The following is a 57,671-nucleotide window of genomic DNA, read 5'->3' as shown; positions in this document are numbered from 1 at the left end:
GTGGCCGACGCCGCCGCGCTGGCCGCCCTGCTGGTGCCGATGATGGTGCGCGCCGGCCACAGCCGTTCGCGCTCGGCTGGCCTGATCGCCGCCGGCGGCATCATCGCGCCGATCATCCCGCCGAGCATCGGCTTCATCGTCTTCGGCGTCGCCTCGGGGGTGTCGATCTCCAAGCTGTTCATGGCCGGCATCGTCCCGGGCCTGCTGCTCGGCCTCGCCCTGGCCATCGTCTGGTGGTTCGTCTCGCGCACTGAAAACGTCGAGATGCCGCCCAAGCGCTCGCGCAAGGAAGTGCTGCGCGCCCTGCTCGACGGCAGCTGGGCCATGGGCCTGCCGGTGATCATCATCGTCGGCCTCAAGTTCGGCATCTTCACCCCGACCGAAGCCGCCGTGGTCGCCGCGGTGTACTCGCTGTTCGTCGCCGTGGTGATCTACCGCGAACTGAAGGTCAGCGAGCTGTACGAGGTGATCATCTCTGCCGCGCGCACCACCTCGGTGGTGATGTTCCTGGTCGCCGCAGCCATGGTCTCCTCCTGGCTGGTCAACATCGCCGACCTGCCGGGCCAGCTGGCCGGCCTGCTCGAGCCGTTCATGGACAACCCGACCACCCTGCTGCTGGTGATCATGCTGCTGATCGTGCTGGTGGGCATGGTGATGGACATGACCCCGGCGATCCTGATCCTCACCCCGGTGCTGATGCCAGCGGTGACCCAGGCCGGCATAGATCCGGTGTACTTCGGCGTGCTGTTCATCATCAACACCTCGATCGGCCTGATCACCCCGCCGGTGGGCACGGTGCTCAACGTGGTGTGCGGCGTTTCCAAGTTGAAGATGGAAGAGATCGTCCGCGGCGTCGGCCCCTTCCTGATCGCGCAACTGATCGTGCTGTTCCTGCTGGTGCTGTTCCCCGAACTGGTCACGGTGCCGATGAAGTTCTTCGCCGGCTGATCCCGGTCCCCTGTCGCCTCAACCAACAACAATAGAAAGGTACATGACATGACGAAACTGCTGAAAACCCTGATCGCCACCGCCTGCGCCGCCGGCGTACTGTTCGCCGGCGCTGCCAGCGCCGCCGAGATCCGCGAGCGCACCCTGCGTTTCGCCTTCCAGAACGTCAAGGACCACCCGCAGGGCCAGGGCGCGCAGAAGTTCGCCGATCTGGTCAGCGAGAAGTCCGGCGGCAAGATCAAGGTGCGCCTGTTCCCCGGCGGCACCCTGGGCGGCGACCTGCAGACCATCTCCTCGCTGCAGGGCGGCACCCTCGACCTGACCGTGCTCAACTCCGGCATCCTCGCCGCGCAGGTGCCGGAATTCGCCATGCTCGACTTCCCCTACCTGTTCAACAACACCGCCGAGGCCCACGCGGTGATCGATGGCGAGGTCGGCCAGAAGCTGCACGCCAGCCTGGAGAGCAAGGGCCTGGTCGGACTCGGCTACTGGGACCTCGGCTTTCGCAACCTGACCAACAGCAAGCACCCGGTCACCAAGCCGGAAGACATGCAGGGTCTCAAGGTGCGCGTGATCCAGTCGCCGATCTACCTGGAAACCTTCAAGGCGCTCGGCGCCAACCCGGTGCCGATGCCATTCCCGGAGGTCTACACCGGTCTTGAGCAGCGCACCGTCGACGGCCAGGAAAACCCCTTCACCGTGATCCTCGGCAGCAAGTTCAACGAGGTGCAGAAGTACCTGTCGGTCACCAACCACATCTACAACCCGCAGTCGTTCGTGGTCGGCCAGAAGACCTGGCAGAAACTCAACGCCGACGAGCAGGCGCTGATCCGCGACGCGGCCAAGGAAGCGCAGACCTACCAGCGCCAGGTCACCGAGGACAGCCAGAGCAAGGCGCTCGAAACCCTCAAGGGCTCGATGCAGGTCAACGAGATCGCTCCGCAGGAAGTCGAGCGCTTCCGCGACAAGGTCAAGCCGGTGGTCGAGCAGTTCGTCAAGGACATGAACCCGGAGCTGGTCAAAGCCATGTACGACTCGATCGACAAGGTGCGCGCCGGGCAGTAAGCACGCCGCCGCGATTGCGATAAACGAAAGCGCCCGCTGGAGACAGCGGGCGTTCTTGTTTGGGGCAGGCGCAAGCGCACGGATCAACGCCCCTCCAGGTACTGGAGCAGCACCTGCTCCTGCTCGAAGTGCAACCGCACCAGACTCCCTGATCCACGCTCACCGCCCTCGCAACGCCCCGACACACACACTCGACTTAAGCCCGGATTAAGCCTCGTCGCGCCGGCCTTCAGTCTGGATTCAGCTTGGCCGCTTACTGTGGCCGCATCGAATCCGCAGGAGCTTGCCCCCATGAACAAGACGCTCATCTCGCTGGCCCTGGCCGGCGCCACCGCCGCACCGCTGCTGGCCCACGCACAGAGCCAGCCCCTGACGCTGGACGTCACGCTCAAGGAATACTCTGGCAAGGGCGCCTACCTGGCCATCTACCTGACCGACGCCGACGGCCAGTACCAGAAGACCCTGTGGGTCGCCGGCAAGAAGGCCAAGTACTACCGCCACCTGCGCGACTGGACAGGCGGCGGTGGCGCGCAACGCGCCGAGTTCGACGGCCTGACCGGTGCCAGCGTCGGCAGCGGCGAGGACCTGACGGTGGAGGTCGAGCTGGAACAGGCCCTGCTTGATGCCGGCTACGAGATCCGCATCGACAGCGCGGTCGAGGACAAGCGCGACAACCGCGCGGAGGTCCGCCTGCCGCTGACCCGCGAGCCAGGCGAAGCCAGCGGCAGCGGCTACGTCGACCGCGTCAGCTACCGCTTCTGACCCCCACGAGGCCCACCCATGAATCGTCGCCTGCACCTGCTGGTCAGCCTCCTGCTGAGCGCCCTGCTGCTGGTTTCCGCCGCCACCGGGCTGGTGCTGTCCGGCGCCAGCCTGAGCGAACAGCTCGGCCAGCTGAACGCCCCCGGCGACAGCGTGGCCGTCGTCGCCGAGCGCGTCAGCCAGCAGCTGCCGAACGTCGAGCGCCTGGAGCGCAGCGCCAACGGCACCCTCCTCGCCACCCTCGGCGGCGATGTCGAGGAGCCGGTCCATGTCGTCGATCCGGCCACCGGCGAGGACCTCGGCCCCTACGCCCCCTCGGCCACCCTCGACTGGCTGCGCGACCTGCACCGTGAGCTGCTGCTCGGCTCGACCGGGCGCTGGCTGAGTGGCCTGGCGGCGCTGGCCCTGGCGCTGCTGTCGATCAGCGGCGCCATCCTGCTGGCCCGCCGCCTCGGCGGCTGGCGCCGCCTGCTGACCCCGATCCGCTCCGCCGAGGGTGTCCTGCACTGGCACACGGTAGTCGCCCGCTGGGCGCTGCCGGGCCTGGCCGTGCTCGCCCTCAGCGGCCTGTACCTGTCGGCGACCAGCCTGGACCTGCTCGGCGACGGTTCCGACAACGAGCCGGCCTGGCCCGAAGGCATCCAGGCCGCCGCGCACCTGCCGCTGGGCGCGCTCGCGGCGCTGCGCCAGGTCGAGCTGGCCGAGCTGCGCGAGCTGGAATTCCCCAGCGCCGCAGACGACACCCACTTCTTCAGCGTGCGCACCGCCAGCGGCAGCGGTTTCGTCAACGCCGCCAGCGGCCAGTGGATCAGCTTCCAGCGCAACAGCACTGCGCAGAACCTCTATGAAACCGCCTACGCCCTGCACACCGGCGAAGGCATGCCGGTGTGGTCCATGGCGCTCGCCGCTCTGGCGCTGTCCACCCTGTTCCTCGGCGGCAGCGGCCTGCTCGGCTGGTGGCAGCGCCGCGGTCGCGTCGGCGAGCAGGACACGGGCGTTGCGGCCGAACAGGCCGAGGCGGTGATCCTGGTCGGCAGCCAGAGCGGCTCGACCTGGGCCTACGCCCGCCAGCTGCAGACGCAGCTGCAGGCCGCCGGCCGGCCGGTGCACGTGGCCGCCATGAATGACGTGCAGGACGATTACCCGCAGGCACGCTGCGTGCTGGTGCTCGCCGCCACCTACGGCGACGGCCAGGCGCCGGACAGCGCCGGGCAGTTCCTCGAACGCCTGGCCGAGGCCCGCTGGCCCGCCCGCGGCCTGCCGGTGGCGGTGCTCGGCTTCGGCGACCGCCAGTTCCCGCGCTTCTGCGCCTATGCTGAAGCGGTCGAGCAGGCCCTGCAGCAGCGCGGTTGCCAGCCGCTGTTGCCGCTGCAGCGCATCGACCGCCAGACCAGCGGCGAACTGAACGCCTGGGCCGGGCAGCTCGGCGAACGGCTCGGCACTCCGCTGCGCCTGCAATCGGCGCTGGCCCCATCCAGCGCCGTGCGCCTGACCCTGCAACAGCGCCAGTGCTACAGCGAGCGCGGCGGCCAGCCGGCCGTGGTGCTGCGCTTCGCCGTGGCCCCCGGCAGCACCCACTTCGCCCCCGGCGATCTGCTGGCCATCCGTCCCCCGGTCGAAGCCGCGCAGGACGACACCGCGCCGCGCCTGTACTCCATCGCCAGCGCCGATGACGACGGCTTCGTGGAGATCTGCGTGCGCCTCCATCCGCAGGGACTCTGCTCGAACTACCTGCACGACCTGAAGCCGGGCGCCGAGGTGGCGGCGAGCATCCAGGCGCATCCGGGCTTCCGCCCGCAGGCCGGCGAGCATCCGGTGCTGCTGATCGGCGCCGGCGTGGGCGTGGCACCGCTGATCGGCTTCGTGCGCAAGAACCAGTCGCGCCGGCCCATCCAGCTCTACTGGGGCGGGCGCCACGCCAGCGACCAGCTGTATGGCGAGGAACTCCAGCAGTGCCTGGCGGACGGCCGACTGCAGCGCTTGCAGCGGGCCTTCTCCCAGGGGCCGACGCCGGGCTACGTGCAGGACAGTCTGCACGACGATGCCGCCAGCGTCCGCACGCTGCTGCAACAAGGCGCCCAGGTGCTGGTGTGCGGCTCGCGGGAGATGGCTGCCGGCGTGCGCGCCGTGCTGGAAACCCTGCTGGCCGAGATGGGCAGCAACCTCGATCAACTCAAGGCACAGGGGCGCTTCCGTGAAGATGTCTACTGAATCCAAACCGCTGGTGCGCTACAGACTCAGCGGACCGACCATGGGCAGCCGCTTCAGCGCAGTGTTCTTCGCCGCCGCCGGGCTCGACACCCAGCCCGTGCAGGCCGAGCTGCAGGCGGCGGTGGACCGGGTCGATGCGCAGATGTCGACCTGGAAGCCGGACTCCACCCTGATGCGCCTGAACCGCGCGCCGCTCGGACAGTGGTTCGACCTGCCGGACGAGCTCTACCAGGTGCTGCTCGCCGGGCTGCATGTCGGCAGCCTGTCGCACGGCGCCTTCGACATCGCCCTCGGCGCCCAGGTCAGCGCCTGGGGCTTCGGCCCGGCGCCGGCGGGCGCGGTCGAGACGCCGCGCTGCCCAGCCGCCACCGCCCTGACTCTCAACCCCGAGCGCCGCGCCGTGCGCAAGGTGGCCGAGGTCAGCCTCGACCTCAACGGCATCGCCAAGGGCTTCGGCGTCGACGAACTGGCCCGCTGCCTGGAGCGCCACGGCATCCAGCGCTACCTGGTCGGCATCGATGGCGAGCTGCGCGCCCGCGGCGAGAAGCCCGACGGCGCCTGGCGCGTCGCCCTGGAGACGCCTGCCTACGGCCGGCGCGAGCCGTTCGCCGCGCTGGAGCTGACCGACGCCGCCATCGCCACCTCCGGCGACTACCGCCACTGGCGCGAGCGCGACGGCCAGCGCTACTCGCACACCCTCGACCCGCACAGCGGCGCGCCGCTGCACAACGGCATCGCCTCAGTGACGGTGCTGACCGCCAGCTGCCTGTACGCCGACGCCTGGGCCACCGCCCTGATGGTGCTGGGCGTCGACCACGGCGCCCGCCTCGCCCGCGAGCAGGGCCTGAGCGCGGTGTTCCTGGTGCGTGACGGGGAGAACATTCGCGAGGTCACGGTGGGCATCTGACTTCAGATCCGCGCCAGCAGGGTGCGCGCCTTGTCGATGGCGATCTGCGCGCGCTCCAGGGCGCCGACGCCCTGCTCGTAGAGCTGACGGGTGGGAATCTCCAGACTGAGCGGCAGGTTGGCCGGCAGCGCGCGCAGCAGGCCGAGCAGGTCGCAATCGCCGTCGCCGGGGAAGCGCCGCTCGTTGCGCGCCTGGCGCAGGATCTCGTCCATGTCGTCCGGCACCGGGCCGGCCACGTCGCACAGCTGGGCATAGTGCATGCGCGCCGGGTCGAGGCGGGCCAGATCCTCCAGACGCGAGCCGGAACGGTTGAAGTGGAAGGCATCGACCAGCACGCAGCCGTTGGCGCGCCCGGCGTTGTCGACGATGCGCATGGCCTGGGTCAGGTCCCTGGCGTCGGTCCACGGCATGAACTCCAGGTGCGGATACAGGCCGAACCCCGCCGCCAGGTCGCAGAACGCGGCGAAATTGTCAGTCAGGCGCGCCTCGTCGGGGTCGTTGCCGGCCACCAGCACCGTGCTGGCCCCCAGTTCGGCGCCGACGGCGAGGATCGGCTCGAAGTCGGCGACCAGCGTCTCCGGCTTGAGGCGCAGGATCTCCACGTCGAACACCTTGATGCCGGTATCGCGCAGGCGCGCCTGGGTCTGCCGGCGCAGGCCGGCATCGGCCACCAGCGGGAAGTGGTGCTCCTCGGGAGTGGCCGGCACCAGGCGCAGGCCGACGTGGCTGTAGCCGGCGCGGGCGGCCACTTCGACCATGTCCGGCGGGGACAGCTCGAGCACGGTCAGGGCAGCGAGGGACAGGTTGCGTTCGCTCATGGCAATTCTCTTCTTATTCGATGGAAATGAGGTCGGGGGCACAGCCGCGGCCGCTCGCGGCGGCGCGGTGGATGGCTTCGATCAGCGCCAGGGTGTTGCCGGCGTCGGCTGCGCTGACCAGTGGCGCCTCCTCGCCACGGGCGACGCGGACGAAGTGCTGCAGCTGGCGGAACAGGGCTTCGCCCGGAGTGAAGCATTCCTGGCTGTGCAGCAGCGGCTGGTGCCAGCCGGCGCCGGGCTCGGCGTAGTGCCAGCGCCTGAGCTGCGGGATACTCAGCGCTCCGCGGGTGCCGGCCAGCAGGTAGCACGGCTGGTCAGGCTGGCGCGGATAGACCGGGTTCTCGCCGGAATCCAGCTCCCAGCTCCAGGGCGCGGCCACCGCGTCCGAGCCGGTCAGGGTGCCGAGGGCGCCATTGGCGAAACGCAGCAGCACCACGGCGCTGTCCTCGTTGGCGAAGCCGCGCACGCCGTTGCTGGTGATCGCCTGCACCTCGCTGACCTCGCCGCACAGGTGGCGCAGCAGGTCGAGATCGTGGATCAGGTTGGTCAGCAGCATCCCGGCGCCCGGTTCGCGGCGCCAGGGGATGTCGAAGTAGCTGTCCGGCTTCTGCAGCTGCCACAGCGCGGTGACCGTGGTCAGCCGGCCGAGGCTGCCGTCCTGCACCAGTTCGCGGGCGCGGGCAATCAGCGGATTGTGGCGGCGATGGTGGCCGACCAGTACCGGCACACCCGCGCCGGCCGAGGCGGCGACCAGCTCGCGCACCTCGTCGAGGTGCACGCCGACCGGCTTTTCCAGCAGTACCGGCACGCCGACGGCGATGCAGTCCAGCGCGGTGCTCACATGCAGGGTGTTGGGGTTGGCGATGACGACGGCCTGCGGACGGGCCTCGTCGAGCATCCGCCGATGGTCGGCGAAATACGCCACCCCACACTCGGCGGCGAACGCCGCGGCCTGCGGGCCGGGATCGGCCACGGCGCACAACCGGGCATCGGACAGGTTCTTGAGATGCTGATAGTGCTGACGTCCCATGACGCCGGCACCGATCAGGGCGATACGCAGTGGCTCGCTCAAGGCTGGGTTCCTCTTCTTGTTATGGCGGGAGGGATGGGGGCTGGCGCTGAAGCATCCGCCCGCGCCGCAACAATCTAGAACCTAGTTCCACTTTTTCGCAAGCAGCCGTGCTCAAGGATGTTCGATTAACGAACGCCACGCCGCAATTGCAACCGAAGGCCACGGCAGGGAGCAGTCACCCAGAGGCGGGGATTGAACGCTTGAGTCAAGCCGCCCCACAGCGGGGTCGTGGGTGGCTACAGAGAATCAGCCCTGCTTCCGCAGCGAGGGCCTCGGCGAGTGCGCCCTGCGCCAGCAGAGCCCTACCGGACCCGATCACCCAGCCAGGCGCCTTGCGCCCGGCCATGATCGGTGATGGCATCCAGGTGCTGATCGCGCTCATCCAGCTTGCGGATGTACGCCTCGATGGCGACTCGGACGTGGGGCCTCGCCTGATGGCACGGCCCACTGATCTTCATGCTGGCCAGCCATTGCTGCGTCGTTCTGGCCGACTCCCTGCCGCTTTCCACATGCAGGTACTCGTGCGCCCGCAGCGCGATGTAGTAGCGCCGCCACTCGACCGCGATCGCCGGGGGTAGGGTGCCGGGCGCCAGCTGGGGGAGCGTAACCACCGATTCGACCCTCACCGCGGCGTTCCTCAGGGCGCAGCCTGTCTGCGACACGGGGACCAGCCGGTAGGTCGTCTTGTAGTGGCTCTTCGTGTTGGCAGCGAACGAGCCCCGCGCGTTGCGCACCGGGGTTCTCTCGATGATCGAGCGGCGGATATCGTCAACGGTCCGCCCGTACACCATGTAGTGCTGCTCACGAACCATCGAGCTGACCGGCTCCGCAGCCTGAACCAGCGGCGCCAGCGCCAACAACCACCAGACTCTTCGCACGCGCCCTCCTCGCCGTCCGCTGCCTTGGCGGCGGCGAAAGCCTCTTCCCCGGCATCCCTGCAAGAGAATAGTGCGTTGCTAGCGGAGCCTTGGGTTTAGTCGACCGGTCACTGCCGCCTCGGGGCCAGGCTGCCCTTGCCGATCGACAGCCGCGAAGCATCCCCAGCCTCAGGAAAACAGCTCGGAAGCCTGGCTCGCCTGCGACAGCTCCTCGCTAGCTTCCAGCAGGCGCGGCGCCAGCTGGTGCATGCGCGCTTCGCCGAGGCGCGCGCTGGGGCCGGCGATACTGAGCACGCCGATGGCGTGGTGATTGCGCGGGTGACGGACGATCGCGGCCATCGCCGCCATGCCCACCGCCGAGCTTTCCACCACCCAGGCGTAGCCGTGCTCGCGGGCAAGATGCAGGCGCTCGAGCAACGCGGCTTCGCTGCGCGGGGCGTTGGGGCCGAGTTCGGCCGGATCGACCGGCGCCTGCTGCGCGACGCGGGCCAGCGCCTCGGCGTCGCTCATGCTGGCCAGCCAGGCGTGCCCGGAGGCGGTGGAGGACAGTGGCGCGTCGCGGCCCATGTCCGGGTCGTAGCGCAGGCCTCCGCGGGCGCCCTGCGACTTGGCGATCCAGGTCAGACGCTCGCCGTCGATCACCCCCAGGCGCACCAGCTCACCGGTTTCCTCGGCCAGGCGGTCGAGGACCGGCTGCACCACGTCGGCGCCGCTGTTGGCCAGGTAGCGAAAGCCCAGCGCCACCAGCTTGGTGGACAGCTGGTAGCGGCTGCTCTGCGGGTCCTGGCGCACGTAACCGAGGCGGATCAGCTCGGCGAGCATGCGGTGGGTGGCGCTCTTGGGAATCTGCAGCTGGTCGGCCAGGGTCTGCATGGGCATCCCGCCCGGGTCGGCGGTCAGGCTCTCCAGAAGACTCAGTGCACGTTCGATTTGACTGCCTGCCATGTTCGGTATCCATGCGTTAGATGCGGCGATTCTAAAAGAGCCGGACCGGCAGCGGAAACCGCAATGCGCGCGGCGGCACACGTCCCCTGCTCCGGCCATCACTCCCTCTCGACGACAGTTCGCGCTTGGCGAGTCGCGTCTGAATCTCTATTATCGGAACACGGTTCCAAAAACAACAAGTGCGGATACGCGACCACGCACGTCGCCCCGCCGTTACAGCCCGGAGAAACGCCATGCCTGCAAGTCCCCTGCCCCACGCGCTCGAATGCGATGTCCTGGTAGTCGGTTCGGGGGCCGCCGGCCTGTCGGCCGCAGTGACCGCCGCCTGGCACGGCCAGAAAGTCGTGGTGGTGGAGAAGGACCCGGTGTTCGGCGGCGCCACCGCCTGGTCCGGCGGCTGGATGTGGGTGCCGTGCAACCCGCTGGCCCGTCGCGCCGGCATCGTCGAGGACCCCGAGCTGCCGCGCACTTACCTCAAGCACGAGCTGGGCGACAAGTACGACCCCGCGCGCATCGACGCCTTCCTCGAGGCCGGCCCGCACATGGTCGAGTTCTTCGAGAAACACACCGCCCTGCAGTTCGCCGACGGCAACCAGATCGCCGACATCCACGGCGACACCCCCGGTGCCGGCACCGGCGGGCGCTCGGTGATCGCCGCGCCCTACGACGGCCGCGAGGTCGGCGAGCTGATCCACCGCCTGCGCAAGACCATGCGCGAAACCTCGTTCCTCGGCATGCCGATCATGGCCGGCAAGGATCTGGCCGCGTTCATGAACGTCACCCGCTCGCCGGGCGCGTTCGTCTACGCCGGCAAGCGCTTCGGCCGCCACCTGGTCGACCTCGCCCGCCACGGCCGCGCCATGCAGCTGGTCAACGGCGTGGCGCTGGTGGCGCGGCTGGCCAAGTCGGCCGCGGATCTCGGCGTGCAACTGATCGAATCGGCGCCGGCCAAGCGCCTGCTGCGGGAGGACGGCGCCGTGCGCGGCGCGGTGGTGGCCACCGCCCAGGGCGAGGTCAGCATCCGCGCGCGCAAGGCCGTGGTGCTCGCCGCCGGCGGATTCCCCAACGACATCGAGCGGCGCAAGGCGCTGTTCCCACGCACGCCGACCGGCCACGAACACCTGGCCCTGCCGCCGCTGGGCGCCTCCGGCGACGGCCTGCGTCTGGGCGAATCCGCCGGCGGCCAGGTGGCCACCGACCTGGTCTCGCCGGTGGCCTGGGCGCCGGTGTCGCTGGTCAAGCACAAGGACGGCAGCAGCGGCCACTTCCCGCACATCATCGAGCGCGGCAAACCGGGGATCATCGGCGTGCTGGCCGACGGCAAGCGCTTCGTCAACGAGGCCAACGGCTACTACGACTACACCTCGGCGATGGTCGCGGCAGTGCCGCCGGGGCAGGAAGTCGCCTCCTGGCTGATCTGCGACCACCGCTTCCAGCGCCGCTACGGCCTGGGCATCTCGCGTCCCGCGCCGGTGCCGCTCGGCCCGTGGCTGCGCAACGGCTACCTGAAGACCGGCCAGACCATCGAGGAGCTGGCCCGCGCCTGCGGCATCGATCCGGCGGGCCTGGCCGCCACCGTCGCCGAATACAACCGCCATGCGCTCCACGGCGAGGACCCGGCCTTCGGCCGCGGCTCGACGCCCTACAACCGCAAGCAGGGCGACGCCAGCCACAAGCCCAACCCGTGCGTGGCACCCATCGAGCACGGGCCGTTCTACGCGGTGAAGGTGCAGCCCGGCTGCTTCGGCACCTTCGCGGGGCTGAAGACCAACGCCAGCGCCCAGGTACTGGACCAAGCCGGCCAGCCGATCGACGGCCTGTACGCGGCCGGCACCGACATGGCCAGCATCATGGGCGGCCACTACCCGGCCGGCGGCATAAACCTCGGCCCGGCGGTGACCTTCGGCTACATCGCCGGCCGGCATATCGCCGGGGCCATTGGCTGGGAGTAATTCCCGGCGCAAGTGAAAAGGCCGTGGCGGGGCGATCCGTCACGGCCTTGGTGGTGGCCGGCAGGGAACGGCCAAGAGCAGCCCCTTGTAACCGGCAGCAGTCAGTCGAATGACTGTTCAATGCTGTAACCTACAGACTAGGCAGGAACCTCAGACAAGTGCTGAGCGCCTATACAGATCTTGCAATTACACCGATCCACAAAATTGAAAGAGGCAACAGTGAAAAAGAATTTATTTGCCGCGATCTTCTTTCTGTGTGCAGTGAATGCAGTTGCAGGAGATGCCGCATCAAGAGCTGACGGGCAGCCCGGCAACAGTGCCTTAAGCACGATTCCTGCACTTGATGTGCCTCGCTACATGGGTACTTGGTATGAAATAGCCAAATTCCCAAATTGGTTCCAGAAGAAATGTACAGGTGGCACAAAAGCAGAATACAGCCTCAAGAATGATGGCATGGTGCAAGTCATCAACCGTTGTCGACTCGAAAACGGGGAGATGACTGAAGCAATCGGTACCGCAAGGCAGATAGGTCCTGCCACTTCACCAAAACTGAAGGTTCGCTTCGCGCCCCAATGGCTGTCATTTCTGCCGTTCGTTTGGGGCGACTACTGGGTTATAGATCTTGATGAAAATTACCAGTTAGTTGCGGTGAGCGAGCCGAAAAAAGAATACCTTTGGATTCTTGCCAGAACGCCAAAAATCGCCCCCAATGACTACAAAAACATGCTGGCCAGACTATCGCAAAAGGGATTCGACATACGCAAGATCGAAGTCACCAAGCAGGATTGACAGGCATCGTCCAACAGACCGCCAAGGGGCGATTGCTGCCTGTCGCGACCGGCAGCTATGGGTCGTATTCATCCAGAAGAGGCCATGGTATTCGACCAACCGGAAGCTGACCGGTCCAGTGACCAGGCCGCTGCCCCCCGCAACAGGCCCCCTCCCGCAATGTCCCGGCTCACAACGGCAACCCCAGCAACTGCGAGATCCCCTCGGCCCCGTCGCGGTGCAGACCCGGCTGGGTGGCGACGTAGGGACAGGCGCCCGACGCTGAAGAATCCGACACACAGCCTTGGCAATGCTGGATGCTTGTACATAACATCCCGCCATGCCTACGTCCCTGCCCCCCGAACTCTATTACCTCAGCAACTTTCGCACCGCGCTCGCCTGGATCAGCGAGCGCTCTGCCGACCTGCTGAGCGACGAAGAACGCGCCTTCATCGCCCAGTTCGCCGCGCTTGCCTGGCCTGCGCAGGCGCTGCTGGTGCGCATGGTCATGCGCCAGGGCAGCCACTTCCGCGCCAGCAAGCTGCAGTACGCCGAGATCAGCGATATCCACGCGGCCGCCCGGGCGCTAATCCAGTGCGGATGGCTCAGCGACCAGGCTCTGCTGGAGCCTTCAGAGATCGCTGCCCTGCTGCGCAAGGACGAGCTGCTGGCGCAGCTGCCCCTGGCTGACCGGCGCGCCGCGCAGAAGAAAACCGCGTTGCTGGAGCAGCTCCTGGCGCTGGCGCTGCCGGCGCAACCCTTCGCCGCCTGGTGCCCGACGCTCGACGACCGCCTGTACAGCCTGCAGGTCGGCGAGCTGTGCGATCGCCTGCGCCTGCTGTTCTTCGGCAACCTGAGCCAGGACTGGTCGGAGTTCGTCCTCGCCGACCTCGGCATCTATCGCTACGAGCCGGTGGCGATCAGCCCCGAATCCCGCGGCTTCCGCTGCCGCGAAGACGTCGAACAGTACCTGTACCTGCGCGAGCAGCGCCTGCGCTTCGAGGCCGGCGAGCCCATCGAGGAGCTGCTCGGTTCGCTGCTCGGCTTTGCCTCGGACAACCCCTACCTGCAGTCCCGCCACGCCAGGCTGCTGTTCCGCATCGCCCAGCAGCTGGAGAAGCAGGACGAAACGCAGCGCGCCCTCGCGGTCTACCAGCGCTGCGCCCATGGCGAGGCGCGCTGGCGGCAGATCCGCGTGCTGGAAAAGCTCGGGCGGCACTCCGAGGCCCATGCGCTGGCGCAAGCCCTCAGCGCCGCCCCGCACAACGACGAGGAGACGCAGCGCCTGGAGCGGGCGCTGACCCGCCTGCAGCGCAAGCTCGGCCTGCCCGTCGGCAAACGCCAGCCAGCCCATGGCGAATGCCGGATGGAACTGGTCCTGGAGCGCCCGCAGCACGGCAGCGTCGAGTTCGCCGTGCGCGACTATCTGCACAGCGAGCTGGCGCCCGCGCACTACGTGGAAAACACCCTGCTGTGCAGCCTGTTCGGCCTGCTCTGCTGGGAGGCCATCTTCGCCCCGCTGCCGGGCGCCTTCTTCCATCCCTTCCACACCGGGCCGGTGGATCTGTACAGCGCCGAGTTCTACCCGCGGCGTCAGGCGCTGTTCGACGCCTGCCTGGGCCGCCTGGACAGCCCGGACTGGCAGACACAGATCCGCCAGCGCTATCGCGACAAGTACGCCACCCAATCGCCCTTCGTGTTCTGGAATCTGCTCAGCGAGGAACTGCTGGAGCAGGCCCTGGCGTGCATCCCCGCCGCACACCTGCGCGCCTGTTTCGAGCGGCTGCTGCGCGACCTCAGGGCCAACCGCGCCGGCATGCCCGACCTGATCCAGTTCTATCCCGCCGAGCGCCGCTACCGGCTGATCGAGGTAAAGGGTCCCGGCGACCGCCTGCAGGACAACCAGAAGCGCTGGCTGGCCTTCGCGGCCGAGCACGGCATCCCAGTGGAAGTCTGCTACGTGAGCTGGGCCGAGGCATGACCTATGCCGTAGCCGTGCGCGCCCTGTGCGAGTTCACCGCCAAGGAGGGCGATCTCGACCTGCGCTTCACCCCCTCGCCGACCGCGCAGGAAGGCATCGCCGGGCACCAGACGGTGGTGGCGCGCCGCGGCGCGGACTACCAGTCGGAGTTGCCCCTGGTCGGAACCTGGCCGGGCCTGGTGGTCAGCGGCCGCGCCGATGGCTATGACCCGGGGCAAAACCTCCTGGAGGAGATCAAGACCCACCGTGGCGACGTCGCCCGCATCCCGGAAAACCACCGCCTGCTGCACTGGGCGCAGGTGAAGGTGTATGGCTGGCTGCTCTGCCAGAGCGAGGGGCTGGACGAAATCGAGCTGGCGGTGGTCTATTTCAACGTGCTGACGCAGAAGGAAACCGTGTTTCGCGAAGGCTTCACGGCGGCGCAGCTGCAGGCCTTTTTCGCCTTGCACTGCGGGCGCTTCATCGCCTGGGCGCAGCAGGAGGAGGCGCATCGCGAGGCGCGCGATGCCAGTCTGGAGAGACTGACCTTCCCGTATCCGCAGTTTCGCCGCGGCCAGCGCCAGTTGGCCGAAGCGGTCTACCGCGCCGCCCGCGATGGCCATACCCTGATGGCGCAGGCCACCACTGGGATCGGCAAGACCCTCGCCACGCTGTTCCCCCAGCTCAAGGCCTTCCCCGCGCAGCAGCTCGACCGCCTGTTCTTCCTCACCGCCAAGACGCCCGGCCGGCGCCTGGCCCTGGACGCCCTGGACAGCCTGCTCCGCCAGGAAACGGACATGCCGCTGCGCGTGCTCGAACATGTGGCCCGCGACAAGGCCTGCGAGCATCCGGACAAGAGTTGCCATGGCGAATCCTGCCCGCTGGCCCAAGGCTTCTACGACCGCCTGCCCGCCGCCCGCCTGGCCGCCCTGCAGCAGCGCTGGCTGACCCAGGAACAGGTGCGCGAGATCGCCCTCGCCCACCAGGTCTGCCCCTACTACCTGAGCCAGGAGCTGTGCCGCTGGGTTGATGTGGTGGTCGGCGACTACAACTACTACTTCGACCTGAGCGCCCTGCTCTACGGCCTGAAGCTGCTCAACGAGTGGCGGGTGGCGGTGCTGGTCGACGAGGCGCACAACCTGGTCGAACGCGCGCGCAGCATGTACACGGCGGAGCTGGACCAGGACGTTTTCCTCGAGATGCGCCGCGTCGCCCCGGCGGCCCTGAAAGGCTCACTGGAACGGGTAAACCGCCACTGGAACCAGCTCAACCGGGACCAGGAGGTCACCTACCAGATCTACCCGACGCTGCCGGACCTGTTCGTCATGGCCCTGCAGAAAGCCGTCAGCGCCATTACCGATCACCTGACCGACCAGCCCAACGGCAACGACCGCGCCCTGCTGCAGTTCTACCTGGACGCCATGCTGTTCTGCCGCCTCGCCGAGGCCTACGGCGCGCACTCGCTGTTCGACATCAGCCGGCATGAAAGCTCGATGGTGCGCAGCCGCTCGACCCTCTGCCTGCGCAACGTGGTGCCGGCGCCCTTCCTGGCCGGTCGCTTCGCCGACGCCCACACCACGACCCTGTTCTCCGCCACCCTGCGCCCGGCGAACTACTACCGCGACCTGCTCGGCCTGCCCGAGGAAACCCGCTGGCTCGAGGTGGAATCGCCGTTCTCGGCCGAACAGCTGGAGGTGCGGATTGTGCGCAACCTGTCGACCCGTTTCCAGCATCGTGACGCCAGCCTCGCGCCGATCTGCCGGATCATGGCCGCGCAGTACCAGGCCCGGCCCGGCAACTACCTGGCCTTCTTCAGCAGCTACGCCTATCTGCAACAGGTGCGGGAACTGTTCATGACCCTGCATCCGGAGATTCCGAGCAGCGTACAGACCCGCAGCATGAACGAGAGCGAGCGCCAGGCCTTCCTGGATGGCTTCACCGACAGCTCGCAGGGCATCGGTTTTGCCGTGCTGGGCGGTGCCTTCGGCGAGGGCATCGACCTGCCCGGCAACCGCCTGATCGGCGCCTTCATCGCCACCCTTGGCCTGCCGCAGGTCAACGAGATCAACGAGGAGATCAAGGCGCGCATGCAGCAGATGTTCGGCCAGGGCAGCGGCTACGACTACGCCTATCTGTACCCGGGCCTGCAGAAGGTCGTCCAGGCCGCCGGGCGGGTGATTCGCACCACCTCCGACCAGGGCGTGGTGTACCTGCTCGACGATCGCTTCGGGCAGGCCAGGGTCAGGGAGTTGCTGCCGGGCTGGTGGGAAGTGGCGTCGATCAGATACTGACTGGCCGGCCGCATCCCGAATCGTCACGGGCGCGGCGGACCGGCCGGCACAGGTAAGTCCGCGCTGGCAGGCAGGACCGATGGCCGTGTGCACCGGTGATTGGAGTGCGGCCGGCATTGCATTTATCATCCGCGGCACTGCCAGTGAGATTGCCGGATGGCATGACCGAATTGGCAATGGATAACTACCTGAAAGGAGGCACTCCGGTTTCCTGTGGCCTTATACGGCGCCCAATGCCTTGAGGTTAAAGGGGCTGGGCGATTCGGGCCTGCGCGATGCCGGATCACGTTCCTTCAGGTACTTAAATACGTGGCAAGGGATATAGCCCCAGGGAGAAGTGCCAATGTCGGAAGCAGTGTATGCGGTAGTGTTCAGGGGCGAAGTCCTCGACGGTTTCAGCAAGGAGCAGGTGCAGGCAGCATTCGGGCGCCTGTTCAAGTTGAGCGCCGAGCGGCTCGATCAGCTGTTTTCCCATCCTCGCGTGGTACTCAAGAACGGGCTGACCAACGATGAGGCCGCGCGCTATCGCGATGCGCTGCGGCGCATCGGCGCTGTGGTCATGGTCGAGGCTCCCCCTCTCGCCCGGCCTGCTCCGCCCGCGGCGTCGATGCCGGGCGTGGTCAAGAGCAAGGGCGCCGTTGCCGCTCCGGCTGTGCCACTCGCCATCCAGACCGATGCTGCACCCGCTGTCGGGCAGCCCGTGGCGATCTCGCCTCCGCAGCGCGAACACCACGAGGCGGCAGCCGGTGCCGCGCGCATCCAGGGAGATGGCGCACCGCCCGCGGCGGTGACCGCGCGTGGCAAAGACGCCGCCAGTGCGGCGCCACGGGAACTGGCCTTCGAGTTTCGCGGTGAAGGCTTTGAGTTCTTCCGCATCTGGATCGTCAACATCCTGCTTTCCATCGTCACCCTCGGCATCTACTCGGCCTGGGCCAAGGTGAGGACGCAGCGCTACTTCTACGCCAACACCCAGCTCGACGGCAGCAGCTTCGATTACCTGGCCGATCCGCTGAAGATCCTCAAGGGGCGCCTGATCGCCTTCGCCTGCCTGGTGATCTATTCCGTGGCCGGCGAGCTGTCGGTGGTGCTCGGCGCGGTGATGGGCCTGCTGCTGCTCGTCGCGCTGCCGTGGATCATCGTGCGCGGGCTGAGCTTCCGCAACAGCAACAGCGCCTGGCGCGGCGTGCGCTTCGGCTTCGATGGCAGCTATGGCGACGCGGCGATGGCCTTCCTGGTTTGGCCGCTGCTGGGCGCGCTGACGCTGGGTATCCTGATGCCGCTGGCGATGCACAAGCAGCAGCGCTTCATTGCCGGCAACAGCCGCTACGGCACCTCATGCTTCCAGCTCGACGTCGGCGCCCGCCCGTTCTACATGATCTTCCTGGCGATGCTGGGCATCGGCGTCGCCGCCGGCGTGCTGATCTCCGTACTGAGCGGCCTGAGTCCGGTCCTGGCGTCGGCGGTCGGCGCCGTGACCTATCTGCTGTTGTTCGCCTTCTTCAACGTCAGGTTCACCAACCTGGTCTATGGCAACCTGGCGCTGGGCGACAACCACCTGGTTTCGCAGTACGAGCTGGGCAGCTACAGCATGCTGATGCTGGTGAACATGCTCGGCATGTTGCTGACCCTGGGCCTGTTCTATCCGTGGGCGAAGGTGCGCAACGCGCGCTATGCCGCCGAGCACATGGCGCTGGTGGCCTGCGACGATCTCGACGGCTTCATCGCCGCCCGGCGCAAGGAAGTCTCCTCCCTCGGCGGCGAATTCGCCGACATGTTCGACGTGGGTCTGGCTCTGTGAGTACAGCGGCTGTGTACGAGCTTGCCGGCACCTGGTTCGGTGGCGAGTCGTCACGGCCGGTCGCGGCCACGCTGGTCGTGGCCGACGGTTGCCTGCGCGTGATCGCCGGCGATGCGCTGCTCGCCGGGCCGCTGCCCCTCGCCGAGGTCGTCGTCAGTTCGCGCCTCGGCAACACGCCACGCATGCTGCGCTTTGTCGACGGCGGCAGTTTCGAGACCGCCGACAATGATGCGGTCGACCGGCTACTCGCCGGCAGCGATAGGCGGAACGGCCTTATCCATCGGCTGGAGTCCAGCCTGCGTTATGTGCTGCTCGGCCTGGTGGTCACGATTGCCTTCGTCTGGGGCGACATGCGGTACGGCATTCCAGCGCTGGCCGAAGCTACCGCCTTCGCCCTGCCGGAAGCAGTCAACAGGCAGATCGGCGAGGGCACGCTCGAGCTGCTTGAGGACGAGCTGCTGTTTCCCTCCGAGTTGCCGCTCGAGGAGCAGGCGCGGCTGCGCAAGCGGTTCGCGCCGATGATGCAAGCCAGCGGCCTGCCGGTTCAGGTCGAGTTCCGCAAGGCGGCTCGCCCAATCGGGGCCAACGCGTTTGCGCTGCCTTCGGGCACGGTGATCTTCACCGACCAATTGGTGAAGCTCGCCGAGCACGACGAGGAGTTGCTGGCGGTGCTGGCGCATGAGATCGGCCACGTCGATCGCCGCCACGGCCTGCGTCAGGTGCTGCAGGGGTCTGCACTCGGTCTGGTGGTGATGACGGTGACCGGCGACGTTTCTTCCGTATCGTCCCTGGTCGCGGCCATTCCGCTGATTCTCACCGAACTTGGCTACTCACGCGACTTCGAATACGAGGCCGACCGCTTCGCCGCCGGCATGCTGGCGAGCCACGGCATCGACGCCGTTCAGTTGGGACAGATGCTGGCACGGCTGGAGAGCGCTGCGCACAAATGCACCGAGGGTGAGCGTTGCGAGGATGAGGAGAACGGCTGGACCGCCTATCTCTCCACTCACCCGCCAACGGCCGAGCGGATGCGGCAGCTCAACGGACGCTGACGCCGCCCTCTGCGGGATGGCGGGCAACCTGAACGAGAGCGAGCGCCAGGCCAAGGTGCGCGAGCTGCTGCCCAGGTGGAGGGCCCTGCAGATGATGAGCTGCTGAGGGCCAGCGCTGCGACGATGATCGATGCAATGTCTGCTAGCGAACAGACACCCCTGGCACCCCGTTTCAGTCTGAATACGGGTCGACGCAAAAGGGCGCGAAGAGTCTTCGCCAGCACGATACGGTAGGACGATGCCCGTCGCGTTCATCTTCAACCAACAGGGGGGGATGGCTGGCATCAGCATTGAAGGGGCCAGGAATGTCCTGATCAAGCGCTGAGCAGACGCAGTAGCCATGCCCGCTGGCAAGCAAGGAGTATTCATCATGAAGCTCTTCCACTCGCAAAGGCCGGCCAGCCTTGTTCTGGCCGTGTTACTGGCTGCGTTTCCCGCGCTGTTGCCGGCAGCCGATGCACCGTCGAGCGCCAGTTCGGCCGTACAACTGCAGCCACAGGAGCAAAACGGCATCACCTACCTGTCGGGCGGCATTGGCTTGGACGAATCGGAGGCCTTCAAGCAGATCGAGGGTTACAACCTGCACATGACCTTTTCTACAGGGACGCTCAACGAATATCTCAGCAACGTCGACGTGGTCATCCAGGCCGCAGATGGGCGCGCCCTGCTATCGTTGAACCAGGTGGGCCCGATTGTTTACGTCAAGTTGCCGGCCGGTAAGTATTCGATCATTGCCAGCCAGAAGGGTCAGGAAAAACGGGGCACGGTCGATCTGACAGGAACATCGGTGGGAACGGTGAATCTCCACTGGAGCGATGCGCCCTGAATCGCAGCAGACTTGGCAGGCATAGTGGCATGACCGCCTCCGGCCGATGCCGATGAAAACGCAGTGCCCTCTCATGCCGCCGGCAGATACACTCTGTCGTCGCGCATGGCGGGCACCCAAGCACTTGAGCTTTTAGAACGACCGCAAGCATAGGCAGCGGCGTCTGTATCCGCCTGCACATCGCCCCCGGCTTCCACGAAGAGCGATCACCGCGCGATGCCCAGCACCGATACTCGACCCGCCGCCGCCGCACCCTGGCTGCCAGACCTGCTGGCGGGGCTGGCCGTGGCGGGGTTGCTGGTGCCCGAGGCGGTCGCCTATTCGAGCATCGCGGGTCTGCCGCCGCAGTACGGGGTGATCGCCCTGCTGGCGGGGCTGATCTGCTACGGACTGGTGGGCCGCAGCCGCTTCGCCATCGTCTCGGCCACCTCCTCCTCGGCGGCGGTGCTGGCCGCCGCCACCGTCTCGCTGGCGCCCGGGGATGCCAGCCTCAAACTGGCCCTGGCCACCGGCCTGGTGCTGCTCACCGGAGGCTTCTTCCTGCTGGCGGGGTTTGCCCGCCTGGGGAGCATCTCCGCGTTCATTGCCAAGCCGGTGCTGCGCGGCTTCACCTTCGGCCTGACCCTGATCATCATCGCCAGGCAGCTGCCGCATATTCTGGGGGTGCAACCGCCCCACAATGACATCCTGCGCAGCAGCTTCGATCTCCTCGCCCAATTCGGCGGCTGGAACCCGCTGTGCGTCGGCCTGGGCCTGGGCGCCCTGGCGTTGCTGTTCGCACTCAAGCCCTACCGGCGCATCCCCGCCCCCCTGCTGGTCATCGTCCTGGGCATCGGCACACAGGTAGTCTGGGGGCTGGATCCGCATGGGGTGGCCCTGGTTGGCAACATCGATCTGCAGTTCAGGGCGCCGAGCCTGCCCGAACTCACCCGCAGCGAATGGCTGCACCTGGCCGAGCTGGCCTTCGCCCTGCTGTTGGTGCTGTATGCGGAGTCCTATGCCAGCATGCGCAGCTTCGCCTTCAAATATGGCGAACCCTTTTCGGCCAACCGCGAGCTGATCGCCCTGGGGCTGGCCAATGTGGCCTCCGGCCTGTTCGCCGGGCTGCCGGTCGGCGCCGGCTATTCCGCCACTGCCGCCAACGAGGCCGCCGGTGCCCGCTCCCGGCTGGCGGCCTGGGCCGCGGCGCTGACGGTGCTGCTGGCCGTGCTGACCCTGCTGCCCTGGATGGCGCTCACCCCGATGCCGGTACTGGCCGCCATCGTCATCTACGCCGTCAGCCATACCCTGAGCCCCGCCGCGCTGCGGGTGTATTTCCACTGGCGCCGCGACCGCCTGGTCGTTCTGTGTGCGATCTGCGCCGTGCTGCTCCTCGGCATTCTGCCCGGCCTGCTGGTGGCGGTGGGCGCCAGCGTGCTGATGGCCCTGCGCGGCTTTTCCCAGCACAAGGTGTCGGTGCTCGGCCGGCTAGGCCAGGGGCACGACTTCGTGGACATCCGGGCGCACCCCGAGGCGCAGCCGATTCCCGGCGTGCTGATCATGCGCCCGGAAACCCCGCTGTTCTTCGCCAATGCCGAGCAGATACTGGCCACCGTCCAGCAGCGGCTCGATACCCTGGCCGGCAAGGCGGCGCCCCCCACGCAAGTGCTGATCCTCAGCCTGGAGGATTCCCCCGATCTCGACGGCAGCAGCATCGAATCCCTCATGGAGCTGGCCAGCTTCACCCGTGAGCGCGGCATCGAACTGTTGCTTGCCCGCCTGCATGAGCCGGCCATGGCTGTGCTCGCCCGCGCCGGCAATCACTGCCTGCCAGCCGCGGCCCTGACCAACTGGAGCGTCGATGATGCCGTGTCCAGAGCCCTGGCCACGCTCACCCCGCCGCAGGTGGGCTCCCCCGACTGAGCCCCTGCTCAGAGCTGGAAGCCCAGCAACTGCAGCATGCCCTCGGCTGCGTCGCGAAACAGGCCCGGCGGCGTGGCGACGTAGGGGCTGGCGGTGATCCTTTCCCGGTCGAACCAGACGGCGAAGCGGCGCACATCCTCGCTGTGGTGAAACGCGACCATCAGTTCGTAGTTGAGGAACAGGCTGCGGCTGTCGAGGTTGGCGGAGCCGCTCAGCGCCAGCGCATCGTCGATCACCGCCAGCTTGGCGTGCATCATCCCCGGTGCCAGCCAGATGCGCCCGCCGGCCGCGGCCAGCGCGCGCAGCGGCCGGCCACGGGCCAGGTCGGACAGCGGGTGATTGGAGTGCGCGGGCAGCAGCAGGTCGACCGTGACCCCGCGCCGCGCCGCCAGGCACAGCGCCATCAGCAGCGCCGACTCCGGAACGAAGTACGGAGTGGCCAGGACGATGCGCTGGCGGGCCCGGTAAGCGGCGGTGACCAGCAGCGCGTAGAGCGTATCGTCGGCCTGGTCAGGGCCGGAGGCGATCAGTTGCGCGCCGTCGGGCGGAAACGCCGCTGGGGGCAGTTCGGGTAAGTCCAGGGTGACGGGCGGCAGCCCCTTGGCGAAGCGCCAGTCGCGCTCGAACAGGGCGCTGGCCTGGCCAAGCAATGGCCCGCGCAGGTCGAAGCTCAGGTCGCGCCACGGCGCCTTGCCGGGCGCACCGCCGAAATATTCCGATGACAGATTGCGCCCGCCGCACCACAGGCGACCCGAGGGCAGGTCCGCATCGGCGATCAGCAGCTTGCGATGGTTACGCAGATTGGTCCGTCCCTTCAGCGGAGAGTGCAGCGGCGGCACGAACAGCGCCAGCTCCCCACCCGCATCGACCAGGCAGCGCAGGTTCGGCCGGCCACCGAGCAGGCAGCCCACGCCGTCCAGCAGCAGTCTGACGCGCACTCCCGCCTGGGCTTTCTTGCACAATCGGTCGACCACGGCCTCGCCGAGGCCATCGCGGCCGAGGATGTAGGTGCTCAGATCGATCGAGACCTGCGCCGCATCAATGGTGGCCAGCAAGGCGTCGCCGGCATGGCGGCCATCTGCATGCACGCTCAGGTCGCCGTAGCACGCCGGCGCGGGCTGGCCGAGCGCCACTATGGTTTCGATAGCCCAGGCGTCGGCGCTGCATAGCCCGGGCAGCGTCGGCAAAGCGGCCGAAGGTGGACGCGAGCGCTTGCGGGTGCCAAACAGCAGGAATGCCGGCAGGGCCAGATAGGGCAGCAGCAGGATGAACAGCATCCAGGCGACCGCCGCCGTCGGATGCCGGCGCTGGCGCATGACATGCGAGTTGATCACGTAGACCAGCACGGTCACCACGGTGATCAGTCCATCCAGGGTCAGCCAGTGGATGAGGGGCAAGTCAGGGAGCATGGCGGACACCTCAACCGGTGGGCGCGCGTCGGTTCGTACGCCGAACGATACGCTACTCGCCCTGCCCCCGTGCGTCGCCGCACATGCGTGGGCGCGACACCGGGCTCACAGGCGCTCCCTGCAGTGTCGCCGGTCGTGGCAGAACTGCGAGCGCAAAACCGATTTCGGCTCGCCGTTCATCCACGGTCATGAACAGGCTCTTACCAGTGCTTGACCAGCAGCTGGATTCCCGCCACCAGCATGCCGACGCGCGCGATGCGGTAGAACCACTGGTGGTTGACCTTGTCCTGCAGCCACAGGCCACCCCACACGCCGAGCGGCACCAACGGCGCCAGCGCCAGGCTGGCCAGCAGGTTCTCCTCGGTGAACTGGCCGAGCATGGTGTAGGGCACCAGCTTCACCGCGTTGGTCAGCAGGAAGAACACGTTGATGGTGGCCACGTAGCGCACCTTGTCCAGCTGCTGCGGCAGCAGGTGCATCATGATCGGCGGGCCGCCGGCGTGGGCGACGAAGCTGGTGAAGCCGGCCAGGGTGGAGAACAGCGTGCCCGTGCCCTTGGCCGGCGGCATGCCCGGGTTCGGCCTGGGTGGGCGGATCAGGTTGGCCAGCACGAAGGCCACGGCGATGCCGCCGATCATCAGGCCGATGACCCGCTCGTTCAGCATGCCGAAGGTCAGCGAACCGATCAGCACGCCGATCAGCGCACCGGGCAGCATGATCTTCAGGTTGGCCACGTCCCACTTGCCGTAGTAGGCGCGCAGGCCGACCAGGTCGGCCGTGCAGAGGATCGGCAGCATGATCGCCGCCGCCTGGGTCGGCGCCACGCCCAGCGCCAGCAGCGGCACGGCGATGCCACCGAGGGCGCCGCCGAAGCCACCCTTGGACAGGCCGGTGAGCAGCACCGCGGGCACGGAGAACAGGAAGAATTCGAGAGAAAGCATCGGTACGGTTTCCGGGATCGGGCCTGGTTGCAGAAGAAGCGCGATTGGAGCAGAAGCACGGCGCAGAGTCGGCCCGATCAGCCGACTACCGAACGGATTCGCGCAGGGCCGGCGATTTCACCGTAAAACGCCTGTTCAATCCAGCACCGGCTTGAGCAGCGCCTGCGCCTCGTAGAGCGGCAGCAGGTAGCGCAGGCGCATCTCCTCGACGCTGAGGCGCGAGGCGTGGGTGGTGATCGACAGGGTCGCCTGCAACCGCCCGCTGCGTCCGTACAGCGGCACCGTCAGCACGCGCATGCCCACCTCGAATTCCTGATCTACGATGGCGAAGCCCTGCGCGGCGATCTGCTGCAGTTCGGCGCGGATCGCCGCCTCGTCGGTGCGGGTGTAGGGCGTCAGCTGGCGCAGCGAAGTCCGCGCGAAATAGGCGGCCAGCTCCTCCTCGGGCAGGTGCGCCAGCCAAGTCCGCCCGCTGGCGGTGCAGTACATCGGCACCCGCGAGCCGGGGCGGATCGACAGCGAGGCGATGTGGCTGTAGCGGCTGCGCACCACATGGACGATGTCGTCGCCGTCGCGCAGCCCCACCGCGACGTGCTCCTGGGTGGTGCGCGCCACCTGCTCGACCACCGGGCGCAGCATGCGCGGCATCTGCGCCGAATCGACGTAGGCCTGGCCGATGCGCAGCGCCTTGGCGGTCAGCCAGTACTGGCGGCCGTCGCTCTCGGCGAAGCCCTCGTGCACCAGGGTCAGCAGGAAGCGCCGCGCCGCGCTGGGGGTCAGCCCCGAAAGCCGGGCCGCCTGCGGCACGCTCAGGCGCGGCTGCTCCTCGCTGAACAGCTGCATCAGCGCCAGGCCCTTCTGCAGCCCGGCGATCAGGTCGCGCGGGTGAATCACCGGTTGGCTCATGGACGCTCCTCGGGAAAATTCGCCAGATAGTGCGATTATCGCAGCGTTGATGCGATTAACAAGCCAAACGACCGCCAGGTGCGTTGTTGGCCCGGCGAACCCCTCGCAATACTCGCCGCACAACAAGCACAACAGCTGGAGGTCAGCATGATCCGCGGTTCGACCGAACTGGTAGCCATCGTCGGCTCCCCCATCGCCCAGGTGAAATCCCCGGAGAACTTCAACACCTGGTTCGCCCAGCACGACAAGGACCTGGCGATGATCGCCATCGACCTGGCCGACACGGCGCTGGACGACTTCCTCGCCACCCTGCGCGGCTGGCGCAACCTGCGCGGATGCGTGGTCACCGTGCCCTACAAGCAGGTGCTGGCCCCGCTGCTGGACGGCGTCAGCGCCCGCGCCGCGGCGCTGCGCTCGGTCAACGTGATCCGCCGCGAGGCCGACGGTCGCCTGCTCGGCGATAACGTCGACGGCGACGGCTTCCTCAACGCCGCCCGTCTGCACGGCTTCATCGGCCATGGCCAGCGCGCCCTGGTGGTCGGCTCCGGCGGCGTCGGCAGCGCCATTGCCTACGCCCTGGGCGAAGCCGGCGTGAGCGAGCTGACCATCGCCGACGTCAGCAGCGAGCGCGCCGAGGCGCTGGCGGCGATCCTGCGCGACGCCTTCCCGCGCCTCGCGGTGCACACCGACTACCCGTCGCTGGCCGGCTTCGACCTGGTGGTCAACGCCTCGCCGGTGGGCATGGGCGGCAGCGGCGAACTGCCCCTGCCGGTCGCCCAGCTGGAAACCCTCAGGGCCGGCACCCTGGTGGCGGACGTGGTGACCTCGCCGGAGATCACCCCGCTGCTCGACTTCGCCCAGTGCATGGGCTGCACGGTGCAGACCGGTGCGGAGATGGCCTTCGCCCAGCTCGGCAACCTCGGCGCCTTCATGGGCGTCACCCCGCAGCAGATCTGAGCCTCGCCAGGGAGATACCCGCCATGACCATCGCAATCCCCTCCTCCATCACCCCGGACACCGCCGTCGACGAATACGACCTGGTGGTGCTCGGCAGCGGCGCGGCCGGTTTCGCCGCCGCCACCACCGCCGCCTGCCGCGGCCTGCGCGTGCTGATCGTCGAGAAGGCCGCCACCTTCGGCGGCACCTCGGCGATTTCCGGCGGCGCCGTGTGGGTCTACGGCACCGACCAGGCCCGCGCCGCCGGCATCGAGGATTCGCCCGAGGCGGTGCGCACCTACCTGCGCAAGACCATCGGCGCGGGCTTCGATGCCGAACTGGTCGACACCTACATCGAGCGCGGCAGCGAGGCGCTGCGCTACCTCGAGCAGCACAGCGAACTGGCCTACGCCCTGCGCCCGCTCTCCCCGGACTACTACCCGGACGAGGACGGCGCCACCGAGCGCGGCCGCGCTCTGGAGATGGTCGAGTACGACGGCCGGCGCCTGGGCGAGCGCTTCAAGGACCTGCGCATGCCGCCGCAGGGCATGCTGCTGTTCGGCGGCATGATGGTGAACCGCGTCGACATCCAGCATTTCCTCAGTTTCCGCCGCTCGCCCAAATCGCTGTGGCACTGCCTCAAGCTGATGGCGCGCTACGGCCGTGACCGCCTCAGGCACCCGCGCGGCACCCGCCTGACCGTGGGCAACGCGCTGATCGCCCGCCTGGCGACCACCGCCTTCGCCAAGGGCGTCGAGCTGTGGCTGGACTGCCAGAGCGAGGCGCTGATCGTCGAGGACGGCGCGGTGCGCGGCGTGCAGCTGCGCCGCGGCGGGCGCAGCGTGCGTGTGCTGGCCCGCGGCGGGGTGGTCTGCGCCACCGGCGGCTTCGGCGCCGCCGCCCAGGCCAGCGGCGAACGGCCGAGCAGCGACGCGGCGCACTGGACCATGTCGCCGGAAACCAACACCGGCGACGCCCTGCGCCTGGCCGAGGCGGTCAGCGCCGCCAGCGGCCGGGACCTCGCCGCCAACTTCTTCTGGGCGCCGGTGTCCGTGCTGCGCCGCCCCGACGGCACGCTGGAGCGCTTCCCGCACCTGGTCACCGACCGCGCCAAACCGGGGATCATCGCCGTCGACAAGAGCGGCCGGCGCTTCGTCAACGAGTCCAACTCCTACCACTGCTTCGTCGAAGCGATGTTCCAGGGCCACGCGCCCTGCTGGCTGATCGCCGACGCAGAAGCCTTGGGCAAGTACGGCATGGGGCTGGCCCGGCCCAAGCCGGTCGACAACTCGGCGCTGATCGAAGCCGGCTACCTGCACCGCGCCGACACCCCGGAAGCGCTGGCCAAGGCCATCGGCGTCGATCCGCAAGGCCTACGCGCCACCTTGGAACTGCACAACAGCGATGCCCGCAGCGGGGTCGACCGCCAGTTCGGCAAGGGCGGCAACAGCTACAACCGTCACCTCGGCGACCCGCACCAGCAGCCGAACCCGTGCCTGGCGCCGCTGGAGAAGGCGCCGTTCTATGCCATCCGGCTCGACACCGGCGACCTCGGCTCGGCGCGCGGCCTGCGCACCGACCGCCACGCCAACGTGCTGGGCCTCGACGGCGCGCCCATCCCCGGGCTGTACGCCGCCGGCAACGACATGAACTCGATCATGGACGGCACCTACCCCGGCCCGGGCATCACCCTCGGCCCCGGCATCACCTTCGGCTACATCGCCGCCACCCATATCGCCGAGCGCCTGCTGCCGGCCAAAGCCTGACTTTTCGACGGAGAACCCACCATGTACTACGAACTGCGCACCTACACCATCAAGCCGACCCGCCTCGCCGACTGGCTGGCCCTGTACCAGAGCGACGCCCTGCCGGTGCAGAGCGAGCACCTCGGCCAGCTGGTCGGCTTCTTCACCACCGAGTTCGGCGAAGCCAACCAGGTGGTGCACATCTGGGCCTGGGAGAGCCTCGACGACCGCGCCGCCCGCCGCGCCAGCATGGCCGCCGACCCGCGCTGGGCGGCCTTCTCGCGCAAGAACAAGGAACTCGACGCGGTGGAGCGCCTGGAGTCGCGCCTGATGCGGCCGACCGGCTTCTCGCCGCTGCAGTAAGCCCCGGGGCAATCCCGTAGGAGCCAGCCTGCTGGCGATCCTTTGGCAGCTCCGGAGAATCGCCAGCAAGCTGGCTCCTACTGCGTTTGTGCGATTGCCCCGCCCACGACAACAACAAGAGGCAGAACATGCAAACGCCCGACAGAATCGAATGCGACGTGCTGGTGATCGGCTCCGGCGCCGCCGGCCTCGCCGCCGCGGTGACCGCCGCGCACCACGGCCTCAAGGTGGTGGTCGCCGAGAAGGAGGCGCAGCTCGGCGGCACCAGCGCCTGGTCCGGCGGCTGGCTGTGGATTCCGCGCAATCCGCTGGCCGTCGCCGAAGGCCAGAGCGAAGAGCCCGAAGCCCCCGAGCGCTACCTGCGCGAGCAGCTGCAGCGCGCCGAGCTGGACCCGCGCCAGCGCGCCTTTCTCGACCACGGCCCGGCGATGGTCGAATTCTTCCAGCGCCACACCGCCGTGCAGTTCTACTCCGGCAGCCGCATGCCCGACATGCACGACGGCCCCGGCGCGGCGCGCGGCGGCCGCTCGCTGTGCGCCCAGCCGTTCGACGGCCGCCAGCTCGGCGAGTGGATCGCCAAGCTGCGCCCGCCGCTGGACCTGATCAGCCTGGCCGGCATGGGCATCGCCGGCGGCGCGGATCTCGGCCACTTCCTCGACGCCACCCGCTCGCCGCGCTCGGCGCTGTATGCAGCTGGACGCCTGCTGCGCCATTTTCGCGACCTGCTGCGCCACGGACGCGGGATGCACCTGGTCAACGGCAATGCGCTGGTCGCCCGCCTGCTGCGCAGTGCCCTGGACCTCAAGGTCAGCCTGCTCACCGAGGCGCCGGTCCGCCGCTTGCTGGAGCGCGACGGCCGGGTGGTCGGCGCCGAAATCGACCACCTCGGCACCCCCACCGAGATTCGCGCCCGCCGCGGCGTGGTGCTGGCCTGCGGCGGCTTCCCTCACGACCGCCAGCGCATCGCGCAGCTCTTCCCCCACGCGCCGGACGGCCGCGGTCACCACTCCGCCGCGCCAACCTGCAACAGCGGCGACGGCCTGCGTCTGGGCGAGGCAGTCGGCGGACAGGTGGCCGACGATCTGGTCCACGCCGGCGCCTGGGCGCCGGTCTCGCTGGTGCCGCGCAGGGACGGCGGCGTCGGCGCCTTCCCGCACCTGATGGAGCGCGCCAAGCCCGGCTTCATCGCCGTGCGCCACGACGGCCGGCGCTTCGTCAACGAGGCCGATTCCTACCACGACTTCATGACCGCGCTGTTTGCCGCCACCCCGGCCGGCGAGGAGCCGGTGGCCTGGCTGATCGGCGACCAGCGCGCCCGACGGCGTTACGGCATCGGCGCGGTGCGGCCGTTCCCCTTCCCGGACGGAGCCTGGCGGCGCAACGGCTACCTCAAGCGGGCCGACAGCCTCGACGCACTGGCCCGCCAGTGCGGCATCGATCCGGAGCAGTTGGTGAGCAGCGTCGCGCGCTTCAACCGGTATGCCTCGCACGGCGAGGACCCCGACTTCCAGCGCGGCGCCTCGCCCTACAACCGCGCCCAGGGCGAAGCCCGCCACGCCCCCAATCCGTCGCTGGGCGCGCTGCAGCACGGGCCGTTCTACGCCATCAAACTGGTGCCCGGCAGTCTCGGCACCTTCGCCGGGCTGCGCACCGACGCCACGGCGCGGGTCATCGACAGCGACGGTCAGGCGATTGCCGGGCTGTTCGCAGTGGGCAACGACATGGCCAGCGTGATGGACGGCCACTACCCCAGCGGCGGCATCACCCTGGGGCCGGGGATGACCTTCGGCTATCTGGCCGGGCTGCGCCTCGCCGGGGTGCGCAGCGGTCCCGCGGATGCAAACAGTCCGATGGTTTTGGCGGTGCAAACGCTCTCGGGCACAATGTACTAACTGGTTAGGTTGTGTTCGATTATCGGCAGAATGGTCGTTTATCGAATTGACCTCGCCGGCCGAGAATTCCAACATCTAGGCCAGACCGGATGCCTGATCGACCCGCCACCGTCGATTCCCGGTCAAAACAGCCTCGGCTGTTCCATAACAATTTCAATAATCGGGTAAATGCTCATGTCCAACTCCACGGCTCGCCCAGTCGTATTGCCGCAGACGTTCGCCTCGGTGCACCCCCACGCCGGTATCGGCGAGAAAGTCCGTGCCGCCCTCGGCGTTGGCAAGACCCGCTGGGTCATGCTCGCCCTGGTGTTCTTCGCCACCACCCTGAACTACATCGACCGTGCCGCCCTGGGCGTGATGCAACCGATCCTGGCCAAGGAGATGAGCTGGTCCACCATGGACTACGCCAACATCAACTTCTGGTTCCAAGTCGGCTATGCGGTCGGCTTCCTCCTGCAGGGCCGTCTCATCGACAGGGTCGGCGTCAAACGCGCCTTCTTCTGCGCCGTGCTGCTGTGGAGCCTGGCCACCGGCGCCCATGGCCTGGCGACCTCGGCGGTCGGCTTCATGATCTGCCGCTTCATCCTCGGTCTGACCGAGGCGGCCAACTACCCGGCCTGCGTGAAGACCACCCGCCTGTGGTTCCCGGCCGGCGAACGCGCCCTGGCCACCGGCATCTTCAACGCCGGCACCAACGTCGGCGCCATGGTCACCCCGGCCCTGCTGCCGCTGATCCTGTCCGTCTGGGGCTGGCAGGCCGCCTTCATCGGCATGGGCCTGCTGGGCATCGTCTGGCTGGTGTTCTGGGGGCTGAAGTACTTCAACCCGGAAGAGCATCCGAGCGTCACCAAGGCCGAGCTGGAGTACATCCAGAAGGACGTCGAGCCGGAGCCGACCAAGGTGCCCTTCTCGCAGATCCTGCGTCGCCGCGGCACCTGGGCCTTCGCCGTGGCCTACATGATCACTGCGCCGGTGTTCTGGTTCTATCTGTACTGGCTGCCGCCGTTCCTCAACCAGCAGTACAGCCTGGGCATCAGCGTCACCCAGATGGGTATCCCGCTGATGCTGATCTGGCTGACCGCCGACTTCGGCAGCATCGGTGGCGGCATCCTGTCGTCCTTCCTGATCGGCCGCGGGGTCAACCCGATCCGTGCCCGCCTGGTGTCGATGCTGATCTTCGCCGCCTGCATCTGCACCGTGGTATTCGCTGCCAAGGCCAGCGGCCTGTGGGTCGCAGTGCTGGCCATCGCCCTCGCCGTCGGTGCCCACCAGGCCTGGACCGCCAACATCTGGAGCCTGGTGATGGACTACACCCCCAAGCACCTGATGAGCACCGTGTTCGGCTTCGGCGGCATGTGCGCAGCGATCGGCGGCATGTTCATGACCCAGATCGTCGGCTATGTGCTGACCGTCACCAACAACAACTACGCCGTGCTGTTCACCATCATCCCGGCCATGTACTTCCTCGCCCTGACCTGGCTGTACTTCATGGCGCCGCGCAAGCTCGAGAGCTGATCCGCTCCTGCGCCTCAGCCCACCACGACAATGCCGCGCACCAGCGCGGCATTGTCGTTTCTGCCTGGGGAGGAAAGCTGCGGCTACGGACGATCGGCTGGACTCGGACTCAAGCGTGCCGACGGCCTCCACTCCGCCAAGGTGGCGTCGTTACCCCCGTCAATCCGGCTTGATGTTCTGGTTCATCCGGAAGAAGTTTGTCGGGTCGTACTTCTTCTTGATCTCCACCAGTCGCTGGTAGACCGTGCCGTAGGCAAAGGCAATACGGTCACTCTCCTCCTGGGTAAGGAAGTTGATGTAGGCGCCGCCGCTGGCGAAGGGCTTGGATCGGGCGAAGAATTCACGCGCCCAGGCGATGCAGCGCTCGTCGTCGGCAGCTGCATCCCAGCGGCCATGCACGTTCATCACGTAGTTGGCGTCCCGGCTCGAGTAGGCCATCGCCTCTGGCGCCACGCGGGACGTCTGTCCGCCGAGGCTGCCGATGAAGATTTCACACTGCGGCGATGGGAGCTTGGCGGCGTATTCAACGATGACGTCTGTGGCTTCATCCCCGATGCGGGAAAAGTTGTGCGACTTCCAGTAGTTGCGCGCGCCTGGCGTCAGCAGCGGGTCGAAGGCCTGCTGCCAGGCGGTATAGGGCTGCACGCCTACATGCTCCCCGAGTACCTTGCCGAAGCCGCGCAGCGGCTGGATCAGCTTCTCGCCCTCGGCGGAGTTGCCCGCATAGCACAAGGCCAGCGCTACCATCTCTTTGCCGTGGGCCTCTTCCGGAAGGAAAGGCAGGGGCGGCGCCTTGCGGAGGACCATCCAGACATTGAGGTCGTCCGGCATCTGCTCGCTGAAGCGGGCGAAGGCGCTGATAACGGACTTGGCCTCAGCGAACGGGTAGACGATCAGGCCGCTCAGCACCTCGGGGCCGACGGGATGGAGCTGGAACTCGAAACGGGTGACGATCCCGAAGTTGCCACCGCCGCCGCGCAGCCCCCAGAACAGATCGGCGTTCTCGGTTTCGCTGGCGTGCAACTGCCGACCATCCGCCATCACCACATCGGCACCCAGCAGGTTGTCCACCGTCATGCCGTACTTGCGGCTCAACCAGCCAAAGCCGCCCCCCAGGGTCAGCCCGGCGACACCCGTGGTCGAATTGATGCCGAGCGGGGTGGCGAGGCCATGGGGTTGGACGGCCGCATCGAAATCGGCCAGGGTGCAGCCGGGCTCCACGCCTGCCCTGCGGCTTACGGTATCGACCTCAACCCCTTTCATGGTTGAGAGATCGATCATCAGCCCGTCGTCGCAGACGGCATTGCCGGCAATGTTGTGCCCACCGCCGCGGACGGATACGAGCAGGCCGTGCTGGCGGGCAAAATTGACGGCCTGCACGACAGACTCGGCGGAGGTGCAGCGGGCGATCAGGGCGGGGCGTCGGTCGATCATGGCGTTCCAGATCTGCCGCGCTTCGTCGTATCCCGCGTCTACGGGAAGGAGCACGCTCCCTCGGAACAGCGTTTTGAACTCGGCTATTGCCGCCTTCGGTAATTGCAACATGTTCGCCTCCACTTTCAGTACCGGCACCGGGCCGGGGGGCGACATGTAAGTTTAGCCCCCTGACGCTGGGAGCCGTTCGCCACTGACGTACGGACATACCGATCGAGGTGCGCGCTGACGGGCACAATCCCGGCAGCGCCTCCCGCCGGGCCTGTGGCAGAGCGAAGCGGCGACGGGCGTGAAGACCAGTGCATTGGCTGGCTTTGCCCGAATTGGGCTAGGCTAGCCGTCCCAGAACGCTTCCAGCCGGTCCCAGCCATGCAGCCCCTCCCCAACCACACCTGCCCACTTTGTGGTGGCGCCAACCAATGCGCTCCGGCCAGGGCCGGCACCCTCGATATCGAATGCTGGTGCAGCAAGGCCGCCATCAGCCCGGAAGCCCTCGCGCGGGTGCCCGTCGAGCTGGTCAACAAGGCCTGCCTATGTCCGCGCTGTGCGGCTGGGGTGGGCTCGGCGCAGGCCGACCAGTCCGCTGCCGAGGCCTGACCCGGACGGAGCCACGACTCGGCGCCAGAAACCGGGCGGCTTCAGAACAGCTCCATCTGCCCATCCACCAGCCGCCGGAAGTCGCTGTGTACGAAGGGCAGGATGGCGTCGGCCACTGGCTTGAGCTGGCGGGTCACGTAGTGGTCGTAGTCGATGGGCGCCTGGCGGCTCTCCAGCGGCTCGGGGCCGGCCGTGGTGATCACGTAGCTGATCCAGCCACCGCGCTGGTACTGCTGCGGGCGGGCGTGGCGGGCATTGAACTCGTCGGCCAGCCGCGCCGCCTTCACGTGGGGCGGCACGTTGCGCTCGTAGTCGTCCAGGCGCCGGCGCAGCCGCTTGCGGTAGATCAGCAGCTCGTCCAGCTCGCCCGCCAGGGTGCTGCGCACATAGTCGCGCACATAGTCCTCGTAGGGCTGGCGCCTGAAGATGCGCTGGTAAAGCTCCTGCTGGAACTGCCGGGCCAGCGGCGACCAGTCGGTGCGCACCGTCTCCAGGCCCTTGAACACCATCTCCTCGCTGCCGTCGGCGCGCCGCACCAGGCCGGCGTAGCGCTTCTTGCTGCCCTCCTCGGCGCCGCGGATGGTGGGCATCAGGAAGCGCCGGTAATGGGTCTCGTACTGCAGTTCGAGGGCACACTCGAGGCCGAATTCGGCCGCCAGATGCTCGCGCCACCACTGGTTGACGTGCTGCACCAGCTCGCGGCCGATGCGGCCCGCGGCCTCCTCCTCGTGCCCGCTGCCGAGCCAGACGAAGGTGGAGTCGGTGTCGCCGTAGATCACCTGGTAGCCGCGCGCCTCGATCAGCTCGCGGGTCCGGCGCATGATCTCGTGCCCGCGCAGGGTGATCGAGGAGGCCAGGCGCGGGTCGAAGAAACGGCAGCCGCTCGAGCCGAGCACGCCGTAAAAGGCATTCATGATGATCTTCAACGCCTGCGCCAACGGCTTGTTGCCGTCGCGCTTGGCCGCGTCGCGGCCCTCCCAGACCCGCGCGACGATTGCCGGCAGGCTGTGCCGGGTGCGCGAGAAGCGCGCGCCGCGAAAGCCCGGCACCGAGTGCGCGTCATCGGGCTGGCGCAGCCCTTCGATCAGGCCGACCGGGTCGATCAGGAAGGTGCGGATGATCGACGGGTACAGGCTCTTGTAGTCCAGCACCAGCACGGACTCGTAGAGGCCCGGGCGCGAATCCATGACGAAACCGCCGGGGCTGGCCTCCGGCAGGCGCTCGCCGAGGTTGGGCGCGACGAATCCCAGGCGGTGCATCAGCGGCAGATAGAGATGGGTGAAGGCCGCCACCGAGCCGCCGCTGCGGTCGGCCGCCAGGCCGGTGACCGTGGCCCGTTCGAGGAGGAACGACAGCAGCTCGGTCTTGGCGAAGATGCGCGTGACCAGTTCGCAGTCCTTGAGGTTGTAGCGCGCCAGTGCCGGCTTGTCTTCGGCGAAGCGGCGATCGATCTCCGCCATCCGCTGGTAGGGGTTGTCGATCGCCTTGCCCTCCCCCAGCAGCGTCTGCGCCACGTTCTCCAGGCTGAACGAGGGGAAGCTCCAGGTCGCCGAACGCAGCGCCTCGATGCCGTCGATGATCAGCCGCCCGGCGGCCTCGGCGAAGAAGTGGCCGTTGCCGCTGCCGTGTTCGCGCCAGCCCATTTCCTCGCCGCCGCGCCCCAGGCGCAGCGGCACGCGCAGGCGCTGGGCGTGATCGCGCAGCACGCGCAGGTCGAACTGCACCAGGTTCCAGCCGATGATGGCATCGGGATCGTGGCGCGCCAGCCAGTCGTTGAGCCGCTCCAGCAGCTGCGCGCGGCTGGCGCAGTACTCCAGGTCGAAATCCAGCCCGCTCGCGTCGCCGTTGGCCGGGCCGAGCATGTACACCTGGCGCTGGCCGCAGCCTTCCAGGCCGATGGAATACAGCTCGCCGCGGCTGTTGGTCTCGATGTCGAGGGACGCCAGGCGCAGGCGCGGACGGTAGTCCGGCGCGGGGCGCAGCTGGGCATCCAGCAGCACACCGTCGTCAGCCGGCGTGCCGGCGAAGCTTACCGGCGCGGTGATGAAGCGCTCCATCAGGAAACGCTCGGGCGGGCGGATGTCGGCCTCGTAGACATCCACGCCGCCGGCGCGCAGGGCCTTTTCCAGACGCAGCAGCTGCGCGTACTGCCGGCAGTAGAGACCGAGCACCGGCCGATGATGGAAGTCGCGCATCTCCAGCTCGCGCAGCTCGGCACCCTCCTCGCCGCGCAGCAACTGCCCGGCGCGCTGGCGCTGTTCGGCGGGCACGAAGGCCACCGCCGGCTGCACGGGCACCCGCACGCGACGCGGGCCGGCGTCGCTCGCCAGCCAGAACTCGACCTCGATGCCCGCCGGCGTGTCGCGCCAGTGCCGCGTCAGCACGAAACCCAGTTGCCCTTCCACGCCGATGACCTTGAGAAGACCCTGAGAAGGGAATTCTACGTGCTCGGCGGTGGTGCGGCGAACAGGGGCGTCTGTAGTGGTCAAGCCATCCCATATTCCACCTAGCGAAATACTGGATTGCCACCAGCACTGATTCTGCTGCGAGCCGATCCAGTGCAGCATGTCCTCCAGCAGCGCCACTCCCGGCGCTGATCCGGAGCCCAGAACATGCCAAGCCCGATCAAACTCTATAACTTCCCCAAGTCCGGCCATGCTCACCGCATCGAGCTGATGTTGTCGCTGCTTCAGTTGCCCACCGAACTGGTCTTCGTCGACCTGGCCAAGGGCGAACACAAACAGCCCGAATTTCTGGCCATCAACCCCTTCGGCCAGGTGCCGGTGATCGACGACAACGGGATCGTCATCGCCGACTCCAACGCCATTCTGGTGTACCTGGCCAAGGCTTACGGCGGTGAACGCTGGCTGCCCCAGGATCCGGTCGGCGCCGCCCGCGTGCAACGCTGGTTGTCTGTAGCTGCTGGCCCGCTGGCGTTTGGCCCGGCCGCTGCGCGCCTGGTGACTGTATTCGGCGCCTCGTTCAACACCGATGAAGTCATCGGCCGCGCCCACACCCTGCTCAAGTTGATCAACGCCGAACTGGCCAAAGCCTCGTTCCTAGCCGGTGACCAGGTGACCATCGCCGATATCGCCAACTACTCGTACATCGCCCACGCGCCGGAAGGCAACGTGTCGCTGGAGCCTTATCCCAACGTGCGTGCCTGGCTGGCCCGTATCGAGGCGCTGCCGGGCTTCGTACCGATGCCACGCACGGTCATTGGCTTGCAGACCACTCTCTAAACCTCGAGGAATGCCGCCATGCGATCACCCTGGCATGTAGGTGAGAAACGGCTGCAGGAGCAAGCCGGTGTTGCAGAGCGCATGGAGGCATTGGGGCCGAAGGTCATCCGCGACTTCATGCCCGAGCAGCATCGTGCGTTCTATCACCAGCTGCCGTTCATGGTGGCCGGCGCCGTGGATGCTGATGGTAAACCCTGGGCGACTTTGCTCGAAGGCCCCGAGGGCTTCGTCAGCTCGCCCGATCCTCGGCAGTTGCTGATCAGCACTGATCTTGTCGCCGACGACCCGGCCACGCCGGGCTTGGAGGCGGGCGGTGCCGTTGGCCTGTTGGGGATCGAGTTGCACACGCGGCGGCGGAATCGTCTCAACGGCATGATCCGCCGCACCGGTACCGGCCAACTGGAGGTGGCGGTCGAGCAGTCGTTCGGCAACTGCCCACAATACATCCAGTTGCGCGAGTACACCCGTGTCGATAAGCCGCCGCAGGGGCGCCAAGATTCAAAGGCACTCGATGCCGGGGCTCGCGCCATGATCGAAAGCGCCGACACGTTCTTTGTCGCCAGTTACGTCGAACCTGAGGGCGGCCAGCGATCGGTGGATGTCTCCCACCGCGGTGGTCGCGCCGGTTTCGTGAGGATCGAGGGCAACCGCCTGACCATCCCGGACTATGCCGGTAACCTGCATTTCAATACCCTCGGCAACCTGCTGGTGAATCCGATCGCAGGCCTATTGTTCGTCGATTTCACCACCGGCGATGTGCTGCAGATTGTCGGGCGAGCAGAGGTCATTCTCGACAGTCCCTTGATCCGTGCCTTCGAAGGCGCCGAGCGGATCTGGACCTTGGATGTCGAGCAGGTGGTGTTTCGCCCGGCCGCCGTTTCGCTGCGCTGGGCGTTCCACGAGTTCGCCCCTACCAGCCTGATAACTGGCACCTGGGCCGAGGCCGAGCAGCGTTTGCAGCAGCGTGAACGGCAGCACCAGTGGCTGAGGTGGCAAGTGCTGCGCATCGAACAGGAGAGTCGTGACATCCGCTCGTTCTACCTACAACCCGAAGACGGCACCCCCGTGGCCTTTGCGCCTGGCCAGCATATCCCCGTGCGTTTGCGGATCGATGGGCAGACGCCGTTGATCCGGATCTACAGCCTGTCCAGCGCGCCGTCCGATGGCTACCTGCGGATCAGCGTCAAGGCGCAGGGACCCGCTTCACGGTATCTGCACCGTCAGTTGAAAGTCGGCGACTCCATGGACGTGCGCTTGCCCATGGGCAGCTTCATCCTGGATCAGTACAGCGCACGCCCTATCGTGCTGATCGGCGCGGGCGTGGGCATCACACCGCTGATCGCCATGCTTCGCGAGCAATTGGCCAACGGGCAGGGGCGACGTATCCATCTGTTCCACGGTGGGCGCACTTTGGCGGACCTGCCGTTCCAGCAGGAACTTGCCGCACTCCAGCAGCAATCCAATGGCCTGCTGTATATCCACCGCGCCCTGAGCCAGCCGGAAGCACACACCGTGCAGGGCCGTGACTACGCCTTTGCCAGCCGTCTGGGCATCGATCAGATCAAGGCCTCGCTGGCACTGGACGACTACGACTTCTACCTCTGCGGCCCGGCCAGCTTCACCCAGGAGCTCTACGAAGGCCTGCGAAGCGTGCACGTGCCCGACGCGCGCATCCATGCCGAAGCCTTCGGCCCCTCGACCCTGCGCCGCCACTCCGACGACAACCAGCCCACGTTGCAACAACCCCCGCCCGCCACCGAACCGGTACCGGTGTACTTCGCCAGTTCCGCAATGGAAGCACGCTGGGCACCGGACAGTGGCACGCTGCTGGAACTGGCGGAAAGCCGCGGCCTGTCGCCGGAGTTCAGCTGCCGAGGCGGCTCCTGCGGCACCTGCAAGACCAAACTGGTCAGCGGACAGGTCCACTACCAGGCCCCGCCCGCAGATCTGCCCGAACCCGGCAGCGTGCTGATCTGCTGCGCCATCCCGGCCCAGGCTGAAGGCGCAGTGCAGCCCTTGGTGCTGGAGCTCTAGCGTCCGCGCTGGAATAATCGCCCTACGACAACGCATGGAGCGCGGCATGGACCAGATTCACCAGATGAAAGTGTTCGTGGCCGTAGGCGAGCTTGAAAGCTTCGCCGCTGCTTCTCGCCGCCTGGCCATCTCGCCCGCGGCGGTGACCCGCGCGGTCACCGCTCTGGAGGAGCAGCTCGGGGTCAAGTTGCTGCTGCGTACCACCCGCAGCGTGCGCCTGACCGAGGCCGGTGGCCGCTACCTGGAGGACACCCGGCACATTCTGGCCAGCATCGTCGAAGCCAACGAAGCCGCCGCCAGCATCAATGCCGCGCCCAAGGGTGACCTGGCGGTGACCGCGCCGATCCTGTTTGGCAAGGCGTTCGTCATGCCCTGCATCGTTCGCTACCTGCAGCAGTATCCCGAGGTGAATGTGTCGGCTTATTTTCTCGACCGTGTGGTGAACTTGGTGGAGGAGGGCATGGACGTGGCCGTACGCATCGGCCAATTGCCCGATTCTGGCCTTAAGGCGCTGCGCGTGGGCCAGATGCGTCGGTTGCTGTGCGCCTCGCCTGAGTACCTGGCCCGTCACAGCACGCCGCACCATCCTTCGGAGCTGCACAAACACCAGATCATCGCGGGCGGGGCGCTCTCGCCTCACTCGGACTGGCGCTTCGGCGCGATCGACGACTCGACCCTGGTGCGCATGAAGCCGCGCCTGACCGTGACCAGCAACGACGCCGCCATCGCCGCAGCCTGCGCCGGGCTCGGCATCGCCCGGCTGTTGTCCTATCAGGTAGCTGATGAACTGGCGGACGGGCGCTTGCAGGTGATCCTGGCTGAGTACGAGGAAGCGTCCTGGCCAATCCACATCCTTCATCGTGAGAGTAAATACGGCTCGACCAAGGTGCGGACGTTCATCGACATGCTGGCCGAGCATCTGCGTAGTCAGGCGCATCTGGCCTGATCCCGGCGAGCAAAGCTTCCCTGTGGGGGGGCGGTGCGGCACCAGTGGGAGCTGGCTGGGGAACTCAACGGTTGGACTCTGCGAGAGGCATCGTCCCAGTTGTCTAGGGCTTTGACGGATATTTCTAACTGAATCGGCCCGGCTTTCGTAGATTGTAGATGACCGCTGTTGGCCGATTCTGTTGAAAAAGTCCCTTCGGCCATGTCGAGGGGATTTGGCGGCTAAAAAATGCTCGGACCGCGCGTTGCTACGTGAAATCTGACGTAGCTCGTCTCTAAAAAACGCATTGACTTCAAGCTACGCACGGCAATTTCCCGCAGGGCGGATCGCATGCGACTTTTTCAACAGAATCGGCCGATTTCTGCCAGTCGCCACTGCCCGCTTTGAGTCGGAAACCGCCCCTCTCCCCACGACATGCCCGCATGCCGTAGGCAACACCTCAAGCCCTGACGTATCGAATCACCGCCTCGCAGATCATCTCCTTGTGCCGCGCCCGAGTCTCGGGGTCGCTGAAATCGACCTGGTGGATGGTAGCGAAGGTGTGGCGGTTGGAGACGCGGAAGAAGCAGAACGAGCTGATCAGCAGGTGCAGGTCGCGCGGTTCGATGCCGGGGCGGAAGATGCCGGCGGCCACGCCACGGTCGAGGATGCTCGACACTTCGGCGAGGATCGACTTGTTCAGCGAGCGGATCACCTGCGACTCGGCCAGGTGGGCGCCGTGGTGGATGTTCTCGATGCTGACCAAGCGGATGAAGTCGACGTTGCTGTCGTGGTGCTCGAAGGTGAATTCGACCATGCGGCGCAATGCCGCCTCCGGGTCCAGCTGACCCAGCTTGAGCGACGCTTCGGTGGCGCGGATGTCGCCGTAGAGCTTCTCCAGCACGGCCAGGTAGAGCTGCTCCTTGCTGGTGAAGTAGTAGTAGATCATCCGCTTGGAGACGTTGGTGCGCTCGGCGATGGCATCCACCCGCGCGCCACTCAGGCCGTGCTCGGCGAACTCGGCGACCGCGGCGAGGAGGATGTCCTGGCGGGTCTTCTCCGGGTTGTTCTTGCGCGGCTGGCGCACTTTGCTCGGTGCGGCTGGAGGTAGCGGGATGACGGACGACATGGCTCGCGGACTCGGTCAGAAAAGGCTGGCGCGATTATCGGCTGCTGCCCGGCGGGAGGGAAGCCACGCCGCCATCGGCGGCATGGCTTCCTGGCCTCACAGCTTGCTGCGCCGGCTGGAACGTGCCTGGGCCATGGCCGCCAGGCGCACGGCGACGTTGGCCGCGCCGTAGCCGGCGTAGTCCTTGCGCTGCAGGATCTCGAAGAAGAAGCGCTCGGCAAACGGTTCGGTGTAGACGTGGAACAGCTCGCCGCCCTGGGCGTCGCGGTCGTAGAGGACGTTGAAGTAGGCCAGCTGGCTGAGGAACTCGTCGTCGAAGTCGAAGCGCGCGGCCAGGTCGTCGTAGTAGTTCATCGGGATGTCCAGCAGCGCCACCCCGGCTTCCTTGGCCTGTTCGACGGCGACGAAGATGTCGTCGCAGTCGAAGGCGATGTGGTGCACGCCGGAGCCGCGGTAGGTGGACAGCGAGTGGGCAATCGCCGTGTTGCGGTTCTCCGAGATGTTCAGCGGCAGGCGCACAGTACCGCAGCGGCTGCGCAGGGCGCGGCTCTTGACCAGGCCGTAGGGGTCGGGGAGCACCACCTCATCGTCGGCGGTGAAGTCGAACAGGCTCTTGTAGAACAGCACCCAGGAATCCATGCCCTCGGCCGGCAGGGCCATGGCCACGTGGTCGATGCGCTTGAGGATGCCGGGGGCGGCGCTGTCCTTGAGGTCGAAATCGGTCTCGTAGATGCTGTGGCCCTGGGCATCGCGGTCGGCCAGGTAGATCAGGCTGCCGTCCGGCGCACGCACCGCGGGGATCTCGCGCTCGTTGGGGCCGACCAGGCTGCGGTACGGCTGGCCGCCGAACTGGCTGGCGCGCTCCAGCGCCTGCTTGCCATCACGTACGCGCAGGGCAGTAGCGCACAGCGACGGGCCGTGGGCCTCGAAGAAGCTGTGGGCGAAGGAGTACGGCTCGGCGTTGAGCACCAGGTTGATGTCGCCCTGGCGCAGCAGGCTGACGCTCTTCGAGCGGTGGCGACCGGCCTCGACGAAGCCCAGGCGGGTCAACCACTGGCCGAGCAGGGCGCCGTGCGCCTCGTCGACGGCGAATTCGAGGAACTCGATGCCGTCGTAGCGGCTGGCCGGCGGCGGCGCGAACAGCACGTCGGGCTCCACCGGCTGATGCTGTTCTTCCAGCAGCAGACGGGTCTTCTCCTCGAGGTAGAGCAGCGAGCGATGGCCATCCACCGCGGTGGCGCGCGGCGGCGCGGCGCGGAAGCCGTCGTTGAAGATCTCCAGCGACAGCGGGCCGCGATAGCCGCTCTTGAGGATCGGCGCGAGGAAGCCGGGCAGGTCGAAGTCGCCCTGCCCCGGGAAGCAGCGGAAATGCCGGCTCCACTCCAGCACGTCCATGTTGAGGATGGGCGCGTCGGCCATCTGCACGAAGAAGATCTTGTCGCCGGGAATCTCGGCGATGGCGCTCGGGTCGCCCTTCAGCGACAGGGTGTGGAAGCTGTCGAGCAGCACGCCCAGGCTCGGGTGATCGGCGGCGCGCACGATGTCCCACACCTGCTGCCAGGTGTTGACGTGGCGGCCCCAGGCCAGCGCCTCGTAGCCGATGCGCAGGCCGCGGGCGCCGGCGCGCTCGGCCAGCAGGCGGAGGTCGTCGACGAGGATCTGCCGGTCGCCCAGGGAGTCGGCGGCGACGTTGCTGCACACCAGCACCAGGTCGGTGCCCAGCTCCTGCATCAGGTCGAACTTGCGTTCGGCGCGGTCGAGGTTGCGCTGCAGGCGATCGCGGCGCACCCCCTCGAAGTCGCGGAACGGCTGGAACAGGGTGATCTCCAGCCCCAGGTTGGCCGCCAGCTTGCGTACCTCGCGCGGGCTGCCGCCGTAGTAGAGCAGGTCATTCTCGAAGATCTCCACGCCGTCGAAGCCGGCGGCGGCGATGGCCTCGAGCTTCTCGGGCAGGGTGCCGCTGAGCGAGACGGTGGCGATTGAGCGATGCATGCGTCCTCCTGGGGTGAAGGCGGTCGGCGCGGCGGAAAGGCAAGGCAGGCGCGCGGCGACGGGATGGGGTGAGTCGAGTATCGGACAGGGTTTGACCAACGACAACAGGAATGTACCAACCAGTTAGTTTAACGTTCGATTATCGAACCAATCGACTTCCAGGCAATTGACCCAGCCTCCCGCTGCCCGCCACCATGCAGTCATCCGACGGGCCGGCACGCCACGGTTTCCGTCCGGTGCAGCCGCATTCACGACAACAACAAGATCGAAGCCGCCATGCCCCGAACCCCCGATGCCAGCCCCGGCGCCGATCAAGGCGCCAGCTCCCCCAGCAGTCGCGGACGGCACCGCCGCCGCCAGGGACTGACGGCCGCCGCGCCCAGTCCTGCCACCCCTCGCGGGTGATCCACCAGAGCCCTCAGCCACTGCATTCCCGCGCGGATCGCCAGCGGCCGCTCGACCAATAAAAACGGGAGAACAACAACAATGATGTCTCGCACCCCCCTTGCACTCGCCATCGGCACCGTCGCCAGCCTGAGTGCGACCGCCCTGTCCATGCCGACCATGGCCGCCGGTTTCGTCGACGACGCCACCGCCACGCTGAACCTGCGCAACTACTACCTGGGGCGCGACTTCCGCAACTCCGACAGCAACGCCCAGAGCCGCGCCGAGGAATGGACGCAGAACTTCATCCTCGACGCCCGCTCCGGCTACACCGAGGGCCCGGTGGGCTTCGGCGCCGACGTGCTCGGCCTGTATTCCGTGAAGCTCGACGGCGGCAAGGGCACCACCAATACCCAGCTGCTGCCGGTGCACGGCGACGGCAGCCCGGCCGACGACTTTGGCCGCCTGGCGGTGGCCGGCAAGGCCAGGTTCTCCAAGACCGAACTGAAGGTCGGCGAGTGGATGCCGGTGCTGCCGATCCTGCGCTCCGACGACGGCCGCTCGCTGCCGCAGACTTTCCAGGGCGGCCAGATCACCTCCAAGGAAATCGACGGCCTGACCCTCTACGGCGGCCAGTTCCGCCAGAACAGCCCGCGCAACGACGCCAGCATGGAAGACATGTCGATGTTCGGTAAGCCGGCGTTCACGTCCGACCGTTTCAACTTCGCCGCCGGCGAATACACCTTCAACGACAAGCGCACCCTGGTCGGCGTCTGGTACTCCGAGCTGGAAGACATCTACCAGCAGCAGTACTACAACCTGGTGCACACCCAGCCGGTCGGTGACTGGACCCTGGGCGCCAACCTCGGCTACTTCATCGGCCAGGAAAACGGCGACGAGCTGGCCGGCGAACTGGACAACAAGACCGCCTCGGCCATGCTCTCGGCCAAGACCGGCAACCACGGCTTCTATGTCGGCCTGCAGAAGCTCAGCGGCGACAACGCCTGGATGCGCGTCAACGGCACCAGCGGCGGCACCCTGGCCAACGACAGCTTCAACTCCAGCTTCGACAACGCCGAGGAACGCTCCTGGCAGCTGCGCTATGACTACAACCTGATCGGCTGGGGCGTGCCGGGGCTGACCTTCTCCACCCGCTACATCAGCGGCGACAACGTGCACGTCGGCAGCGTCGACGACGGCAAGGAATGGGTCCGCGAGTCCGAGCTGGCCTACGTGGTGCAGTCCGGCCCGCTGAAGAGCCTCAACGTGAAGTGGCGCAACTCCAACATCCGCAAGAGCTGGGCCGACAACGGCACCGACTTCGACGAGAACCGCCTGATCGTCAACTACCCGCTGAACATCCTCTGATCGGCTGCTGTACCGGCCGCCGTGGCAGCGGTGGTCGTCTCCCCTGAGGTACCCTCTTTGGCCCGTCCATGTGACGGGCTTTTTTTCGTCCGGCTTTCTTGGCGGGAAACCACGGCATCACCGCCGGCAAACCTGCCCAGCAAAGTTCATGGCCTGCTCCCCCAACGCTTCGTGGCAATCCGCACGGCTCGCGGAGCAGGTCAGGCCTTACCCCTGCCTGCCGGGGTAACGGAGCGTGCCGACAACGATGTGTGGGCTGCTTCTGGGTTGGTGCCACCAAGCCTCGACCTCCGACAGCAGCGCCAGAAAGGCCCGGACCGCATCAGCGGGCATCATCGCCGCCCTGCCCCACAGCCGTGAAAGCAGTGACCTGTGCTGGCCGAATGCTCTGACCGGAAACGGCCACAGGGTTCGGCTTGGCGACAGCGTACCGAGGAGCAAGGTACCGCCGCGTTCCTCCAGTTCCGCCAGCCCCTGCGGCGGCTCGATGAACAACTGCACGCCGAACGCGGCGCGGCGCTTGCGATTGAAGAGGATCGCGATGGTCTCCCGCCCGGCCAAACCCTCGCGCGCGAACTCGTAGCGGACGGTATGGCGATCGAACGGAGCCCTGGGCGCGCGGTAACCGGCGGCAACCAACGCGGGAGTGAGCGAGGCATTCAGCTCGGCACAGAACTCAGCGAATGAGCCAGGCATGCGGGCCTCCGGGTTGCTGACGGTGGATTGGCCACGCCAAAAATTCAGTCGCAAGGCAGGCGATGTCGGGAACAACTTAGCCGGCCGCCCCCGATGTGGGCGAGACGACATAGGGCTCGACTCTGTCCTGTTCTGCCGGATCGTTGCGCGCGACGATAGCCCGGGCCGCTTCGCTGGCGCTGAGATTGATCGCCTCGTGGGGAACGCCGGGAGGAATGAACAGAAACTCTCCGGCCTCGCTGACGATCTCGTTCTCGAGCGAGGCTCCCCATCGCGTGAGGACGCAGCCTTCGAGTACGTAGATGCCCGTTTCGTAACCGATGTGAAGGTGCGGTTCGGCTCGCCCACCGGGCGGGATGACCACCAGGTGCATGGACAACCCCTGCGCCCCGACCGTCTGCCCCGAGATGCCGACGAAATAGGGAAGACGCTGGCGGGTCATGACCTCGGTATCGGGCCGTAGCCCTTGAACCCGGCGCTCGTCTGTAGCCATGGCACTTTCCTCCCGCATCGTGTAACGCCTGAGGCCGTACCACCCCGGCAGTGGCATCACCCGCTGCCCAGGTTCCCCGGCCAGCGGGCGATTTGCATCTTGACTCAGCGTATCGGTGGAGACTGGTAGCCCTCTTCCCCCACCTCAAGCTCCACACGGCTGAGAATCTTCAAATCTACCTGCTGGTTGAGCTCACGCTTGACCGCGTCTTGCAGAGCCTTGATGTCTGCAGGACTTAAAACATTGGATCCTGCAACCAATCCACGCACGATCCAGGACTCTCCTGCAGGCGCCGCATCGATGGCCTGCACATAGAAGTGTGGCTTGTCCATGATCGAGCGAGTCAGAAGGCTTTCGATCTGTGCCTGTATCTGCCGCTGCCCCTCGTCAAGAGCACCATAGTGTGCCGCACCCAGAATCACAGGTCCCTTGGCACTCACCTCAATGGTCGAGATGCGACGAATATCCACTCGAATATTGCTGTTTTGCAGACGTTCCTGAATGAATTTCTGGAAATGCTCGACTCTTTCCGCACTGGGCTGACGCGGACTCTGGATGGCTATCACCAGAACCGGACCGGAATCGAGTTCAACTAGACGAATGTCGTCAAGATGGATGTGATCCCGGTCCGCAAAAGCCTCGCGGGCAATCTGCTCTGCCTGCTGGAGCAGGGCCATGGTGGGGGTCAACGGGACATGACTTTCCTTGCCATCGAGGTTCAGATAGGGGCGGATATTGGTCGAGCCGGTTGCGCTAATATCCTTGGTGACCTTGCAACGCATGAAGAGCTGCACGGGTCGCCCGAGCTGCGCAGAAAGATGCTCTTCAAGTACCTTCACCCTTTGTGGCTCGAGAACCTGCGGGGTATCCACGGAAGCGATGATGCTCACCCCCTCAGTGGTGGGATTGAGCTCCACGCTGGTCAAGGCGGTATTGGGCAAGTGAGCGAGTTGTTCGTCAAGCACGCTGTTGACTACCCGATTCACGCGCAGATCATCGATCAGAGTGAAACTGTAGCCCGTTAGCACAATAGCAATCAAAGTCAGACCTATTACTGCCACGGAGAAACGCCCGACGAGTCCCCGCCAGCCCGACAACAACCCCGCTTGTTTATCACTCATCACAAACCTCGGGCCCCAACGGCTCAGAATCTATCGAATACCTCGGCACGTGGCCTGGCCTGTAAACCATCGGTACTCTCGGCTGGCGGGGAGGTTTCAGCTGAGGCTGCCTGCTCAGCTGGAGCTACCTGCTCAGCAGGGGCTGCCGGCTTAGCTGGAGCGACCTGCTCAGCTAGAACTGCCGGCTTAGCTGGAGCGACCTGCTCAGCTAGAACTGCCGGCTCAGCTGGAGCTACCTGCTCAGCTGGGGCTGCCGGCTCAGCTGGGGCTACCGGTTCAGCTGGAGCTGCCGGCTCAGCTGGGCTTGCAGGTGGAACAGGCTGAGGAGGGCACTTGACCGCCGCGGTACGAGTACGAGACGGCTTGGAAACCGGCAGGCGCCAGATGAGCAGACCATTATCGACCCACCCCTGTATGCGGCCGTCCGGGGTGCGAATTCGAGCGTAGCCACGCTGAACATCGCTACGGAGTATCTTTTGGTGGAGAGTCAAAGTGGCCAGCACTCGTGAACCATGCCTGGGAGCACTGTAAACCTTCATCCCCGACCGACTTGCATAGTAGGGCAACTCAGCGGCTGCCGGTGCATGGACCCGGGTCGGAGCCGGGGCCGGTTCCGGGGGCGGCGAAGAAAACCGTTGCCCGGTGGAGCAGCCATTCATGCCAACCACGCAAACCACGCAAACCACGCAAACCACGCAAACCAGCATGACCGGAAAAAGACGGATCAGGCAGAGCCTGTAGCATGGTAGGAGCATGGTCCTTGGTCTCGAGAAAAGGTTATCCGAGTCTAGATGCTTGCAAGCCATCGTGTTGCCAAGGACCATTCTCGAAGAGACGCTGATTCATCCCTTGCCCAATCAGACAGTAATCCCCCAACGCGTGATGGTTACATCGACCGAAGTCAGGAGACCAGTAAGCGCCCCCCAAGCCCCGTGCAATTCTCACTGCTCCCTCAACTGGCCAAGCCTTCCCCTGCTTGCCGGGATAATGGAGCGTACCGGCGATGACGTGCTTGCAGCTGATGGGCCGGCGCCACCAGGCCTCGACCTCCGGCAGCAGCGCCAGAATGGCCCGAACCGCCTCAGCGGGCGGGGGCTCGCCTCTGCCCCGCATCCTGATGGCACCGCTCTTCCCGATCAATCCAGAGCGGCTAGGTGGAGCATAGCCGACAGGGCGCGGCGACTTGTACGTGGGGTGCGCCAGCGAGGCCTGGCGCTGGTAAATTGAGCGTGCCGCCATATTCAGCACGCCCGGAAATTCCGCCATGCCGCGACACGCCCCTCCCCCCTTTACCCCCGACCTGTTCGGCGAAACGCCCGCCGAGCTACCGCGCGAGGAACGCCTCGGCGCGCAGGCACTGCTGCTGCGCGGCTTCGCCCTGCCCTTTGTCGACGAGTTGCTACCGGCGCTGACGGCGGTCGAGGCGGCGGCGCCGTTCCGGATCATGGTCACCCCCGGAGGGCAGTCGATGTCGGTGGCGCTGACCAATTGCGGCGCGCTGGGCTGGATCAGCGACCGTGGCGGCTATCGCTACAGTCCGCTCGATCCGCTGAGCGGCCAGCCGTGGCCGGCGATGCCAGAGGTATTCAGCTGTCTGGCGCATGAAGCGGCGGCCGCCGCAGGCTTTGCGGAGTTCGTGCCGGATGCCTGCCTGGTCAACCGCTACCTGCCGGGCACGCGCATGAGCCTGCACCAGGACCGCGACGAGCGCAGCCTGGAGCACCCCATCGTCTCGGTGTCGCTGGGCATCCCGGCGGTGTTTCTGTTCGGCGGGCACACGCGCCGCGAAACTGCGCAGCGGGTGCCGCTGCTGCATGGCGACGTGGTGGTGTGGGGCGGCGAAGATCGCCTGCGCTTTCACGGCATATTGCCGATCAAGGAAGCGGTGCATCCGCTGCTGGGCGCGCAGCGGATCAATTTCACTCTGCGCAAGGCAGGATGAGTCACCTGCTCAGCGCGGGCTGAGTCCCATTGCCCGGTCCAGCTTGTCAAGCAGGCGCATGCTCGGCAGGCAGTCGGCGAAGGAGGATTCGGGGGTGCGGCCTTCGCGGATGGCGGCGAGGAATTCGGCGTCCTGGCGGGCGAAGCTGCTGCCCTCGGGGACGCTCTGCAGCACGCCCTCATGGTCCTTCAGTTCGTCGCGGTAGGCCAGCAGGGTCGCTTCCTCGCCGATGTAGCGGTAGTGGCCGCCGAACGGACCGCGGTTGTTGAACGACAGCACCAGCGTGGCCATCGCCCCGCTGCGCGAGCGCAGGCCGATGTTCATGTCCATCGGAATGCCCAGCTCGGCATGGCGCGGGCCAGCGCTGCCCCACACCTCCAGCTCGAAGTCGTCCAGCAGCCAGGCGAACAGGTCGACGCTGTGGCAGGCGTGGTGCCAGAGCAGACAGTCGGTCCAGCTGCGCGGCTTGCCGAACATGTTGCGGTTGTCGCGGCGCAGGAAGTACGTCTCGGCGACCAGGTGTTGCAGGTGGAATTCGCCGGCGGCGATGCGCCGCTTCAGCTCGACGTGTGGCGCGCTGAAGCGGCGGGTATGGGCGACCATGCACACCCGGTCGCTGGCCTGCGCCTCGGCGCCCAGGCGCTCGGCATCGGCGAGGTTGAGGCTCATGGGGATCTCGGCCAGCACGTGCTTGCCGGCGGCGATGGCCGCGCTGGCCTGATCGGCATGCAGCGCACTGGGGCTGGCGATGATCACCGCGTCGATGTCCTCGCGCGCCAGGCCGGCGGCGAAATCCTGCGAGTGCTCGCGGATGCCCCACTGGGCGGCGAAAGCTGCGGTGTCGGCGTCCACGCCGCCGGCGACGCAGACCACCTCGGCGCCGCCGATCTCCTGCAGGGCCTGCAGGTGGATGCCGGCGATGGCGCCCTCGCCGACGAGCAGAATGCGGATCGGCGGGTTGCTCATGAAAGTCCCCGCTTCAGGCGCGCCGCCCCTGCAGCCAGACACTGCCCAGCCCGCTCAGGGCGATCACGCCCATGCCCAGCAGCGCACCGGCGTCCGGCACATGGTCGAACAGGACGAAGCCGTACAGCACGGCGAAGAAGATCTGCAGGTAGCTGAACGGCGCCAGCAGCACCGGCGAGCTGTACTGGAAGGCCACGGTCAGCAGCATGTGCCCGCCGACGGCGATCACCCCGAGGGAGGCCATGCCCAGCAGTTGCGGCCACTCCGGCAGGCCGCTCCAGAACCACGGCAGCATCAGGCTCATGCCGGCGGCGCCGACCAGGCCGGTGACCAGGTTGGTGGTGGCTGCGCTGTCGCGGGTGCCGATGCGCCGGGTCAGCAGCTGGAAGACCGCGTAGCAGGTGGCCGAGGCCACCGGCAGGAGCATGGCCGGTGTCAGCAGGCCGCCGCCGGGGCGGACGATGATCAGCACGCCGGCGAAGCCGAGGCCGACCACCAGCCAGTGGCCTAGGCTGGCGCGCTCGCCGAGCAGCGGGATCGCCAGCAGGATCACCAGCAGCGGCGACAGGAAGTGCACCGCGGTGGCCTCGCCGATCGGCAACAGGCTCAGGGCGGAGAGGAAGAACAGGCTGATGGCGAGCAGAGACAGGCCGCGCAGCACCTGCAAGCCGGGACAGTTGACCTTGAGCACGCGCAGGCCGTGGCGCGACAACTGCCAGGTGGCGAGCAGCAGGCTCTGCGACAGGTAGCGCACCCAGAGGATCATCAGCACGCTGTTGAACGTGGTGAGGTACTTGGACAGGCTGTCGAGGGAAGCGAAGACCAGCACGGCAGCGCAGGTCAGCAGGATGCCCTTGAGCGGGCGGGATATGGCCATCCGAGAGGTGGATTCCTGATAAGAAGGTCAATGGGCGTCCATGCCCGGCATGTTACTCCAGCGACTCGACGCCCAGCTCGCTCCACACCTCTTCGGCCAGGTGGAAGGTCGCGTTGGCGGCCGGGATGCCGCAGTAGATCGCGCTCTGCAGCAGCACTTCCTTGATCTCGTCGCGGGTCACGCCGTTGTTGCGCGCGGCGCGCAGGTGCAGCTTCAGCTCGCCCTCGCGGTTCATGCCGATCAGCATGGCGATGGTGATCAGGCTGCGGGTGTGGCGCGGCAGGCCCGGGCGGGTCCAGATGTCGCCCCAGGCGTGGCGGGTGATCATTTCCTGGAACTCGCCGTTGAACTCGGTGATGTTCTTCAGGCTGCGGTCGACATGGGCGTCGCCCAGCACCGCGCGACGCACCTGCATGCCGGCTTCATAGCGTTGTTTCTCGTCCATCGTTGGCTCCGTGATTTATTTGGTGAGGAACGCCAGTACCGCCTGGGTGAAGGCGTCGCCGGCCTCGACGTTGGACAGGTGCGCGGCGTGGAACTCGACCAGCTCGGCGCCCTTGATGCGCTCCTGCATGAAGCGGCCATGCTCCGGGGTGGTGACAGCGTCGTGGCTGCCGCAGACGATCAGGGTCGGCGCGGTGATCGCGCCGAGCTGCTCGCGGTAGTCGGCATCGCGCACCGCGGCGCAGTTGGCGGCGTAGCCCTGCGGCGAGGTCTGCGCCAGCATGCCGACGATCGGCTCGGCCTTGGCCGGCTGGGCGGCGGCGAACTCGGCGGTGAACCAGCGGGCGATGGACGCATCGCGCAGGTCACGCATGGCCTGCTGACCGCCGGCCAGCACGGTGTCGATACGGGTGTTCCACACCTCGTCAGTGCCGATCTTGGCGGCGGTGTTGCACAGCACCAGCTTGTCCAGGCGTGCGCCGGCGTTGATGCCCAGCCACTGGCCGATCAGGCCGCCCATGGACAGGCCGCAGAACGAGAACTTCTGGATGTCCAGCGCGTCGAGCAGGGCCAGCACGTCGCGGCCGAGCTGTTCGATGCGGTACGGGCCTTCGGTCACCAGCGAGGCGCCGTGGCCGCGGGTGTCGAAACGCAGCACGCGGAACTGCTCGGCGAAGGCCGGGATCTGCGCGTCCCACATGTTCAGGTCGGTGCCCAGCGAGTTGGACAGCACCAGCACCGGCGCGCCGGCGGGACCGTCGATCTGGTAGTTCAGGGCGCCATCGGCGAGTTGCACGGTCGGCATGGAAGACTCCTCAGCAGTGGGTGGCGCGATGTTCGGCCACGGCACGGGCGACCCAGCTCTGCGCCAGGCCAAGGTAATGGGCAGGATCGAGCAGGCGATCCAGTTCGGCGGCGGACAGCTCGGCGCTGACTTCGGCGTTGGCGCCGAGCACGTCGCGCAGGTGGCGGCTTTCGTTGACCGCCTGGCGGCAGCACTGCTCGACCAGGTGGTGGGCGCGCTCGCGACCTATGCGCTGGGCCAGGGCGATGCTCACCGCCTCGGCCAGCACCAGGCCGCGGGTCAGGTCGAGGTTGGCGCGCATGCGCGCGGCATCCACTTCCAGCCCCGGCAGCAGCAGGCGCGCCTGTTGCAGTGCGCCGGACAGCAGGCAGCACAGCTCGGGCAGGGTTTCCCACTCGGCATGCCAGAGGCCGAGGCTGCGCTCGTGCTCCTGGGGCATGGCCGACAGCATGGTGGCGACCAGCCCCGGCGCGCGGGTGGCGGCGCCGATCAGCACAGCGGCGCCGACCGGGTTGCGCTTGTGCGGCATGGTCGAGGAACCGCCCTTGCCCGGCGCGGACGGCTCGAACGCCTCGCCGACGTCGGTCTGCATCAGCAGAGACAGGTCGCGGCCGAGCTTGCCGAGGGTGCCGGCGAGCAGGCCGAGCCAGCCGGCGAACTCGACCAGACGGTCGCGCTGGGTGTGCCAGGGCTGCTCGGGCAGGGTCAGGTCCAGTTCGCGGGCCAGCGCCTCGGACACCGGCAGGGCGTGCTCGCCAAGGGCGGCCAAGGTGCCGGCGGCGCCGCCGAACTGCAGGACCAGGAGACGCGGCTTCAATTCGGCCAGACGCTGGCGCTGGCGGGTGACCGCGCCGAGCAGGCCGGCGAGCTTCATGCCGAGGGTCACCGGGGTGGCGTGCTGCAGCCAGGTGCGACCAGCCAGCGGCGTGGCGGCGTGGCGCTCGGCCTGGGCGGCGAGATCCTCGGCCAGCTGGGCCAGCTCGGTTTCGAACAGGGCGACGGCGGCGCGCAGTTGCAGGACCAGGCCACTGTCCATGGCGTCCTGACTGGTGGCGCCGAGGTGGACGTAGCGCTCGGCCTCGGCATCCACGGCGGCGATCTGCCGGCCGAGAGCCTTGACCAGCGGGATCGCCGAATTGCCGGCGCTGGCGATGGCGATGGCCAGCGCTTCGACGTCATAGGCTTCGGCACGGCAGGCAGCGGCGATGGGCGCCACGGCGGAAGCCGGGATCAACCCGACCGCCGCCTCGGCGCGCGCCAGCGCGGCCTCGAAATCGAGCATGCCCTGCAGCCGACCGCGGTCGCTGAACACCGCGCGCATCGGCGCGCTGGTGAAGTAGGCATCGAACAGTTGGTTGCTCAAGACGGTTTCATCCTGGAAGCGGGTACGTTACAGCCTAGGTTGGCAGTGCGGTGCGGCGGGGTCCAGCGCGGAGTCGGCGGTGCCGCACAACCGTAGGGTGGAAAACCGCGTCAGCGTTTTCCACCGCCACAGTCATGGTGGACAAGGCTGCGCCGTTGTCCAACCTACGCCACACCACTACTCCGCTTTGGCCTTTAAACGCGCTCGATGGCCAGCGCCAGCCCCTGGCCGACACCGATGCACATGGTGGCCAGACCCAGCTTGCCGCCGGACTTCTCCAGCTGGTGCAGGGCGGTCAGCACCAGGCGCGCGCCGCTCATGCCCAGCGGGTGGCCGAGGGCGATGGCGCCGCCGTTCGGGTTGACCCGCGCGTCGTCATCGGCGATGCCCAGCTCGCGCATGCAGGCCAGGCCCTGAGCGGCGAAGGCTTCGTTCAGCTCGATCACGTCGAAGTCGGCGACCGCCAGGTTCAGGCGCTCGCACAGCTTCTGCACGGCCGGCACCGGGCCGATGCCCATCACGCGCGGCGCGACGCCGGCGGCGGCCATGCCGAGCACCTTGGCGCGCGGCTTGAGGCCGTACTTGGCCACTGCCTCGGCGGAAGCCAGGATCATCGCGGCGGCGCCGTCGTTGATGCCCGAGGCGTTGCCGGCGGTGACGGTCTTGCCCTCGCCGTTGACCGGCTTGAGCTTGGCCAGGGCTTCGGGAGTGGTGTCCGGACGCGGATGCTCGTCGCTGGCCACCACGGTGTCGCCCTTCTTGCCCTTGATAACTACCGGGACGATTTCCTCGGCGTAGAAGCCGTCGGCCTGGGCGCGACCGGCGCGCTGCTGGCTGCGCAGGGCGAAGGCGTCCTGGTCGGCACGCGAGATGCCGTAGTCCTCGGCCACGTTGTCGGCGGTCTGCGGCATGGCCTCGACGCCGTACTGGGCCTTGAGCAACGGGTTGATGAAGCGCCAGCCCATGGTGGTGTCTTCGATTTTCTGGCTGCGGCCGAAGGCGCTGTCGGCCTTGCCCATCACATAGGGCGCGCGGCTCATCGACTCGACGCCGCCGGCGATGGCCAGCTCCATCTCGCCGCTGGCGATGGCGCGGAAGGCGCTGCCCACCGCGTCCATGCCCGAGGCGCACAGGCGGTTGAGGGTCACGCCCGGCACGCTCGGCGGCAGGCCGGCCAGCAGCAGCGACATGCGCGCCACGTTGCGGTTGTCCTCGCCGGCCTGGTTGGCGCAGCCGTAGAACACGTCGTCGATGGCCGCCGGGTCGAGCTGCGGGTTGCGCTCGAGCAGGGCCTTCAGCGGAATCGCGCCCAGGTCGTCGGCGCGCACCGCGGCCAGCGCGCCGCCGAAGCGGCCGATGGGCGTGCGCACGGCGTCGCAGATGTAGACGTCGCGGCTCATGCGTCACCCCCGACCTGACCACCGTGGGCGGCGGCAGTGCGGGCTTCCAGGGCGCGCAGGGCGTCCAGCTCGACGGCGGTCGGCTCCGGGGTGACAGTCACGTTGTCGGCGAAGCGGATCGCCCAGCCGGTGTTCTCGATCACCTGCTCGCGGGTCACGCCCGGGTGCAGGGCGGTGACGATGAACTCGTTGGTGCCGGCTTCCGGCTCCATGATGCACAGGTCGGTGATGATGCCGACCGGGCCCTTGCCCGGCAGACCGAGCTGCTTGCGGTGGTCGCCGCCCTCGCCGAAGCCGACCGAGGTGATGAAGTCGAGCTTGTCGACGAAGCTGCGATGACCCTGCTTGAGGATGATCAGCACTTCCTTGGCGCTGCCGGCGATTTCCGGGGCGCCACCGGCGCCGGGCAGGCGCACTTTCGGCGCGAAGTAATCGCCGACCACGGTGGTGTTGATGTTGCCGAACTTGTCGACCTGCGCCGCGCCGAGGAAGCCGACGTCGATGCGCCCACCCTGCAGCCAGTAGCGGAAGATCTCGCCGGTGGGCACCACGGTGTCCGCGGTCTCGGCCAGTTCGCCGTCGCCGATGGACAGCGGCAGCACGGTCGGCTTGGCGCCGATCGGGCCCGATTCGTAGATCAGCACCACGTCCGGGGAGGAAGTCAGGCGCGCCAGGTTGGCCGCCTTGGACGGCAGGCCGATGCCGACGAAGCACACCGCGCCATTCTTCAGGCGGCGGGCGGCAGCCACGGTCATCATTTCATTGGTGGTGTAGCTCATCACTTGGCCTCCTGCTGCGCGGCCAGCTTGGCCTTGAATTCGGTAAAGTCGGCGGTACCGCGGATGTAGGTATCGATCCAGGCGGTGAAGGACTCGCGGCCACGCGCAATCGGGTCCCAGGCCTGGTAGAAGCGGTTGTCACGCTCGTAGTAGCCGTGGGCGTAGGACGGATGGGCACCGCCCGGCACCACGCAGACCGCGGAAAGTGCCCAGGTCGGCAGCACGCAGGCGTTCATCGGCGCGTTGAGGTCGTCGACGATCTCTTCGACGGTGACGATGGCACGCTTGGCGGCCAGCACGGCTTCCTTCTGCACGCCGAGGATGCCCTGCACCAGCACGTTGCCCTTGCGGTCGGCCTTCTGCGCGTGGATCACGGTGACGTCCGGACGCACGCTCGGTACGGCAGCCAGCTGCTCGCCGGTGAACGGGCAGTTGATGAACTTGATCATCGGGTTGACCTTGGGCAGGTCGGAGCCGGCATAGCCGCGCAGCACGGCGAACGGCAGGCCGGAAGCACCGGCAACGTAGGCGTTGGCCAGGTCGGCGTGGCTGTGTTCCTCGATTTCCAGAGCGTGCGGCCACTGCTTCTCCACCGCATCGCGCAGGCGGTGCAGCGAACCAACGCCCGGGTTGCCGCCCCAGGAGAAGATCAGCTTCTTCGCGCAACCGGCACCGATCAGCTGGTCGTAGATCAGGTCGGGGGTCATGCGCACCAGGGTCAGGTCTTTCTTGCCCTGACGGATGATCTCGTGACCCGCGGCGGTCGGAATCAGGTGGGTGAAGCCTTCGAGGGCAACGGTGTCGCCGTCGTTGACGAAGCGCTGGACGGCTTCGCGCAGGGTGAGGATTTCGGCCATTGGTTGTGCTCTTGCTCGGTTGACGTTGCCCGGCGCCATGCGCCGGCCAGTGAGTCAACAGTAAGGAAGCGAGCCGGAGCGGACAATCCGATAATCGACAATGTGTTCGACTATCGAACATTTATGACTACCAACATACAGGGGGTCATGCCCCCAACGGGACGTCCGCCACCCCGCGGAAACAGGGGTGACGGCGGGCTGGCGGAAGAGGATTACGTCACTGGGCAGCAGGAAGTTCGCGACCACCATAGGATGGCGCCCGCTCAGCGTCGGCGTGACTGACCAGCCCCTTGATCACGATGGCCACGGCGGCGATCAGCGCCGGCACCAGCAAGGCGGTCAGCACCTGGGTGAAGGTCCAGCCGAAGCCCAGCAGGGTGGCGCCGAACCAGGCTCCGGTGATGGCGCCGAAGCGACCGATGCCGAGCATCCAGGACACCCCGGTGGCGCGGCCCTGGGTCGGGTAGAACCGCGCGGCCAGCGAGGGCATCGCCGATTGCGCACCGTTCATGCACATCCCTGCCAGCAGGATCAGCGTGGCCAGCAGCATGGTATTGCCGAAGCTCTGGCCGACCAGGTAGGTGGCTATGCCGGCCAGCAGGTAGAACGCGCCGATGACCTTGTGCGGGTTGTAGCGATCCATCGCCCAGCCGACGAACACCGAACTGAGCACGCCGCCGAACTGGAACAGCGAGCCGATCACCGCCGACTGTTCCAGGCTGGCACCACCATCGCGCAGCAGGGTCGGCAGCCAGCTGGAGAGCAGGTAGATGATCACCAGGCCCATGAAGTAGGTCAGCCACAGCAGCAGGGTGCCGGCGCGAAACGCGCCGGAGAACACCACGGCCAGGGCGCTGCGGGTTTCCACGGTTTTCAGCTCGGGCACGCTGAAGTCCTTAGCCTGCGCCACTGCGTCACGACCGATCGGCGCCAGCGCGCGGCGCACCTTCTCCATGCCGCG

General features: G+C 67.3%; 46 protein-coding genes and 1 pseudogene (2 of these 47 cut by a window edge). 24 read left to right on the top strand and 23 right to left on the bottom strand.

Annotated features, from left to right (window positions below):
* From KRX52_RS02570 to KRX52_RS02550, 5 genes are all read left to right on the top strand, one after another.
* A protein-coding gene (locus KRX52_RS02570; protein ID WP_217679587.1) for a TRAP transporter large permease subunit crosses the window boundary here: on the top strand, positions 1-948 show its 3' portion. Its footprint begins 333 nt before the window's first position; 948 of the gene's 1,281 nt are visible here — the last part of the coding sequence; the start codon falls outside the window, past its left edge; its stop codon occupies positions 946-948.
* Positions 949-996: 48 nt separating this feature from the next.
* Positions 997-2,013, top strand: a complete 1,017-nt coding sequence (locus tag KRX52_RS02565) for a TRAP transporter substrate-binding protein (protein ID WP_217679586.1) — start codon at positions 997-999, stop codon at positions 2,011-2,013.
* A gap of 291 nt (positions 2,014-2,304) precedes the next feature.
* Complete coding sequence (locus KRX52_RS02560) at positions 2,305-2,775, top strand: DUF2271 domain-containing protein (protein ID WP_217679585.1); 471 nt, start codon at positions 2,305-2,307, stop codon at positions 2,773-2,775.
* An 18-nt stretch (positions 2,776-2,793) separates the two neighbouring features.
* On the top strand, positions 2,794-4,986 hold the full coding sequence (locus tag KRX52_RS02555; RefSeq protein ID WP_217679584.1) for a PepSY domain-containing protein: 2,193 nt from the start codon (positions 2,794-2,796) through the stop codon (positions 4,984-4,986).
* On the top strand, positions 4,976-5,893 hold the full coding sequence (locus KRX52_RS02550) for an FAD:protein FMN transferase (RefSeq protein WP_217679664.1): 918 nt from the start codon (positions 4,976-4,978) through the stop codon (positions 5,891-5,893). Before KRX52_RS02555 ends, KRX52_RS02550 begins: the two co-directional genes overlap by 11 nt.
* Before the next feature lie 2 nt (positions 5,894-5,895).
* Here the strand turns inward: KRX52_RS02550 and KRX52_RS02545 are convergent, their stop codons facing one another.
* The 4 genes from KRX52_RS02545 to KRX52_RS02530 all read right to left on the bottom strand — a co-directional run bounded on the left by KRX52_RS02545 (position 5,896) and on the right by KRX52_RS02530 (position 9,606).
* Positions 5,896-6,711: a sugar phosphate isomerase/epimerase family protein gene (locus tag KRX52_RS02545; RefSeq protein WP_217679583.1), complete on the bottom strand. Its 816-nt coding sequence runs from the start codon at positions 6,709-6,711 to the stop codon at positions 5,896-5,898.
* A 13-nt stretch (positions 6,712-6,724) separates the two neighbouring features.
* The gene (locus KRX52_RS02540) at positions 6,725-7,783 is read right to left on the bottom strand and encodes a Gfo/Idh/MocA family protein (RefSeq protein ID WP_217679582.1); all 1,059 of its coding nucleotides are present in this window, start codon (positions 7,781-7,783) and stop codon (positions 6,725-6,727) included.
* A gap of 302 nt (positions 7,784-8,085) precedes the next feature.
* Positions 8,086-8,661, bottom strand: coding sequence for a DUF922 domain-containing protein (locus KRX52_RS02535; RefSeq protein ID WP_217679581.1), 576 nt, complete (start codon positions 8,659-8,661; stop codon positions 8,086-8,088).
* Positions 8,662-8,829: 168 nt separating this feature from the next.
* Positions 8,830-9,606 carry an IclR family transcriptional regulator gene (locus tag KRX52_RS02530; protein WP_217679580.1) on the bottom strand — a complete coding sequence of 259 codons (777 nt, stop codon included), beginning with the start codon at positions 9,604-9,606 and terminating at the stop codon, positions 8,830-8,832.
* 233 nt (positions 9,607-9,839) lie between these two features.
* On the opposite strand from KRX52_RS02530, the gene KRX52_RS02525 reads away from it, so the two are divergent.
* The 8 genes from KRX52_RS02525 (at position 9,840) to KRX52_RS02490 (ending at position 22,155) form a co-directional block, all read left to right on the top strand.
* Positions 9,840-11,558 carry an FAD-dependent oxidoreductase gene (locus KRX52_RS02525; protein WP_217679579.1) on the top strand — a complete coding sequence of 573 codons (1,719 nt, stop codon included), beginning with the start codon at positions 9,840-9,842 and terminating at the stop codon, positions 11,556-11,558.
* Positions 11,559-11,777: 219 nt separating this feature from the next.
* Positions 11,778-12,347 (top strand): lipocalin family protein, encoded by a 570-nt coding sequence (locus KRX52_RS02520; RefSeq protein WP_217679578.1) that lies wholly within the window; start codon positions 11,778-11,780, stop codon positions 12,345-12,347.
* A 319-nt stretch (positions 12,348-12,666) separates the two neighbouring features.
* Positions 12,667-14,307: a VRR-NUC domain-containing protein gene (locus KRX52_RS02515; RefSeq protein WP_217679577.1), complete on the top strand. Its 1,641-nt coding sequence runs from the start codon at positions 12,667-12,669 to the stop codon at positions 14,305-14,307.
* Positions 14,304-16,577, top strand: a complete 2,274-nt coding sequence (locus tag KRX52_RS02510) for an ATP-dependent DNA helicase (protein WP_217679576.1) — start codon at positions 14,304-14,306, stop codon at positions 16,575-16,577. The genes KRX52_RS02515 and KRX52_RS02510 overlap by 4 nt, the downstream gene beginning before the upstream one ends.
* Positions 16,578-16,920: 343 nt before the next feature.
* A complete protein-coding gene (locus KRX52_RS02505) occupies positions 16,921-18,375 on the top strand; it encodes a YjgN family protein (RefSeq protein ID WP_217679575.1) in 1,455 nt (484 codons plus the stop codon).
* A gap of 11 nt (positions 18,376-18,386) precedes the next feature.
* Positions 18,387-19,427, top strand: a complete 1,041-nt coding sequence (locus KRX52_RS20600) for a M48 family metallopeptidase (RefSeq protein WP_217679574.1) — start codon at positions 18,387-18,389, stop codon at positions 19,425-19,427.
* Positions 19,428-19,797: 370 nt separating this feature from the next.
* A complete protein-coding gene (locus tag KRX52_RS02495) occupies positions 19,798-20,253 on the top strand; it encodes a carboxypeptidase regulatory-like domain-containing protein (protein WP_217679573.1) in 456 nt (151 codons plus the stop codon).
* A 216-nt stretch (positions 20,254-20,469) separates the two neighbouring features.
* A complete protein-coding gene (locus KRX52_RS02490) occupies positions 20,470-22,155 on the top strand; it encodes a SulP family inorganic anion transporter (protein ID WP_217679572.1) in 1,686 nt (561 codons plus the stop codon).
* A gap of 8 nt (positions 22,156-22,163) precedes the next feature.
* Here the strand turns inward: KRX52_RS02490 and KRX52_RS02485 are convergent, their stop codons facing one another.
* The 3 genes from KRX52_RS02485 to KRX52_RS02475 form a co-directional block, all read right to left on the bottom strand.
* A complete protein-coding gene (locus KRX52_RS02485; RefSeq protein WP_217679571.1) occupies positions 22,164-23,564 on the bottom strand; it encodes a phospholipase D-like domain-containing protein in 1,401 nt (466 codons plus the stop codon).
* Positions 23,565-23,764: 200 nt separating this feature from the next.
* Positions 23,765-24,505, bottom strand: a complete 741-nt coding sequence (locus KRX52_RS02480; protein WP_217679570.1) for a sulfite exporter TauE/SafE family protein — start codon at positions 24,503-24,505, stop codon at positions 23,765-23,767.
* Positions 24,506-24,640: 135 nt separating this feature from the next.
* Complete coding sequence (locus tag KRX52_RS02475; protein WP_217679569.1) at positions 24,641-25,411, bottom strand: IclR family transcriptional regulator domain-containing protein; 771 nt, start codon at positions 25,409-25,411, stop codon at positions 24,641-24,643.
* A gap of 147 nt (positions 25,412-25,558) precedes the next feature.
* On the opposite strand from KRX52_RS02475, the gene KRX52_RS02470 reads away from it, so the two are divergent.
* From KRX52_RS02470 to KRX52_RS02450, 5 genes and pseudogenes are all read left to right on the top strand, one after another.
* Entirely contained in the window at positions 25,559-26,368 is an 810-nt protein-coding gene (locus KRX52_RS02470; RefSeq protein WP_217679568.1) for a shikimate dehydrogenase family protein, read from the top strand.
* A 23-nt stretch (positions 26,369-26,391) separates the two neighbouring features.
* Positions 26,392-28,147, top strand: a pseudogene (locus tag KRX52_RS02465) (FAD-dependent oxidoreductase); the annotation flags it as partial.
* Positions 28,135-28,455, top strand: coding sequence for an NIPSNAP family protein (locus KRX52_RS02460; protein WP_217679566.1), 321 nt, complete (start codon positions 28,135-28,137; stop codon positions 28,453-28,455). The pseudogene KRX52_RS02465 and the gene KRX52_RS02460, both read left to right, overlap by 13 nt.
* 128 nt (positions 28,456-28,583) lie before the next feature.
* Complete coding sequence (locus tag KRX52_RS02455) at positions 28,584-30,347, top strand: FAD-dependent oxidoreductase (protein ID WP_217679565.1); 1,764 nt, start codon at positions 28,584-28,586, stop codon at positions 30,345-30,347.
* A 174-nt stretch (positions 30,348-30,521) separates the two neighbouring features.
* Entirely contained in the window at positions 30,522-31,862 is a 1,341-nt protein-coding gene (locus KRX52_RS02450; RefSeq protein ID WP_437439682.1) for an MFS transporter, read from the top strand.
* A 159-nt stretch (positions 31,863-32,021) separates the two neighbouring features.
* Here KRX52_RS02450 and KRX52_RS02445 read toward each other — a convergent pair whose 3' ends face one another.
* Positions 32,022-33,407 (bottom strand): FAD-binding oxidoreductase, encoded by a 1,386-nt coding sequence (locus KRX52_RS02445; protein WP_217679563.1) that lies wholly within the window; start codon positions 33,405-33,407, stop codon positions 32,022-32,024.
* 258 nt (positions 33,408-33,665) lie between these two features.
* On the opposite strand from KRX52_RS02445, the gene KRX52_RS02440 reads away from it, so the two are divergent.
* Positions 33,666-33,893, top strand: a complete 228-nt coding sequence (locus KRX52_RS02440; RefSeq protein ID WP_217679562.1) for a cysteine-rich CWC family protein — start codon at positions 33,666-33,668, stop codon at positions 33,891-33,893.
* A gap of 41 nt (positions 33,894-33,934) precedes the next feature.
* Here KRX52_RS02440 and KRX52_RS02435 read toward each other — a convergent pair whose 3' ends face one another.
* Complete coding sequence (locus tag KRX52_RS02435) at positions 33,935-36,298, bottom strand: DNA polymerase II (RefSeq protein ID WP_217679663.1); 2,364 nt, start codon at positions 36,296-36,298, stop codon at positions 33,935-33,937.
* A 207-nt stretch (positions 36,299-36,505) separates the two neighbouring features.
* Between KRX52_RS02435 and KRX52_RS02430 the strand changes: the two genes are divergently transcribed.
* From KRX52_RS02430 to KRX52_RS02420, 3 genes are read left to right on the top strand one after another with little or no spacing between them, the layout of a single operon-like run.
* Positions 36,506-37,135, top strand: a complete 630-nt coding sequence (locus KRX52_RS02430) for a glutathione S-transferase family protein (protein WP_217679561.1) — start codon at positions 36,506-36,508, stop codon at positions 37,133-37,135.
* Between the two features lie 18 nt (positions 37,136-37,153).
* Positions 37,154-39,169: a pyridoxamine 5'-phosphate oxidase family protein gene (locus tag KRX52_RS02425; RefSeq protein WP_217679560.1), complete on the top strand. Its 2,016-nt coding sequence runs from the start codon at positions 37,154-37,156 to the stop codon at positions 39,167-39,169.
* A gap of 46 nt (positions 39,170-39,215) precedes the next feature.
* On the top strand, positions 39,216-40,115 hold the full coding sequence (locus tag KRX52_RS02420) for a LysR family transcriptional regulator (RefSeq protein ID WP_217679559.1): 900 nt from the start codon (positions 39,216-39,218) through the stop codon (positions 40,113-40,115).
* A gap of 439 nt (positions 40,116-40,554) precedes the next feature.
* Here the strand turns inward: KRX52_RS02420 and KRX52_RS02415 are convergent, their stop codons facing one another.
* Together KRX52_RS02415 and quiC are read right to left on the bottom strand one after the other, a co-directional pair.
* Positions 40,555-41,223, bottom strand: a complete 669-nt coding sequence (locus tag KRX52_RS02415; protein WP_217679558.1) for a TetR/AcrR family transcriptional regulator — start codon at positions 41,221-41,223, stop codon at positions 40,555-40,557.
* Between the two features lie 96 nt (positions 41,224-41,319).
* On the bottom strand, positions 41,320-43,215 hold the full coding sequence (quiC, locus tag KRX52_RS02410) for a 3-dehydroshikimate dehydratase QuiC (RefSeq protein WP_217679557.1): 1,896 nt from the start codon (positions 43,213-43,215) through the stop codon (positions 41,320-41,322).
* A gap of 555 nt (positions 43,216-43,770) precedes the next feature.
* Here quiC and KRX52_RS02405 point away from each other — a divergent pair.
* A complete protein-coding gene (locus tag KRX52_RS02405) occupies positions 43,771-44,967 on the top strand; it encodes an OprD family porin (protein ID WP_254797348.1) in 1,197 nt (398 codons plus the stop codon).
* Positions 44,968-45,174: 207 nt separating this feature from the next.
* Here KRX52_RS02405 and KRX52_RS02400 read toward each other — a convergent pair whose 3' ends face one another.
* The 3 genes from KRX52_RS02400 to KRX52_RS02390 all read right to left on the bottom strand — a co-directional run bounded on the left by KRX52_RS02400 (position 45,175) and on the right by KRX52_RS02390 (position 47,277).
* On the bottom strand, positions 45,175-45,663 hold the full coding sequence (locus tag KRX52_RS02400; protein WP_217679556.1) for a hypothetical protein: 489 nt from the start codon (positions 45,661-45,663) through the stop codon (positions 45,175-45,177).
* A gap of 76 nt (positions 45,664-45,739) precedes the next feature.
* Positions 45,740-46,156 (bottom strand): cupin domain-containing protein, encoded by a 417-nt coding sequence (locus KRX52_RS02395; protein ID WP_217679555.1) that lies wholly within the window; start codon positions 46,154-46,156, stop codon positions 45,740-45,742.
* Between the two features lie 104 nt (positions 46,157-46,260).
* Positions 46,261-47,277: a hypothetical protein gene (locus KRX52_RS02390; protein WP_217679554.1), complete on the bottom strand. Its 1,017-nt coding sequence runs from the start codon at positions 47,275-47,277 to the stop codon at positions 46,261-46,263.
* Positions 47,278-48,541: 1,264 nt separating this feature from the next.
* Here KRX52_RS02390 and alkB point away from each other — a divergent pair.
* Positions 48,542-49,219, top strand: a complete 678-nt coding sequence (gene alkB, locus KRX52_RS02385; RefSeq protein WP_217679553.1) for a DNA oxidative demethylase AlkB — start codon at positions 48,542-48,544, stop codon at positions 49,217-49,219.
* Between the two features lie 9 nt (positions 49,220-49,228).
* On the opposite strand, the gene KRX52_RS02380 is transcribed toward alkB, so the two are convergent.
* The 9 genes from KRX52_RS02380 to pcaK form a co-directional block, all read right to left on the bottom strand.
* The gene (locus KRX52_RS02380; protein ID WP_217679552.1) at positions 49,229-50,185 is read right to left on the bottom strand and encodes a Gfo/Idh/MocA family oxidoreductase; all 957 of its coding nucleotides are present in this window, start codon (positions 50,183-50,185) and stop codon (positions 49,229-49,231) included.
* A gap of 13 nt (positions 50,186-50,198) precedes the next feature.
* On the bottom strand, positions 50,199-51,062 hold the full coding sequence (locus KRX52_RS02375; RefSeq protein WP_217679551.1) for a DMT family transporter: 864 nt from the start codon (positions 51,060-51,062) through the stop codon (positions 50,199-50,201).
* 52 nt (positions 51,063-51,114) lie between these two features.
* The gene (gene pcaC, locus KRX52_RS02370) at positions 51,115-51,507 is read right to left on the bottom strand and encodes a 4-carboxymuconolactone decarboxylase (RefSeq protein WP_217679550.1); all 393 of its coding nucleotides are present in this window, start codon (positions 51,505-51,507) and stop codon (positions 51,115-51,117) included.
* 15 nt (positions 51,508-51,522) lie between these two features.
* Positions 51,523-52,311 carry a 3-oxoadipate enol-lactonase gene (gene pcaD, locus KRX52_RS02365; protein ID WP_217679549.1) on the bottom strand — a complete coding sequence of 263 codons (789 nt, stop codon included), beginning with the start codon at positions 52,309-52,311 and terminating at the stop codon, positions 51,523-51,525.
* A 10-nt stretch (positions 52,312-52,321) separates the two neighbouring features.
* A complete protein-coding gene (locus tag KRX52_RS02360) occupies positions 52,322-53,674 on the bottom strand; it encodes a 3-carboxy-cis,cis-muconate cycloisomerase (protein WP_217679548.1) in 1,353 nt (450 codons plus the stop codon).
* Between the two features lie 194 nt (positions 53,675-53,868).
* The gene (gene pcaF / locus KRX52_RS02355) at positions 53,869-55,074 is read right to left on the bottom strand and encodes a 3-oxoadipyl-CoA thiolase (RefSeq protein ID WP_217679547.1); all 1,206 of its coding nucleotides are present in this window, start codon (positions 55,072-55,074) and stop codon (positions 53,869-53,871) included.
* Complete coding sequence (locus tag KRX52_RS02350) at positions 55,071-55,853, bottom strand: CoA-transferase subunit beta (protein ID WP_254797338.1); 783 nt, start codon at positions 55,851-55,853, stop codon at positions 55,071-55,073. Before KRX52_RS02350 ends, pcaF begins: the two co-directional genes overlap by 4 nt.
* On the bottom strand, positions 55,853-56,710 hold the full coding sequence (locus KRX52_RS02345) for a CoA transferase subunit A (protein ID WP_217679545.1): 858 nt from the start codon (positions 56,708-56,710) through the stop codon (positions 55,853-55,855). The genes KRX52_RS02350 and KRX52_RS02345 overlap by 1 nt, the downstream gene beginning before the upstream one ends.
* Before the next feature lie 217 nt (positions 56,711-56,927).
* A protein-coding gene (pcaK, locus tag KRX52_RS02340) for a 4-hydroxybenzoate transporter PcaK (protein WP_217679544.1) crosses the window boundary here: on the bottom strand, positions 56,928-57,671 show its 3' portion. It continues 648 nt past the right edge of the window; the window shows 744 of its 1,392 coding nt (coding positions 649-1,392); the start codon falls outside the window, past its right edge — the gene reads right to left on this strand; its stop codon occupies positions 56,928-56,930.

The sequence above is a fragment of the Geopseudomonas aromaticivorans genome, from assembly GCF_019097855.1.
Taxonomy (GTDB): Bacteria; Pseudomonadota; Gammaproteobacteria; order Pseudomonadales; family Pseudomonadaceae; genus Geopseudomonas; species Geopseudomonas aromaticivorans.
This window is presented reverse-complemented; position numbering and strand designations above follow the sequence as displayed.

What these genes read in the sequence shown, in the direction of transcription:
- KRX52_RS02405 (WP_254797348.1), top strand. Translation starts at nt 43,771, where the DNA reads ATGCCGACCATGGCCGCCGGTTTCGTCGACGACGCCACCGCCACGCTG.
- KRX52_RS02510 (WP_217679576.1), top strand. Translation starts at nt 14,304, where the DNA reads ATGACCTATGCCGTAGCCGTGCGCGCCCTGTGCGAGTTCACCGCCAAG.
- KRX52_RS02545 (WP_217679583.1), bottom strand. Translation starts at nt 6,711, where the DNA reads ATGAGCGAACGCAACCTGTCCCTCGCTGCCCTGACCGTGCTCGAGCTG.
- KRX52_RS02450 (WP_437439682.1), top strand. Translation starts at nt 30,522, where the DNA reads ATGTCCAACTCCACGGCTCGCCCAGTCGTATTGCCGCAGACGTTCGCC.
- KRX52_RS02470 (WP_217679568.1), top strand. Translation starts at nt 25,559, where the DNA reads ATGATCCGCGGTTCGACCGAACTGGTAGCCATCGTCGGCTCCCCCATC.
- KRX52_RS02395 (WP_217679555.1), bottom strand. Translation starts at nt 46,156, where the DNA reads ATGGCTACAGACGAGCGCCGGGTTCAAGGGCTACGGCCCGATACCGAG.
- KRX52_RS02445 (WP_217679563.1), bottom strand. Translation starts at nt 33,407, where the DNA reads ATGTTGCAATTACCGAAGGCGGCAATAGCCGAGTTCAAAACGCTGTTC.
- KRX52_RS02415 (WP_217679558.1), bottom strand. Translation starts at nt 41,223, where the DNA reads ATGTCGTCCGTCATCCCGCTACCTCCAGCCGCACCGAGCAAAGTGCGC.
- pcaF (WP_217679547.1), bottom strand. Translation starts at nt 55,074, where the DNA reads ATGAGCCGCGACGTCTACATCTGCGACGCCGTGCGCACGCCCATCGGC.
- KRX52_RS02565 (WP_217679586.1), top strand. Translation starts at nt 997, where the DNA reads ATGACGAAACTGCTGAAAACCCTGATCGCCACCGCCTGCGCCGCCGGC.
- KRX52_RS02350 (WP_254797338.1), bottom strand. Translation starts at nt 55,853, where the DNA reads ATGAGCTACACCACCAATGAAATGATGACCGTGGCTGCCGCCCGCCGC.
- KRX52_RS02345 (WP_217679545.1), bottom strand. Translation starts at nt 56,710, where the DNA reads ATGGCCGAAATCCTCACCCTGCGCGAAGCCGTCCAGCGCTTCGTCAAC.
- KRX52_RS02505 (WP_217679575.1), top strand. Translation starts at nt 16,921, where the DNA reads ATGTCGGAAGCAGTGTATGCGGTAGTGTTCAGGGGCGAAGTCCTCGAC.
- KRX52_RS02455 (WP_217679565.1), top strand. Translation starts at nt 28,584, where the DNA reads ATGCAAACGCCCGACAGAATCGAATGCGACGTGCTGGTGATCGGCTCC.
- KRX52_RS02515 (WP_217679577.1), top strand. Translation starts at nt 12,667, where the DNA reads ATGCCTACGTCCCTGCCCCCCGAACTCTATTACCTCAGCAACTTTCGC.
- KRX52_RS02380 (WP_217679552.1), bottom strand. Translation starts at nt 50,185, where the DNA reads ATGAGCAACCCGCCGATCCGCATTCTGCTCGTCGGCGAGGGCGCCATC.
- KRX52_RS02390 (WP_217679554.1), bottom strand. Translation starts at nt 47,277, where the DNA reads ATGAGTGATAAACAAGCGGGGTTGTTGTCGGGCTGGCGGGGACTCGTC.
- KRX52_RS02420 (WP_217679559.1), top strand. Translation starts at nt 39,216, where the DNA reads ATGGACCAGATTCACCAGATGAAAGTGTTCGTGGCCGTAGGCGAGCTT.
- KRX52_RS02400 (WP_217679556.1), bottom strand. Translation starts at nt 45,663, where the DNA reads ATGCCTGGCTCATTCGCTGAGTTCTGTGCCGAGCTGAATGCCTCGCTC.
- KRX52_RS02480 (WP_217679570.1), bottom strand. Translation starts at nt 24,505, where the DNA reads ATGCTTTCTCTCGAATTCTTCCTGTTCTCCGTGCCCGCGGTGCTGCTC.
- KRX52_RS02550 (WP_217679664.1), top strand. Translation starts at nt 4,976, where the DNA reads ATGTCTACTGAATCCAAACCGCTGGTGCGCTACAGACTCAGCGGACCG.
- alkB (WP_217679553.1), top strand. Translation starts at nt 48,542, where the DNA reads ATGCCGCGACACGCCCCTCCCCCCTTTACCCCCGACCTGTTCGGCGAA.
- pcaD (WP_217679549.1), bottom strand. Translation starts at nt 52,311, where the DNA reads ATGCCGACCGTGCAACTCGCCGATGGCGCCCTGAACTACCAGATCGAC.
- KRX52_RS02375 (WP_217679551.1), bottom strand. Translation starts at nt 51,062, where the DNA reads ATGGCCATATCCCGCCCGCTCAAGGGCATCCTGCTGACCTGCGCTGCC.
- KRX52_RS02560 (WP_217679585.1), top strand. Translation starts at nt 2,305, where the DNA reads ATGAACAAGACGCTCATCTCGCTGGCCCTGGCCGGCGCCACCGCCGCA.
- pcaC (WP_217679550.1), bottom strand. Translation starts at nt 51,507, where the DNA reads ATGGACGAGAAACAACGCTATGAAGCCGGCATGCAGGTGCGTCGCGCG.
- quiC (WP_217679557.1), bottom strand. Translation starts at nt 43,215, where the DNA reads ATGCATCGCTCAATCGCCACCGTCTCGCTCAGCGGCACCCTGCCCGAG.
- KRX52_RS02425 (WP_217679560.1), top strand. Translation starts at nt 37,154, where the DNA reads ATGCGATCACCCTGGCATGTAGGTGAGAAACGGCTGCAGGAGCAAGCC.
- KRX52_RS02485 (WP_217679571.1), bottom strand. Translation starts at nt 23,564, where the DNA reads ATGCTCCCTGACTTGCCCCTCATCCACTGGCTGACCCTGGATGGACTG.
- KRX52_RS02490 (WP_217679572.1), top strand. Translation starts at nt 20,470, where the DNA reads ATGCCCAGCACCGATACTCGACCCGCCGCCGCCGCACCCTGGCTGCCA.
- KRX52_RS02460 (WP_217679566.1), top strand. Translation starts at nt 28,135, where the DNA reads ATGTACTACGAACTGCGCACCTACACCATCAAGCCGACCCGCCTCGCC.
- KRX52_RS02440 (WP_217679562.1), top strand. Translation starts at nt 33,666, where the DNA reads ATGCAGCCCCTCCCCAACCACACCTGCCCACTTTGTGGTGGCGCCAAC.
- KRX52_RS02430 (WP_217679561.1), top strand. Translation starts at nt 36,506, where the DNA reads ATGCCAAGCCCGATCAAACTCTATAACTTCCCCAAGTCCGGCCATGCT.
- KRX52_RS02525 (WP_217679579.1), top strand. Translation starts at nt 9,840, where the DNA reads ATGCCTGCAAGTCCCCTGCCCCACGCGCTCGAATGCGATGTCCTGGTA.
- KRX52_RS02530 (WP_217679580.1), bottom strand. Translation starts at nt 9,606, where the DNA reads ATGGCAGGCAGTCAAATCGAACGTGCACTGAGTCTTCTGGAGAGCCTG.
- KRX52_RS02475 (WP_217679569.1), bottom strand. Translation starts at nt 25,411, where the DNA reads ATGAGCCAACCGGTGATTCACCCGCGCGACCTGATCGCCGGGCTGCAG.
- KRX52_RS02555 (WP_217679584.1), top strand. Translation starts at nt 2,794, where the DNA reads ATGAATCGTCGCCTGCACCTGCTGGTCAGCCTCCTGCTGAGCGCCCTG.
- KRX52_RS02495 (WP_217679573.1), top strand. Translation starts at nt 19,798, where the DNA reads ATGAAGCTCTTCCACTCGCAAAGGCCGGCCAGCCTTGTTCTGGCCGTG.